Here is a 57,671-nt window from a genome sequence, read left to right as displayed (position 1 = left end):
AACCGTCGGCCATGTGTTTCGAGATCAGCTCATCCAGCGCAAAGAGCCGCGCGTGTTTCGCTTTCTGATCCGACGCGTTCCCGGAAAGACGCGTTTCGGCAAGATTGGCGAGCACGGAATGTGCCAATCCGACAACTTGCTGTGCGCGAAACAGGCTGACCGCCCCAATCGTGTCCCGCAGCAATCGGGTGACCTGTTCCAGCAGAGGGTGGATGTCCCCGACACAGGGTTCCGACAGCGCGGTCAGGATCTGATCCGTCGCCGGAGAGATTGTGCGCACGATGTTCACGGGGAACGAGAAAATCTTGCCTTCGGAACCCGGCTCGAAAACGAATTCATGGACACAATGTTCTGGGATATATAGAAATTTTCCACTCAATACATGGTATTTCCCACCATCGACCGTGGCGTCGATCCAGCCGTGATCAACCATGAAAAGCTGCGACATCTGGCTGTGGCGATGCGGCAGGATGCGCCAGTCATTGATCGGCGCGCGGACCGAGAAATCCTCGAAATGGATCACGTCCGGGAACGGGCCCTGTTCGCCGTACAAGCCGAAAGCGGGAATGGTGTTTTGTGCGCTCATGTTCGATTCTTACCATAGCTCGCTCTTTGATGCCATTACCTGAAGCTGCCCAAGAGCCTACCAAGGTCGCCAGCTTTTGGAGGAATGCTGCCATGAAAACCGAAGTCGCCATCATCGGCGGGGGACCGTCCGGCCTGTTGCTGTCGCAATTGCTCAACAAGGCGGGCGTGGCGACGGTGGTGCTTGAGCGCGCGACGCGCGAGCATGTGCTGTCGCGTATCCGGGCCGGTGTGCTTGAGGCCGGGACAGTCGCGATGCTGCGCGAGGCGGGTGTCGGAGATCGGATGGCGCGTGAGGGTATTCCGCACCATGGCTGTTACCTCACCGACGATGATCTGATGGTGCGGATCAATTTCGAAGAGCTGACGGGAACCTCTGTCATGGTCTATGGCCAGACCGAGGTGACGACTGACCTCTACGCGGCGCAGGATGCGATGGGCGCGACGATCATCCATGGTGTCGAAGACGTGGTGATTCAGGATGCCGACAGCAGCGCGCCCTATGTCGAATACACTGTGAGCGGAGAGCGGAAGCGGCTGGATTGTGCTTATGTCGCGGGCTGTGATGGTTTCCACGGAGTCAGCCGCAAAACCATCCCCGAGGACAAGCGTCGCGAGTTCGAGCGGGTCTATCCGTTTGGCTGGCTTGGGGTTCTTTCGCGAACCCGTCCCGCTCATGAGGAGCTGATCTATGCAAATTCCGCGAACGGGTTTGCTCTGGCATCCATGCGCAATGAAAACCTGAGCCGCTATTACGTGCAGGTTCCTCTGACGGACAAGGTCGAGGAATGGAGTGACGAGCGCTTCTGGACCACGCTGAAAAGCTGTCTGCCGACCGAGGTGGCCGCCAGCATGGAAACCGGCCCATCCATCGAAAAATCCATCGCGCCACTGCGGTCTTTCGTCAGTGAACCACTGCGCTGGGGGCGGTTGTTCTTGGTGGGTGATGCCGCGCATATCGTCCCGCCGACCGGGGCCAAGGGGCTGAATCTGGCGGTGTCCGATGTGCATTACCTCTATCAAGCGCTCATCGACGCATTGAAGAAGGGCGATACAGCAGGGATCGACGCCTATTCCGAACGGGCGCTTTTGCGGATCTGGAAGGCGATGCGCTTCAGTTGGCAGATGACAACGATGCTGCACCAGTTCGACGGGGAAGACAGCTTTGCCGCGCAGATGCGCAAGGCGACGCTGCGCCATCTGTCGCAATCGGAAACCGCGCGGCGTGACCTGGCCGAGAACTATATCGGCTTGCCATTCTAGGCAGGGTTTTGGCCCAAAGGGCGCAATTCGGTCCGGGCGGTTTCCAGTGCCCGGATCAGCCCCGTCTGTTCCTCGGTCAGAACGCCATCTGCCCGCATGGAAATACCGATGGGTCCGCCGCGCACATCATTGCCAAGGGGCAGGGCGATCAGGGTGCCGGCGTCCAACTCGTCTTCCACAACCCCGCGCGAGATGAACCAGACCGCATCCGAGGATTGCACGACACGCCGCCCAAAGGCGAGCGAGACGGATTCGAACGCAGCACTTTGCGCGGCAATGCCGTGCCGGGACAGAAACGCCCGAACCAGTGGCGCAATCACCGCGCCCGGTGGCGGCAAAAGCAGCGGGTATCCGTCAAGCGCGTCCAATGGTTCTGCCGCCTGCGTCAGCGGATGGTTTGGGCGCACGACCGCCGCGATGTCTTCGGAATAGAGATGGTGAAACGACAGGTGCTGCATCACCTCGGTCGTGCCCATGCGTCCCACCACCAAATCAAGGCTGCTTTCCCGAAGCTGCGACATCAACAGCCAATTCGGCCCGGTGCTGACCCTTAGCAGGCAGTTGGGATGCGTTTCCCGAAACGCCAAGGCCGCGCGTGGCATCAGCGAAGTCGCGGCGGTGGGCAGAACCCCGACCGAAAGGCGCGTGATTCTGGATGGTGTATCCTTGACCAGCGATTGGGCCCGCGACAGTTCGGCCATCGCCGCGCCCGCATGTTGCTGGAACACCCGGCCAACCGCCGTCATCGTCAATCTGCGGTGTGACCGGTCGAACAGCGGTTTGCCCAACACCTCCTCGAGTTCGCGGATCGTTTTGGAGACAGCAGGTTGCGAGACGTTCAACACATCAGCAGCTGCCGAAAGCGACCCAAGGCGTGCGGTTTCCAGAAAGCAGCGAAGATGGCGGAGGCGGATGCGCGGATCGAGCATATATAACTCATGGGTTAAGCGAATGGTCCAAGATTATAATTTTCAGTCGTGGAAAGAAATGTCAAAGAGAGGGGGAGGAGATAGCAGATATGAAAACAGTCACGTCGAACGGAGCGGTGCTGCATGTGCAGGTCGACGGCCCCGACACTGGCCCCATGGTGATGTTCGCCAATTCGCTGGGCACCGATCTGCGGGTTTGGGACCCCTTGCTGCCCCACATGCCGAAAGGACTGCGGATTGTGCGGTTTGACAACCGTGGGCACGGGTTGTCGGATTGTCCTGCTGCACCCTATGACATGGACACGCTCGTGTTTGACGCCGAAGCGGTGGTCGAAGCGCTGGGATTGACGAACGTCGCCTTTGTCGGCCTGTCCATCGGCGGTTTGATCGGGCAGGGACTTGCCGCGCGGCGACCTGATGTCATGCGCGCACTGGTTCTGATGGACACCGCGGCCAAGATCGGATCGCCCGAGATGTGGGGCGAACGGATCGCGGCGGTTCAATCCGGCGGGCTGGAACCGATGGGCGACGCCATTCTGGACCGCTGGTTTGCACCCGAGATGCGCAATGATGCAACGCGCCTTGCGCCATGGCGCAACATGCTGATCCGAACGCCGGTTGACGGGTATGTCGGCTGCTGTGCCGCGATTGCGGGTGCTGACTTCACCGCATCCACCGCGGCCCTCACGCTGCCCGTCATGGCGATGGCCGGGTCCGAGGACGGCGCAACCACGCCGGAACTGGTCGAGGCCACAGCAAAGCTGTGCAACGCCGCTTTCCATGTGATCGCGAACGCGGGACATCTGCCCTGTGTCGAAGCGCCAGAAACGGTGGGTGCGCTGATCTCTGATTTCCTGAAGGAGGTGGGCCATGTCTGACCGGTTCGACCAAGGCATGAAAACCCGGCGCGAGGTCTTGGGCGATGCCCATGTCGACCGTGCCGAGGCGAACAAGACCGAATTCGATCTGCCGTTCCAGACGCTTATCACCGAAGGCGCGTGGGGCACGGTGTGGTCCTCTGACGGGATCAGCCGGCGCGAACGGTCGATGCTGACCCTGGCGCTTTTGGCCGCCACCGGAAACTTCGAAGAAATCCCGATGCACATTCGCGCCACCGCCCGCACCGGTGCCAGCAAGCAGGACGTGATGGAAGCGTTCCAGCATGTCGCGATCTATGCGGGTGTGCCGAAGGCGAACCATGCCATCAAACTGGCGAAACAGACTTACGCAGAAATGGAGAAATCCGATGACTGACACCGCTGCCCTTATGCCGCGCCGCCGCGAGAAGCATCCCGATCCGTACTACCCAGATTACAAGACATCGGTCCCGCGGTCCCCGTCATTGCCACTCTTGTCGATGGAGTCGACCCCAAGCGAAGAAACCGGGCCGCGCTTTGGTCATAACAAGCTCGGCGCGCTCGACAACAACCTGATCAGCAACTTCACGCAAGGCAAGGCGCTGGCCGTCGGCGAACGCATCCGCGTGCATGGTCGGGTGCTCGACGAAACGGGCCGCCCGGTGCCGCACACCTTGGTCGAGGTTTGGCAGGCCAATGCCGGTGGGCGGTATCGCCACATCAAGGACACGTATTTCGCGCCGCTTGATCCGAATTTCGGCGGCTGCGGGCGGACGATTACGGATGAGAACGGCTACTACGAATTCATGACCATCCGTCCGGGGGCATACCCGTGGCCGAACCGCGCCAACGACTGGCGGCCGATGCACATTCACTTCTCGATCTTCGGCCATGCTTTTGGTCAGCGTCTCATCAGCCAGATGTATTTCCAGGGTGATCCGCTGATCGACCTCTGCCCGATTGCCGCCACTGTGCGGGATCGCAGTCAGCTCGACCGTCTGGTCGCGCCGCTCGACATGCAGAATTCGCGGGGCATGGATTATCTTGCCTACAAGTTCGACATCGTGCTGCGCGGTCGCCGTCAGACCATGTTCGAAAACAAGCCGGAAGGGATGTAAGTCATGACACAACCGCTTGATATTCTGGTGGAAACACCCAGCCAGACCGCTGGTCCCTATGTCCATATCGGCTGTATCCCGACCTTTACCGGGATCGAGGGCGTGTACCCCGAAGACCTGGGCCTGAGCCCGATCGAAGACGGCGCAAAGGGCGAGGTCATCACCATCGTCGGGTCGGTCTATGACGGCACCGGCTGGGCGATGCGCGATGCCATGATCGAAAGCTGGCAACCCGATGCCGCTGGCCGGTTCGCCGGGCAGGATGGTGCAGACCCCAAGGTGACGGGCTTCTGCCGCTTTGCTGCTGACAAGGACAGCGGTGAATTCACCCTGCGCACCATCAAGCCGGGATCGGTGAAGGGTCGGAACGGTCAGGTGTTCGCGCCGCATATCTCGATCTGGATCGTCGCGCGGGGGATCAATATCGGCCTCAACACGCGCATCTATTTCGAGGATGAGGACAACAGCGCTGACCCGTTGCTGGCCCGCATCGAACAGCGTCCGCGTGTCGATACGATGATTGCCAAGAAAACCGGCGACGGCACGTATCGGTTCGATATCCGGCTGCAGGGCGAGGGCGAAACGGTGTTTCTTGACCTGTGATGACAGGCGTCTTTGACCATCCCTGGTTGTCGGGCCTCTTTGCCGATGACGAAATTGCTGCGCTTTGGTCCGCCGAGGCGCAGCTTTCGCATATGATCGCTTTCGAGGCGGAGTGGTCGCGGCACGGTCACCTCGCCGGATTGTGGTCCGAGGCGGAAGGTGCCTCTGCGGCGACCGCCATCGAAGGTGTCAGCCTTGCCCCGGAAGAACTGCGCGACGGCACCGCTCGGGACGGGGTCTGTGTGCCTGCCTTGGTGCGCCTGCTGAAAGCGCGGACAGGGGCAAATGCGATCCACAAGGGCGCGACATCTCAGGATGTGATCGACACCGCGACGGCGCTGTCGCTGGTCCGCAGTCTCGACCTGATCGACCATCGCCTGGATCGTTTGGCGTCGGACCTTATGGCATTGGAAGACCGGTTCGGGCCGATCCCGCTGATGGGTCGGACCCGGATGCAGGCGGCGGTGCCCATCACCGTGGCCGACCGGGTGCAGACGTGGCGTCTGCCGCTAGCCGCACATCGCGAACGTTTGGCACAATTGCGGCCCCGCGTGGCATTGGTGCAGATCGGCGGTGCCGCCGGGGATCGCGCCGCGCTGGGGGATGGGGTTGACGCAGTTTGCCACGCGGTTGCAAAGGAATTGGGACTGTCGGCACCACCGCACAGCTGGCACGCCATGCGCGACGGGATGGCCGAGGCCGCGTCGCTGATGTCGCTCATCACCGGAACGCTGGGCAAGATGGGGCAGGACATCTGCCTGATGGCACAGCAGGGGATTGACGAGATTGCGCTGGCGGGCGGTGGCGGATCGTCTGCCATGCCGCACAAGCAGAACCCGGTGCTGGCCGAAGTGCTGGTCACATTGGCCCGGTACAATGCGGTGCAGCTCTCAGGGCTGCATCACGCGATGCTCCATGAACAGGAAAGATCGGGTGCCGCATGGGCGCTCGAGTGGATGCTTCTGCCGCAGATGGTGCAGGCCACCGGGCGCGCTTTGGTCGTGGCGACAGATGTGGCGTCGCAAATCACGTCGATTGGCACACCCGACCTGTTGTCCTGAGCAACGCCACACCGTAAACCCGCCAAAACGACAAGGAAGACCACTATGTCCGACAACAGGGTCATCATTGCTGGTGGCGGTATCGCGGGGTTGGCGCTTGGGCTGACGCTGCACCAGATCGGTGTGCCGTTCACAGTGTACGAATCCGCGCGCGAGATGAAGCCGCTGGGCGTTGGTATCAATCTGCAGCCCAACGCCGTGCGCGAACTGTTCGATCTTGGCATCACGGCCGAAGACCTGGACAAGGTCGGTCTTCCCGCCGAGGAATGGGCGCTGGTTGGTCTGAACGGGCGCGAAGTGTATTCCGAACCGCGCGGGCTGGGCGCTGGCTACAACTGGCCGCAATATGCCGTACATCGCGGGCAGCTTCATATGCTGCTCTACGACACGCTGGTGGACCGGGCAGGTGCCGACGCTGTGCAGCTTGGGGCGAAAGTCACGGGCTATGCAAAGCACGATGCCGGGGTCAAGGCGACGGTGCAGATCGCCGGGGCCACGCACACCGAGACCGGTACTTTGCTGGTCGCCGCAGATGGCATCCATTCCGCAATCCGCGCGCAGATGTATCCCGACCAACCACCGATCCATTGGGGCGGCGCAGTCATGTGGCGCGGTACGGTTCAGGCCAAGCCATTGCGCACCAACTCGTCTTTTGTAGGCTTGGGCACGCATCGTCACCGGATGGTGATCTATCCGATCGCCAAATCCGACGAGACCGGGACCGCGCTCATCAACTGGATCGCAGAAGTCACGATGGACGATGCAGGGGCATGGCAGCAGGACGGCTGGTTCAAACCGGTCGCGATTGACGAGTTCATTCATCACTTCGAAGAGTTCCGCTACGACTGGCTGGATGTGCCAGCCATGCTGCGCGACGCCGATTGCGCCTATGTGAACCCGATGATCGACCGCGATCCCATACCAAGCTGGGTTGACGGCCCAGTGGCCCTTATGGGGGATGCGGCGCATGCGATGTACCCGACCGGATCAAACGGGGCCAGTCAGGCAATTGTCGATGCGCGGCTGATCGGGGCCAAGATGCTGGAGCATGGTGTAACCGCAGCTGCGCTTGCGGCCTATGATGCGCAATTGTGCGGTCCTGTATCGGAACTGGTGTTGCGCAATCGCGGAGCCGGGCCGTTTGGATTGCTCAACTTGCTCGATGAACGCTGCGGCGGCGTGTTTGACGATATCGAGGACGTTATTCCCGCCGCAGAGCGCACGGATTTCATGGCGAAATACAAGGCCGCAGCCGGGTTCGCGATTGAAACCCTGAACGCTGCCGATCCGACGATCCCGAACGGGGCGAGGGTCACCGGCTGAGGTTCCACGAGGTATAGATGCCGGTGAACGCGGTGTACTGCCCGGCCATCACTGACCGGGCAGAAAATCCTGTCTTACCAGGAATTATAGGCCAGATACTTGCCTGACATCTCGAGCTTGACGCGATCGCCCTTTTCATGCGGCACGCGCGTCAGTGTCATGTCGAAGTCGATCGCCGACATGATGCCGGTTCCGAACTTTTCCTCGATCAGCGCCTTGATGGTCGGGCCGTAGACGCCAACGATCTCGTAAAGGCGATAGATGCACGGATCGGTGGGCACAGCCTGCGACCAAACCTTGGTGGGCGGCTCTTCCAGCACGCTGGCTGCTTCCTGTGGCAGACCCATGACGGACACCAGCGCCTCGGCCTTGTCCTTGGGAAATGCGTTCATGCCCATGCAGGCCGAATGCGTCCAGACCGGAGACATGTCGATCTTCTCGGCGATGCCCTCCCATGTCATGCCCGCCTGCTTCTTGGCGGACAGGATCATCATCGTCACGTCTTCCTTGGTCATCATGACTGGCACCTCGTAATTGTCTTTCATTGGGTTTCCTCCTAGGTCGTATGATAAATTCGGTGGGTTACAGCCCAAGCGCGCTCAGGCCGGGATGGTCGTCAGGACGTCGGCCCTGCGGCCAGTGAAACAGGCGGTCCGACTCCGCGATGGGGACATCGTTGATCGAGGCATGACGCACAGCCATGTAGCCGTTCGCATCGAACTCCCAGTTTTCGTTGCCGTAAGCGCGGAACCATTGGCCGTTCTCGTCGTGCCACTCGTAGCAAAACCGCACGGCAATCCGGTTGCCTTCATGCGCCCAGATCTCCTTGATCAGTCGATAGCCGTTCTCCTTGGCCCACTTGGCGGTCAGGAACGCTTCAACCTCAGCCCGACCATTGAGAAAAATGTCCCGGTTCCGCCACGTCGTGTCCCGTGTGTAGGCCAGCGCGACCTTTGCGGGATCACGGCTGTTCCAAGCATCCTCGGCCATCCGCACCTTCTGCACCGCGTCTTCATAGGAAAACGGAGGCAAGGGTGCGCGCGGGGTGTCCTGATGTGTCATGACCGTTTCGCTCGGGGTTCAGATGTTCACCGCCCGCAAGGGCGGAGGTGCACTGGGTTCGTCTTCGGCGGGCGCAGTCTTGTCGATCCTGACGGTTTCGGGACGCTGATCTGCATCGCCGCTTTGCTTGCCCGCCAGTTCCTTGGAGCGCTGTCCGAGGAAGTGCACGAGATGGTTGCGGATCGCATAATAGTTCGGATGCTCGACAATCTCGGTCCGGCTACGCGGGCGTGGGATTGTGATCTCGACCAACTCGGCCACGCGGGCAAACGGACCGTTGGTCATCAAGAGGATGCGGTCCGCAAGGAGGATCGCCTCGTCGATATCGTGGGTGATCATGAACACTGTCTGTTCCGTACCCGCCCAGACCTTGATCAGCTCTTCCTGAATGGTGCCCCGTGTCAGCGCATCCAAAGCGCCGAACGGTTCGTCCAGAAGCAGCAGCTTGGGCTGGTTGGCAAAGGCGCGGGCAATCGACACGCGCTGCCGCATCCCGCCTGACAATTGGCTGGGCTTGCGATAGACCACATCGCCCTCCAACCCGACCTTGGCGAGATAGTCACGGGCATGCGCCTCGACCTTGTCTGCCGACCAGTTAGGGTATCGCGCCTTGACGCCGAAGGTCACGTTCTTCAGCGCTGACAGCCACGGCAAGAGCGAATAGTTCTGGAACACCACGCCCCGGTCCAGCGATGGGCCCGAGACTTCGAACCCGTCCATCTTGACCACGCCTGACGTCGGCTCGGCCAGACCGGCAAGGATGTTCATGATCGTCGACTTTCCGCAGCCCGAATGGCCGAGGATGCAGACGAATTCGCCTTTTTCGATCCCGAAGCTGGCGTTCTCGAACACGGTCATCGTGCCGCCCTGACCATCCGGGTATTGCTGGGTCAATCGCTCGATACTGAGAAAAGGTTTCGACATGAGGTGTCTCCCTTATTCGGCGTAGGCGACGGCGCGCTGCAGGACGCCAAAGGCCGAGTCCAGCAACATGCCGACAACGCCGATCATGAGGATTGAAAAGATGACGGAGGTCAGGTCGAGGTTGTTCCACTCGTTCCAGACATAGTAGCCAATGCCTGTCCCACCGACGAGCATCTCTGCCGCGACAATGACCAGCCATGCGATGCCGATGGAAATCCGCATGCCGGTCACGATGGTGGGGGCTGCGGCGGGCAGGATCACGGTGAATGCCGTCTTGAGCGGGCTCAGTTCGTGCGTCCGGGCGACGTTCACCCAATCCTTGCGTACTCCGGCCACGCCAAACGCGGTGTTCAGCAGCATGGGCCAGATCGAACAGACGAAGATCACGAAGATCGCCGACGCCTCTGAATCCTGAATGATGAACAGCGCCAAAGGCATCCATGCCAGCGGCGAGATGGGTCGCAGCACCTGGATGAACGGGTTGAACGCCTTGTAGGCGATCTGGCTCATCCCGATGAGGAAGCCCAAGGGAATGGCGACCAACGCGGCCAGGAAATAGCCGGTCAGAACACGGTAGATCGAATACCCGATCTGAATGCCGATCCCCTTGTCATTGGGGCCTGCGTCGTAGAACGGGTTGGACAACTCCGCCCACGCTTTGGCGATCACCTGGCTGGGCGGGGGAACACCCGCTTTTTGAGCGCCCCCACCGGTGAGGCGCTCGTATTCTGTCAGCTCGCCAGCTGCCTTCTGTGCCGGAATGGCGGCCTCCCAAATCAGGAGGCCCACCACCAGCATGGCAATCGACAAGATCGCGGCGCGTTTGTTGACCGAAAGACCGTCCAACATGGATCAGCCCTTTCCGATCGGGAAACTTGCAACATAGGCTTCGGGCTCTGCCGGATCGAAGGTCTTGCCCATGATGGTGTGCGATTTGTAGGTGATGTCCGGTGCCTCGTAGCCCAGATCCTCCATCACCTTCTTCGCGTCGGCAGCAAGATAAACCTGCTCGGCCACGGCTTTGTAGTCGATGTCGCCCTCGATATAGCCCCAACGCTTCATCTGGGTGAGGATCCACACGCCCATCGAATGCCATGGGAACGGGTCGAAATCGATCCGGTCGGGCACCTGCTGGACGTTGCCCAAACCGTCGGCAAACGTTCCGGTCAGAACCTGTTCGATCACGGGCACCGGCTGGTTGAGGTAGTTGGTCGGCGCAATCGCCGCCGAGATTTCCTTGCGGTTGTCCGGGTTCGAAGCGTACTGCGTCGCGTCGATGATCGACTTGAGCAGCGCGCCGTAGGTGTTCGGCAACTCGGTTGCAAAGGACAGCGGTGCGGCGAAGGCACAGCACGGGTGGCCTTCCCAGATCTCCTTGGTCAGGAGGTGGATAAAGCCGATGCCTTCCCAGACCGCGCGCTGGTTGAACGGGTCGGGCGACAGGTAGCCGTCAAGGTTACCGGCGCGCAGGTTCGCAACCATCTCGGGCGGTGGCACGACGCGGATCTGGATGTCCACATCCGGGTCCAGACCGAATTCGGCCACGTAGTAGCGCAGCAGGAAGTTGTGCATCGAATATTCGAACGGCACACCGAAGGTAAAGCCCTTCCACTGGGTCGGGTCGCGCTTATCAAGGTGTTCGTTCGACAGAACAATGGCCTGACCGTTGATGTTCTCGACCGCTGGCATGATGTAAGGCGTTGCGACAGATCCCGCGCCCAGCGTCATCGCCAGAGGCATGGGCGTCAGCATGTGCGAAGCGTCGTATTCACCCGAAAGCGACTTGTCGCGGGCCACGGCCCAACCGGCTGTCTTGATGACCTGCGCATTCAGGCCATAGCGTTCGTAAAAGCCCAGGGGCTGCGCCATGATGATCGGCGTGGCGCAGGTGATCGGCACGAAGCCGATGTTCAGGTCGGTCTTTTCCGGTGTCCCTAGGTTGTCCAAGATCGCCGCCTTGGCTTCGTTCATCGGGAAGACCGAGGCGAGTGCTGCCGCAACGGTGCTTCCGCCCAGCATCCCCATGAAGGACCGGCGGCCAATGTCGCTTTGCCCAAAGACCGAGCGCACAATCGCGCTTTCGACCGCGCGCTCGAGCATCTGTTCGGATGACATGCGCGTCGGGTCGAGGTCTTTGGAGATGTGGGTGTGGCTGTGACCGGATGCGCAGCTGTCGCAGCCGCAATCGGCGCCATGGCGCAGGTCGGTGTCTGCGGAAAACGGATTTCCAAGGCTCTTGATCGTCATATGCAGTCCCCTGTGTGGTGGATGTTCCTAGTGGTTGGGGACATCCTGCCAGCGGGGCTCGGCGATCAAAACCAAGTGCCTTTTATTTGTTCAAAGTGGAAATTTGGATTAATTTCATAATGTTAAATCATTTTAGCGATAACGGTATTTTACGATAAATCGTAAATTACGAAATTTCGTTAGACTGTTCTGCATCGCAGCGGCAATGATGCCCGCATGCTGGACGAACGACACCAATCTGATTCCCTGCTGGCCGCATTTCCCGAGGCCGCGCTTGTTCTCGACACCACTCAGGACAAGGTGGTGGCCCTCAACGCCGCAGCGGCGGCGCTGTTCGCTGTTGACCCAGACACAGACAAAACCCTGCGGTTCTCGACCTTTCTGGGCAGAGCACTGGCGAAATTCGTGGTCTTTGTCGAAGAGGTCGATCACCGGGGCGAATGCTGGACGCGGGATGTGCCGCTCACCACACGGGACGGGGCACCGCTGCGCTGCGAAATCCGGGCGCGCGGCGTGCCGGATCAACCGGGTTTTCTGTTGCTCAGCTTCACCGATCTTGATGCCTTCGACAAGCGCACCCAGATCGCAGAGGCGGCTGAACTCCACCGCGCTGGGCTTTTGGAATGGAAACGGGCCGAGACCTTTTTCGCCGAGCTTGAACGCCAGAACCAGTTGATCCTGAACGCGGCGGGCGAGGGGATCTACGGCGTCAACGCCGATGGCAAGACAACATTCGTCAATCGCGCGGCGCAGGAGATGCTGGGTTGGACCACGCAGGATCTGTTGGGCAAGGACATCCATTCGATGATCCACCACCACCACCTGAACGGAGAGGTGTACCCATCGAACCAATGCCCGATCTACCGCTCATTTCGGTTTGAACAGGTCCACCGGATCGAGGACGAGGTGTTCTGGCGCAAGGATGGCAAGCCCATCCGCGTCGAATATGTCTCGACCCCGATCTATGATCAAAAGGTGCTGGCGGGTGCTGTGGTGATCTTCCGCGACATCACGGAGCGCAAGGAAGGCGAACGCAAACTGCGCGAGGCTTTGGACGAGGTGGCAGCATTGCGGGACCGGCTTGAGCAGGAAAACGAGTACCTGCAAGAGGCGATCAGTTCGGAACGCGCGCATCACGACATCATCGGCAGTTCGCCCGCGATCCGTCAGGTCGTGACACGCATCGATCTTGTGGCTGGCACCGATGCGACCGTTCTGATCACGGGCGAAGCGGGCACCGGCAAGGCGCTTGTGGCCACTGAAATCCACAAAGCCAGCCCGCGTTCCAGGCGTCCGCTCATCCATTTCAAATGCGGCTCGGTCGCGCCCGAGGATGTGGAGGCCGAATTGTTCGGTCATGTGCGCGGGGCAGGGCCCAATGCGACGCGCGACAAGCCAGGCAAGCTCGAACTGGCACATGGCGGATCGCTGTTTCTCGATGATGTCGAGGAACTGCCGTTCGAGATCCAGGGCAAGCTGCTCCATGCGTTGCAGAAAAGCACGGTCACACGGGTTGGGGACACACGGGAAAAGCCGCTCGACATTCGCGTGATTGCAGCGACGACCCATGCGCCGACCGACACGCGGTCGGGAAACCGCATTCGTGAAGACCTCTATCTCTTCCTCAACGTCTTTCCGATTTCCTGCATGCCGCTGCGTGACCGGTTGGAGGACATTCCACTTTTGGCAGCGCACCTCCTGAAACTTGCCTGTCGCCGCCATGGCCGCCCCGTGCCGGTGTTGACGGAGCGGGTCGTCAAGCAGATGCAGGCCTATCACTGGCCAGGCAACGTGCGCGAATTGCACAACGTCATCGAACGCGCCGCAATCGTGTCGCGGGATCGCAAACTGGTTTTGGAACTGGGCGGCGGCGGGCAGGTTGCGTCCCCATCAAATGCATCCGTCCGAACCGAGGCCGAGATGCAGGAGATGATGCGCCGCAACATCATCGCCGCCCTGCGCGAAACCGGCGGGCGCGTGTCCGGCCCGACGGGGGCCGCCGCGATGCTGGATGTGCAGCCGACCACGCTCTATTCGCGGATCAAGGCGCTCAAGATCGACCGGACCGCGATCTGACCCTGACAGAAAGCTGCGATCCCAAGATCGGCTTGCGGTTCACTGCGCCTTGCGGCCTTACTGGCCTCACGGGCCGGAGCACGACTCCGGCGCAGGAAAAGGTCGCAGGATGCCCCATGTTGAAACCCAGATGCGACGCGAGGTGCTGGAAATCCCGGTCGCCGTACAGCGGCTTCTGGATCATGGCGGCGATGACATCCGCCGGGCGGCAGACGCGATCCGCGAGCGACACCCAGCCTTCATGATCAGTGTCGCGCGCGGGTCATCCGATCACGTGGCCACTTATCTGAAATACGCGGCAGAACTTCTGACTGGTACACCCATAGCCTCGGTCGGGCCGTCAATCGCATCGATTTACAAGCGGCAATTGGCGCTCTCCGGCAGCGTGTGCCTGTCTGTGTCGCAATCCGGCAAGAGCCCCGACATCGTTGACATGACACACATGGCGCGGGCGGGTGGCGCGTTGACCGTGGCGATGACGAATGACCCCAATAGCCCTTTGGCAGCGGCGGCTGACCATACCCTTAACCTCCATGCTGGACCGGAGTTGAGCGTTGCGGCTACCAAAACCTTCGTCAATTCGGCCGTGGCCGGCATCTGGCTACTGTCCGAATGGGCCGCAGATACAGCACTTTGCGCCGCGATCTGCGATTTGCCGGACCGATTGGAACGGGCCATCGCGATGGACTGGTCGATGGTCCAAACAGCCTTGCGACACCGCAACTCGATCTACTGCCTTGGCCGGGGGCCAGCCTACGCGATCTCGAACGAGGCGGCGCTCAAGTTCAAGGAAACCTGCCAAATCCACGCGGAATCCTATTCCTCGGCAGAGGTGCTGCACGGTCCGGTCTCCATCGTTGATAGCGGTTTTCCGGTGATCGCCTTCGCCGCCGCGGACGAGGCGGAAACCGCACTGGCCGATGTGGCGGACGCGATTGCGCAGAAGGGGGCGACCGTGTTCGCCACCACGCCGCAGGTTCGCCATGCCACGTCGCTGCCCACGGAGCGCACGGGCCATTCCCTGACCGATCCGATTGCCCTGATCGCCAGTTTCTATGCAATGGTTGAACAGGTCGCCACATCGCGCGGGATCGACCCGGACACACCGCGCCACCTGAAGAAAGTGACGGAAACCAGATGACCTCTCGCGGCAAGGCCTATAGCGGTGCGCAGATTCATGACGGACGAAGGCTTGTCATTGGCCACAGCCTGTTGATGTCGAAAGACGAGGGCTGTCGGATTGTTCCCGATGCCCAAGTGCCGCCGGCTTACGAGCGAGTGACATTGCAGGGGGGTGTGATCACCCCCGGTTTTGTCGACTTGCAGGTCAATGGCGGTGGAGGTGTTTTGTTCAACGATGCGCCGTCGGTGGACGGTTTGCGGGCCATCGCGGACGCACATCAAGGACTTGGCACAGCGGCGTTTTTGCCAACCCTTATCACCGATAGACCCACTGCAACCCGCGCGGCGATCGACGCGGTTGCAGCGGCTGTCGCAGAGCGTGTGCCGGGGATCATCGGTCTCCATCTCGAAGGCCCGCATCTGTCGGTGGCGCGAAAGGGGGCCCATGACGGGGCGCTGATCCGTCCGATGACCGACGACGACATGGCGCTGCTGATCGACGCGACAGAGCGATTGCCGAACCTGATGGTGACAGTGGCGCCCGAGAGCGTGACGCTTGATCAGATGCGGCGGTTGTCCGACGCGGGGGTGATCCTGTCTCTGGGGCACACGGATGCCGACCGCGCCACCTGCCACGCTGCGTTCGATGCGGGCGTGCGCTGCGTCACACATCTGTTCAATGCGATGAGCCAATTGGGCAGCCGGGAACCCGGTCTTGTCGGCGCGACCTTGGAACGCGAGGATGTTTTCGCCGGCCTGATCGCGGATGCGGTGCATGTGCACCCGGCCAGCATCCGCATCGCGCTGGCCGCCAAACCCCGGTCCGACCGGGTGTTCCTCGTCACGGATGCGATGGCACCTGCCGGGTCCGAGATCGACCGTTTCGTTCTGAGCGGGCGTGAGGTGTTCCGCAAAGACGGGCGGTTGACGCTGGCCGATGGCACACTGGCCGGGGCCGATCTTGATATGGCCACGGCGCTGGATGTCATGGTGGGGCAGGTGGGCGACAGCCTGGAACGGGCGGTGACCCGTGCCACCGCAACCCCAACTGCGCTGCTGCGCGAGAAGGGGGGGCTGGGTGTGATCGAGGCGTCAACGCAGTGGGTGAATTACCTTCCACCCACCGTCCCGACAGGTGCCGCTACGACACGGCTCTCAGTGGCGTGACAGCCGTCGCTTGGGTTGGAAAGGCCCCACCGGGCACGAACCGCTGACGATTGCGCGACTTGAGCGCCTTGAGGTGGTCAGGCAGATGCGAGAACCGCGCAACGTTGCGGGCCTTATGCCCATAGCCCAATTCTGCATCCTTGTTCTGCAGCTCCGGGAAGAGCTCGAAAATCTCGGTCCGCGCCTCATTCCGCAGGGCTGACATTGCGAGACTGCCCGGAAAGAAGCTTTCCGACGGCGCGCCATTGGCGAACACGATCTGGTGGTCTTCGAACAGGATGTGGAAATACGTCACCTCGCGGCGGCCTTTCATCACACGCGCCGCTCCACCTTCCATCTTGGCCAGATGTGTCGCCCGGACCAGTGTCTCCTCTCCGTCAAGATTGAACAGCACCCCATGTTGAGGGGATACGATCAACGGCGCATCACCTCCGGTCAGGTCGGGTGACAACAGGATCGGGCGCAGCTTGGGCGTGCGGGCCAGATCAGTCGCGTCAAGGTGACGGTGCCCAATCCAGCGCAGGGTCTGGATGCCGTTGTCGCGGGTGACGATCCGGTCGCCGACGCGCAGCGTTTCGATCTGGCGTTCGCCATCGGCTGTCAGGATCCGGGTGCCAGAGGCGAAACACACCACGCCCGTGTTCTCGGTCGTGAACGAGCTCTTGTCACCGGTCGCGCCCGCGAAAACCAGCCCGCCGCTGCCAAAGCTGGCATTGTTGGAGTAATCGACGGTTCCGCCTAGGAGGGTGCTGTTCGACTGGTTCAGGATACCGTCATCGTTGAAGTCAGCGGTCAGTTCCCAGATGTCGTCATAGAAGGACGACAGGTCGATCCGGTCGTTGTTGGTGATGTCACCGTCGTTCAGCGTGCCGGTGTTGCCGAAGTTGAAATCGGTGATCGTGTCGGTGCCATCGCCGGCCCCGTAAACAAACGTGTCATTGCCGTCGCTGCCGATGAGAAGGTCATTGCCAAGCCCGCCGGTGAGCGTGTCATTACCGGTCCAACCGTCCAGCGTGTCGTCATCGGACCCACCGTCAAGCTGGTCGTTGTCGCCGCCACCGAAGAGGGTATCGCTGCCATCCCCGCCGAGAAGGGTGTCATTGCCATCTCCGGCGCTCAGGTCGTCATTGCCCGTGCCACCATCCAGGCTGTCTGCCGAGAGGTCGTTGCCTCCCGAAAGAGTGTCATTCCCGGCTCCGCCAATCAGCGTATCCGCGCCCTCGGCCCCGTCGAGATAGTCGTTGTCATTGCCGCCATCGAGATAGTCGTCGCCCAGACCACCTTCGAGCGTATCATTGTCGTCCTGACCGTAGATCGTGTCGTTGCCGTCGTCGCCGACAAGACTGTCTGCATTGTTGTTGGGCGCAAGATCGGTGCCGTCATTGGGCAGATCATAAAACGCGAATACTGGGTAATCCGGGTTGGTCGGCGCCACATCCCCATAGATCAGGTCGCCGTCGGCGCCACCTTCGATGGTGTCGTTGCCTTCATTGCCTTCAAGTACGTCTGCGCCCGCGCCGCCCGAGACGAAGTCATCGTCAAAGCCCGCATCCACAGAGTCATTGCCGTCATCGCCGAAGATGAGATCGTTGTCGTCGCCCGTCAGGATGCTGTCATTGCCGAACCCGCCATACACCGTGTCGCGGTCGTTGAACGCATCCGCATCGCCGGGGTAGTAAAGCGGGTTGCCTGACGCACCATAGCCTTCATCCGGCAGGCCCGTGCCCGGTGAGGTGCGGGTGTTGATGACATCATCACCTGCGCCACCTTCGACGCTGTCGTTGCCTTCAAAGCCAATGATCGTGTCATTGCCATCGCCGCCAAGGATCGTGTCGTTGCCTGCGCCTGCGTCAATGCTGTCATCGCCACCTTCGCCGAAAAGCTGGTCGTTGCCGTCGCCGCCTGTAACGCTGTCGTTGTCCGCGCCCGCGAAGATTTGGTCATTGCCGGTGCCACCTGACAGCGTGTCATTGCCACCGTCGCCGATGATCGTGTCATCGCCGTCTTCGCCAAAGATGGAATCCGCGCCCGCCAGACCATCGTCACCGTCGAGGGAGTCATTTCCTGCGCCGCCGAAGAGGGTGTCGTCGCCATCCTGACCGAAGACCGTATCGTTGCCCGCGCCACCAAGTACGCTGTCATCGCCAGTCCAGGCGAAGACCAGGTCGTTGCCGTCACCGGCGTCGACGGTATCATTGCCGGTGCCCGCGTCGATCAAGTCCGATCCGCCGTCGCCCGAGATCGAGTCGGCTCCGTCACCGGCCACGAGGCTGTCATCGCCCACGCCGCCGATCAGTGTGTCATTGCCAATCCCACCGACCAGCGTGTCATTCGAGGGCAGGAACTGACCATCGGCCTGCACGAGGTCGATATACTCGAGACCCGTTGTGTTGGCGTAGATTTGATCCTGAACACCCGGAGTGTTGGACGAGGTCCAGGTGATCTGATCCCCGTTGTTCACAGCGATGTCGAAGGACCAGTAGACGTTGCCCGCCTGAGTTGGTCCCAGCTGGACAAGCCAGGCATTGCCCGTTTCGCCCGTCGTTTCGTTCACGATGTCGGACTGGGCAATCGCGTGGATCGAGGTGCCCGCGAGATAAGTGGTCGACCCGATGGTGATGTCTGCGGTCAGGACCTGCGGTGACCCTGCATCCAGAGTGCTGCCTGCACTTGAGTTGAGGTCCTCGAAGGCAGTCTCATCATCCGTGACCTGCACATTCGTGCTTGCGGCACTGCTGTCAAAGACAAAGGTGCCATTGTTGAGAATGCCTGTGGTCCCGGCGCTTGCCAAGGCAAAGATGCCGAACTGGCCGCCGGTTGTGCTGGCTGGACCATCGCCGATCAGCAGGTCATCGCCATCCTGACCTTCCAGTGAATCCGCGCCTTCATTGCCGGTGAGGGTGTCATTTCCGGCTCCACCCAGAATGGTATCGTTGCCCTGTTGGCCGGTCAGAATGTCGGTGCCGCCGCCGCCCTCGAGGCTGTCCGCACCCATTCCGCCGTAGATCGTGTCCGCTCCACTGCCGCCGATGACGGTGTCATCGCCCAAGTTGGCGTAAACCTCGACACCGCTGGTGGTGACGCTCGCGTTGATCAGATCGGCTTCGTTTGTGCCGTCCATCACCTCGATTTCGGAGAAGGTGCTGACGACGCCGGGGGTGCCATCGAATTCGACGGTCCCGGCCTCGTTGCCGGTATAGAGCACCGTCGCGCCCTGGCCTGTGCCGTTCTCGTAGAGATCGAGCCAATCGCGGTCGGTCCCGTCCGGATCTTCGCCACCCACGATCGTGTCCGCACCGTGGTTGTCGCCAAGACCGATAGTGTCGGACCCTTCGCCAGCATTGATCTGATCGTCGCCCGTTCCACCCGAGATGGAGTCGTCGCCATAGGCGGCAAGAATGGTGTCGTTGCCCGCGCCGCCGTCCAGCGTGTCATTGCCCGCATAGGTGAACATCACCAACGTGGGGTCAAAATCGGTTCCGTTGTCGTGGAAGACGTCAAAGGTCTGGGTATTGCCGTTCTCGTAAGTGACGGTGACCTGATGATGGCCCGATGCAATCTCCGAGGACGCGAGGCCCGTCCAGGGTTCGGACACCTGAATTCGGTCGGTGCCATAGCTGAACCCTTCGAGGGTCAGGCTCGCCGCGTCGCCGGTAGAGGTGACAAAGACGGTGTCGTATTCGACGTCGGCGTCATTTGCCGTCCCCGAGCCATCGTCGAGGATGATCGTCGCAGAGGTGCCCGCAGCTCCGGCAAAGACAAACGCGTCGTTGCTGTTTGTGCCTGTCGCCGTGGCGCCGTCTGCAACCACGGTTCCGCCAAAACTGTATTCCGTGATCAGGTCGGCGCCGTCGCCGCCTGTGACACTGTCGTCACCGATGCCACCTTCGAGAACGTCATCGCCCGCGCCGCCATGCAGCGTGTCATCGCCGGACTGCCCATAAAGGCTGTCATTGCCAAGACCACCGACAAGGCTGTCCTGGTCTGTTCCGCCCCAGAGTTGATCCGCGCCATCGCCACCGATGAACGTATCGTTCCCCGCGCCGTTGGGGCCAAAGATCTCGTCGTCGTAGACGTCATTGCCCGGGCTGCCCTGGATGAAGTCGTTGCCGGCGAGGGTCTGGATATAGGTATAGCCGTCATCGAGCGTTGCATCGACCGTATCATCGCCATCGGTCAGGATCAGCTGTTCGATCCCCGAGAAGGTGATCACGTCGCCGGTGACACTGTCGGTGATCGTGCCCGCGCCTTGGCCCGTGAAAACCACACTGACAGCGTTCGACAGGGTCGTCAGATCAATCGTGTCGTAGTTGGCTCCGGTCGTGAACGTATCGCCGCCGACGATGACATCGTTTCCAAAACTGTCCGTCAAACGGAACGTGTCGGAATCTGCCCCACCAGACAGAAAGTCCGCGCCCAGACCACCATCCAGTGTATCGTTGCCGTCACCGCCACTAAGAGTGTCGGCCTGTGTCGCGCCGAACAGGGAGTCGTCCCCGCTGCCACCGATGAGCGTGTCATTGCCGGCACCGCCGGTTATCGTATCGTTGCCGTCCCCGCCGTCGAGGCTGTCGTCGCCCGCGGCACCCGTTCCACTGTCATCGCCGCTGCCAAAGTTGATGGTGTCGTTGCCGTCGCCACCAAAGACCGTGTCCGCACCGGCGCCACCGTCGATGAAGTCGGCTCCGGCACCGCCGGTGATCGTGTCGTCGCCTCCAAAGCCGAACAGTCCGACGCCGGTGGTGTCCAGTGCCGCGTTCAGGGTGTCGTCGCCGCTGCCCGCGAAGACGTTTTCGATTTCCGAGAAAGAGATCGTATCAGCGCCTGCGATGATCGTCCCGAACTCGTTCCCGTCGAACTGGACAACCATGTTCGAGGTGACGGCCGAGCCATCGATCGTATCCGAGTCGCTTCCCGTGGATACGGTTTCACCGCCTTGGATTGAATCATTGCCGGAGCCGTCAGTCAGAACGAATGTGTCTGCATCCCCACCGCCGATCAGCGTGTCGACGCCAGTGCCGCCGATGAGCGTGTCGTTGCCGTCGTCGCCAAAGATCAGGTCGGTGCCGTCGCCGCCATCCAGCAGGTCGTCGCCCTGTGCGCCGACGATGGTGTCGTTCCCAAGCCCGCCCTCGACAGTATCCGCGTCGCCGCCACTCTGGATTAAATCGTTGCCTGCACCGCCGAAGATCTGGTCATTGCCGGATCCGCCGCCGATGAACTCGTTGCCGCTGCCGCCAAAGATCGTGTCGTTGCCAGCCTGTCCTTCGAGCGTGTTGTCGCCCGTGGTTGCCGAGGCATTGAACAGATCGTCACCTTCGCGGCCGTCGATATAGAGTGTGGCGCTCTCGGTTCCTGCGTTGATCGTGTCAGCACCTGACCCGAGATAGACCTGTTCGATCTCGGTATAGGTGATGGTGCTTCCTGCACCCGTGATCGTTCCGTTTTCTGCGCCGCCGACGGTCAGGGTCACCGGCGTTGAGCCACCGACTTCCAGCCGGTCCAGATCCTGCCCGCTTGTGGTTGTCTCGCCACCTGTGACCGTGACATCGCTGAGCGTCTGGATCGAGATCAGGTCGGCATCGGCCCCGCCATCCAGCGTGTCATTGCCGCCGCCCACCGAGAAGATCGTATCGTTGCCATCGCCACCAAGCAGCAGATCGTTTCCGGTAAAGGCCGCGACATAGTCGTCGCCCGCGTCGCCATCGACGGTGTCATTGCCGTCGCCGCCGATCAGGCTGTCATTGCCCGCACCGCCAAGAATGCTGTCATCACCGATTCCGGTTGCAACGGTATCGTCGCCGCCACCTGCTTCGATGTTCTCGTTCCCAGCGCCGCCGTTCACGATATCGGCCTGATCGGTCAGGATCAGCCGTTCGATTTCCGTAAAGGTGATCGTGTCAGTGCTGGCGTTATCATCGATGCTACCGAATTCGGCCCCTGCGAAATCAACGGTAACCGATGTGGTGACCGCGCTCAGGTCGATGGTGTCGAAATCATTGCCAGAGGTCGTGGCCTCGCCGCCAGCTATGGTATCCTGGCCGAAGCCATCGTTGACAATGAACGTATCGGCATCCGCGCCACCGAACATGCTGTCATTGTCAATGCCGCCGTCCAGCGTGTCGTTGCCGTCGCCGCCTTCCAGCGTGTCGTTGCCGGCACTCGCGATGATCAGGTCGTCTCCGGTGCCACCAACAAGGCTGTCATCGCCTTCGCCGTTGCGAATTGTGTCGTTGCCCGCGCCGCCAAAGACCGTGTCAGTCCCTGAACCGGTGGTCAGGCTGTCGTTGCCATCGCCGCCGTCGATGAAGTCGTCGCCCGCACCGCCCGCGATGGTGTCGTTGCCTGCGCCACCGTCCAGTGTGTCGTTGCCGTCATTGCCCGACAGGACGTCGGCGCCCGCGTTGCCGATCAGCACGTTTGCGTCGGCATTTCCGACCACGGTGTCGTTGCCGCTGCCGCCGGTGACGTTCTCGATGCCGGTCCAGCTGACACCAAGCGTGCCCGTGCCGTCGAGCACGACATTGAAGTCCACACCAGAGACGCTCGAATTGCCGATATCGTAGGTGTCGATACCGGTGCCGCCGATATTGACCTCGTTCGCGCCCGTGCTGGCCAGAATGGTGTCGTCGCCCGCGCCGCCGTCGACGGTGTCGGTATTCTCGCCGCCATCAAGGGTGTCACTGCCGTCGCCACCAAAGACCGAGTCCGCGCCACCACCGCCAGTGATCAGGTCGTTGCCGGAATTCCCGTAAATCGTGTCGTTGCCAGACCCGCCATCTAGCGTGTCGTTGTCGGCTGCGGTTAGAAACTGGACATTGTCCAGCAGGCCGCCAGACCCGTCAGAGCCGCCGAATTCGGTGAACCGCAGCGTGTAGGTGCCGGCGTCCTGAAAGAGCGCGTCGAGCGTGTAGTTTTGCCATGTTGTGTCCGGAACCACGGACCTCGCCGCGACGACGGAGCCAAGGGAGTTGAGGATTTCGACACGGTACCCATCAATCCCGAGTTCGCCTGTGTTCCGAAGGACCCCATCGAAAGACAGTGTCGCCGAGCCAGGTGCGGACACGGCAAAGTCTTGCGAGAGCGTGGTGATCTCGGCGGGCGAGACATTGATCTCGGCCACGATATTGGTCGAACCATTGCCGAGATACACGCTTTCCGGGCCGGTTTCGATGCCTTGCGCACCCCCGGTCCAGTTTGCGGCTCCGGCGGAAAAATCGCCGTTCAGGATGACTGCGCTAACTTGGCCACCCGAGATCAGATCGTTGCCATTGCCACCCTGAACCGAATCGTTGCCTGCGCCGCCAAAGATGGAGTCATTGCCGACACCCCCCGCGAGCGTGTCGTTGCCTTCTCCGCCTTCGGCGATCCCGCCAATCACGTTGTTCAACGTGATGCTGTCATCGCCGCCCCAACCCTTGATCTGCACGACCCCAGCGTCGCCAATGATTGTGTCATTGCCGGTGTTCGAGCCGTCGATCTGCTCGATCCCGGTGAGCACATCGCCCGCTGCATCGCCCGCCGCCTCAACAGATGCATCGGTCAGGTCAATATTCACCGCGCCTGTGGAATTGTAGTAACTCGCAATGTCGTAAGTTCCCGCGGTGCCGTCGATTGTGTCCGCTCCGGCACCACCTTCCATCTGGGTGAAACTGCTCAAATCCGTTGCATTGCCGACAAGGCTGTCATTGCCATCGCCGCCGGTCAGATAGTTGATACCGTCACCGCCGGTCAGCGTGTCACTGCCAAGGCCACCGATCACCGTGTCATTGCCCGCTCCAGCGGTGACAGTGATGCTTGATGTGGCGGTGCCCCCGTCAAGAAAGTCGTTGCGGGACGACAGCTCAAAGCTCTCGATGCCTGTGAAGGTGCCGCTGTCTCCATCGGAGTCGTTGTAGAAACCGGCCTCGTTGGCGTTGAGGATGACGGTCGCTGCGTCGTTTGCGTCGGCAAATGACAGGGTGTCATTGTCGCCGCCTTCGTCGCCGCCTGTAACCGTGGCCGCGCCAAAGCCGACATGGAACAGGTCAGAGCCGTCGCCACCGTCCAGCGTGGCATTCCAGAAACTGTCGTAAAGAACGTCGTCGCCGGTTCCACCGATCAGCGTGTCGCCCACACCTGTGTTGTTGCCCGCGATCAGGGTGTCATTGCCCGTGCCACCGACAAGACTGTCATCGCCTGCGCCGCCATCAATCGAGTCATTGCCGAACTGGCCAAAGATCGTGTCGTTGCCGGCATCGCCTCTGAGACTGTCGTTCAGCCCCTCCGCCCCGTAGGTCACAACCGTGTTGGTGCCCGCCGAGAACAACTCGAGATAGTTGCCCTGTTCGTCCCGCAGAACCCAGTTGTGGCCTTCGGTGGTGAAGATGAAGGCGGAGTCGCCCGGCTGGATCGTCACGTAGAAGATCTCTGCCCCGGAAAAGTCGATCCACCACAGCTGGATCGGGCCGTCGGCCGAGTTCGCGACCTCCAGTGTCGTGCTGGTGCTTCCCGAGGAGGCATAGAGCGTCGTGTCATACCACTGCCCGTCGCCAAGGATGCTGTCCCCGTCGTTGCCACCCGCAAGAGTGTCGTTCCCCTGGCCGCCCTGTAGACTGTCCGCCCCATCGCCGCCGTAGATCTCGTCAGCGCCTTCATTGCCGCTCAGCGTGTCGATGCCGGCATCGCCATAAATGACGTCGTTGCCCGCTTCGCCGTAGACAAAGTCATTGTCCCAGCCGGCATAAATGGTGTCCCGACCGGTCGGATCATCGGCGGTCAGAAGATTGCCGTCACCGCCATAGATGACATCGTTCTCGCCACCACCGTAAATCAGGTCGTTGCCGTCATCGCCGCGGATGGTGTCGTTGCCTTCATTGGCCCAAACCGTGTCATTGCCTGCACCGGCCCGGATACTGTCGGCTTCTCCACCTGCAAGAGCATCGTCGTTGTCAACCCAGTCGCCATCGGCGTCGAAATAGAACTGGCCAATCTCGTCAGCGCCGGCGGTGCCTTCGACGATGTAGTTGTTCGACAGGATGTTGACGGTTTCGATACCCGTAAAGCTGAGCGATCCGCCGCCGTTGAAAAAGACGGTCCCGGATTCCGCAGTCGTGTAGTTGATCGAGGACACGTTCGAGACATTCAGGACGTCGCTGTCGATCCCGGTTTCCCCACCGTCGACAAAGTCTCCGACTGCGCCCCAGATGGAGTCGTTGTCGGCACCCCCCTGAAGTGAATCGCTGCCAGCACCACCGGTCAGAATATCGGCTCCGCTGCCGCCCAAGATGGTGTCATTGTCCTTGTCGCCCACGATCCGGTCGTCGTCAGCACCGCCATCCACGAAGTCCGCGCCGTAGCCGCCGTCGATCCAGTCCAACCCTTCTTCGCCATAGAGCTGGTCATTGCCGCCGCCGCCGAACACGAGGTCGTTGCCCAACCCGGCAAAGATCGTATCGGCGCTGCTGTCCTCCCAGCCGCCTTCAAGGTGGTCTGCATCTGCGCCGCCAAAGATCAGGTCCGCTCCGGCTCCGCCGTCGACAAAGTCCTGACCTGACCCTGCGTCGACCGTATCGTTGCCGGACTCGCCGAAGACCTGATCTGCCCCGGCGCCGCCGTAAAGCTCGTCGCCATCCGCGCCGCCATAGATGACATCGGCTCCGTCACCGCCGTCGAGCTGATCCGCCCCTGCATTGCCATACAGCGTATCGTTGCCGCCAAGACCTTCCATGCGGTCATCGCCGGAATTGCCATCAAGAACTTCATTCAGGGCCGTTCCGGTAACACGGTCGCCACTTTGGGCACCGGATATGGTGGTGAAATAGTCAAGCAGCGTGGTGCCGCCAAAATTGACGCTCACCCCCGTGACGCCAGCTTCACCGATCGTAAATGTGGTTGCGCCATTGACAATGGTAACGACGCCGGTCGACTGGTCTACGGTGACCGAATATGTCGCATCCAACCCCGAAAAATCGAGCGTGTGACCGGAGGAGGTTTGCGTGATGCCTGACCAGAACGCGATCGAGTTCCAGTTGCCTGTCGTTACAAAATACGTGGCCATCGTTAAATTTCCTCAGGCATGCAAGCGTGTACAGCAGTTAACGACGGAAACGAGGCCACTCTTAACAACGACTGCGAAACGTATCGCGTCGCTTTGCAGCAAGACTTCGTACCACTCATTAATCGACTGTGCTCCCGGTCAGGTCTTTTAGACGGGGTGCAGCCGTGATCGTCATCCAACCGGACAATCATGGATTTTCCCCAAACTCCTGATTATCCGGGAATTGCGGCCACATTTCTGAATGACTTTGGCGGACCTGTGGTCTTACAGGGTATGATTTGGAAACAATGCTCGAAAATCGAAGAATTGATTGTTCTCTGGAAACAATCAGCCAAACAAGCTTACCTCATCAACGTTTTGGGGGCAGTCAAACAGAGTCAGGCAGATAGATCAGCGGTTCGAAAAACAGCCGTTCTCTGCTGAACTCCGGGCCTTTTCCAACGCGGTCGACCATGTGTCTGACAAGGGCGCGGCAGAGCGTTTGAAGCGGCGTTGCAATGACCATTGTCACATATCGATCCGCAAGCGCTTCGCGGCTGTCCTCGGTCAGCTCATTGACGATCAGTGACACTTTCCCCGGCGGTCGGGCTTCGCGAAGTGCGGCGATCGCACCTTCCATGCCGCCCCCGGCCACGTAAATCCCGGCAAGATCCGCATGGCGCTGCAGCAGGTCGAGCGTCGCCTCGTAGGTGACCTGCCGTGTCTCAAGGTTCACACTGGTATCCGCCACGGTGATCTGCGGCGCGTGTTCGCGCAAAGCGCTGCGAAATCCCGTTTCGCGCAGGCCTTGCCCGTGCCATCGCGCCCCGCCGACCATGACGGCAACCCGGCAGGGCCGTTGCAACTGCGTCGCCATCATCCAGCCGGCCAGTCGCCCCACCTTCATGTTGTCGAGCCCGAAATAACCCGCACCGGACCGGCCTGCGAAATCGTTCAGCAAGGGGAAAAGGGGAATGCCGTCCTCTGTCAATCTGTCCACCAGCCGTGACAGGGTCGGATGATTGATCGCGGTTGCCGCCACAGCCTGACTTTTGCTGGCCGAGTCCGTTATCGCCTTGGCGAAATCATCCGGTGCCTGCGAAGGCGAAAAGCTCAGATGCGGAGTGATCTGCGCCTCGGTCCTTTCGGCACAGGCCCGCGTGATCTCGTGGGCAAAACGCTGGTAGAAGGATTGCGACGGCTTGTGCAGCACAAATCCCAAATCGAACCTTGGTTTTGCATTGGGGGCGTTGACAGGTGCAGAGGCGGGCAGGGGGTAGCCGATCCGTTTCGCCGCCTCGACAATTGCGGCGATGCTGCGCGCCGACACATTGCCACGCCCGTTCAAGGCCCGGTCCACAGTCGCGGTGCCGACACCTGCCGCGCGGGCAAGGTCTTGAAGGGTCGGTCTTCGGGCCATCACTCACCAGAACTGATGTGATTTGATCATTTCCGATCTGCAAGCTGATGTAAACTGATGTGATATTTCCGGCAATCTCTTTGTCCGGGAAACGGCATCCGGTAGCCTGCCTGTGAACGGATGTTCTGAAGGGCTCAGGATCATGGCAAAACGCGATTATTCCCTGCTGGGGCCGAATGCCCGTCAGGCCGTCGAAACCGGACTTGCGGCGGCGGAGTGGTATCACACCGACATCCCGCGCAAGCAGATGAAAGAGCTGATGCAGCGGTCGGATCAGCCGGCGATCCGCGATACGTTCATCCTGTTCGCCGGCATGATCGTCTTCGCCGCCATCGGCATCGCCCTGTGGCCCTCGTGGTGGAGCGCACCGTTCTGGCTGGCTTACGGGTTGCTCTACGGGTCGGCGATGGACTCGCGCTGGCACGAATGTTCCCACGGCACGGCGTTCAAGACGCGCCACTACAACGACTGGCTCTACCAGATCGCCAGCTTCTGCATGGTGCGCAATCCGGTCTCATGGCGCTGGAGCCATGCGCGCCACCACACCGACACGATCATCGTCGGGCGCGACCCCGAGATCGTCGCCATGCGCCCGCCTGCACTCTTCCGCATCGTGATGAATTTCTTTGGGATTTTCGACGCGTATGACGGCTGGAAACGCATGCTCCTGAACGCGTCCGGTCGCATTCACCCGGAAGAGGCCAGCTATATCCCAGAGCAGGAACAGCCCAAGTTGATCCGCATCGCCCGTGTCTGGGTGGCAATCTATGCCGCGACCATCGCGCTGGCGCTGGCAATGGGGTCGATCCTGCCGCTGATGGTGATCGGTCTGCCCCGGCTTTACGGCGCATGGCATCATGTGCTGACAGGTGTGATGCAGCACGCAGGGCTGGCCGACAATGTCACCGACCACCGGCTGAATTCGCGCACCGTCTATATCAATCCGGTGTCGCGCTTCATCTACTGGAACATGAACTTCCACGTCGAACACCACATGTTCCCGATGGTACCCTATCACCGGCTCCCCGACCTGCATGCGGCGATCAAGCACGATCTGCCAGCCGCCAACACCTCCATGTGGCAGGCCTACAGGGAAATCCTGCCCGTGCTGCGCCGCCAACTGGCCTATGAGGACGTGTTCCTGAAACGCGATCTGCCGCCCACCGCGAAACCCTACCGCGAGGATCTCCACGCAGCCGCGCTCGGCGCTGCCGCCGAATAACCTGATAACAAATCAAGGACATGATATGCTCTGGATCGACGCCTGTGCGACCGATGACATCGACGAAGAAGACCTGATCCGCTTCGATCACGAGGATCGCACCTTTGCCATCTACCACAGCCCGGACGGTGACTACTTCTGCACCGACGGCCTCTGCACGCACGAGCAGGTGCATCTCGAAGACGGGCTGGTGATGGAATATGAGATCGAGTGCCCAAAGCACAACGCCACCTTCGATTACCGCACCGGAGAGGCCAAACGCGCCCCCGCTTGCGTGAACCTTAAGACCTACAAAACCAAGGTCGAAGGCGGCCGCGTCTTGATCGAGGTGTGACCGTGGGCCTTTATCACAACCGCCCCACGGTCGCTGACCTGCGTGCGCGCAAGGCGCGGGGCGAAAAGCTGACGATGCTCTTTGTCGAAACGCCGGATGAAGCCCGCGCCGCGGCCGCTGCCGGGATCGATATGCTGTCGATCATCGCGCCACTCTGGACGCCCGACATGCGCGCGGCGGCGGGGGACTGCTTTGTGCAGGTCGGCTTGCTCTACGGTGCGCTTTGCACTGGCGAAGACTACCTGCGCGCTGCCCACGCCGCGATGCAGACCGGAGGCGATTGCGTCTATTGCTCGGCCTCTCTCGATATCCAGAAACTGCTTTGTGACAACGGCATTCCCGTCGTCGCGCATGTTGGGCTGATCCCGTCGCAATGCACCTGGACTGGCGGGTTCAAGGCGGTGGGCAAGACGGCGGACAGCGCCAAGGCGGTCTGGGATCATGTCAAACGGCTGGAAGAGATCGGCTGTTTCGGCGCCGAGCTTGAAGTGGTGCCGTATCGCGTGGCCGAAATGATCGCACGCAATTCGCCGCTTTTGATGCTGGGTATGGGCGCCGGCGTACATGCCGATGCGCAATACCTTTTTGCCGAGGATGTGCTGGGCCATGGGACCAACAAACAGCCCCGCCATGCCAAACGCTACCGCGATTTTGCGGCAGAATTCGCGCGTTTGCAAAAAGAACGCATCGCGGCCTTTGGAGAGTTTGTCGAAGATGTAAAAACCGGCGCATATCCCGCGCCCGAGCATTGCGTACCGATCTCCGACAGCGAATTCGATGCCTTCTGTGCGGCGGTTAAGGGCTGACGCCGATTTCGTCCGGTCTCAGTCGTCTCGGCTGGGATCGTTCGGATTGCTCGAAAACAGCGCGATCTTGTTGCCCTGCGGGTCGCGGAGGTAGCTCACGTAAAAGCGCGGACCGTAAGAGGCGCGAAACCCCGGTTGGCCTTCATTCGACCCACCTGCCGCCAGAGCGGCGGCGTGCAGTGCGCGGACCTGCACCTGATCGGCGGCCTCGAACGCCACCATCGTCCCGTTCCCGGCCGAGGCGGGCTGCCCATTGAACGTCGGTTTGACATAAAAATCCGGGTGAACAGGGGCCTCTCCCGGCGGCACCGGCAGAGCAAAGCTCAGCCCCTCGGAGCCTTGGGTCATGCTATAGCCAAGGGCAGGGAGGAACGCCGAATAGAACCGCTTGGCCTGGTCGATGTCATCTGCACCAACGGTGACATAGGCGATCATAGGGGTGGTCCTTTGGTGGGTCGAGTGCTGCCAGCATGACAGTTTTTCGAAAGGATTGAAGGACTGTTCTCTAAATCCAGTGCGCCATGCCTGTGCTATGCACAGGCAGCGCCCGAACCGCCCCCACGGGGCGGGCGCTTCTCGCCCACCCCTCGGTTCGGGCGCGACGCTGGTTCGAAGCTGAACAGACAGGAAGGTCGGAGGATCAGCGCAACCCCCGGATCACCTCACGCGCTTTCTCTGTCAACGGTTCCTCCACCGCCGACAAAATTGCAATCCGATCAAACACATCAGGTCGCGTTGCCAAGTTCGCTCGCAGTGCCCCGCCGAAGGTCATCCGCAACTCCGTGCCGATGTTGAACTTGCAGATCGCACTGGTCCGCGCGAGGTCTTGGCGGAGGTCATGCGGCAAGCCGGACCCCCCGTGGATCACCAACGGCACGTCCGTCACAGCTTCGATCCGGGCCAGCCTGTCGCGGTCGATCTGCGCCACCTGATCCGTTTGCAGGTGCACATTGCCGATGGACACCGCCATCGCGTCAACGCCGGTCTCCGCCGCAAAACGAGCTGCCTCGTCCGAGTCGGTTCCGTGCAACTCCGCACCGTCCGCGTAGCCCACAAACCCGATCTCGCCTTCGCATGACACACCGGCCTGGTGTGCCATCTCCACAATGGCCTTCGTCTGCGCGATGTTTTCCTCCAAGGGCAGGCGCGAGCCGTCGAACATCACCGATGTGAACCCCAACGCAATCGCCTCTGCGCATTCTGCAACGCGGGTCCCGTGGTCCAGATGGGACACCACCGGTACCGAAGCGCCATCCGCCAAGGCGTGAAACATCGAAGCCCAGACGGGCAGGGGCATATGCGCGCGCGCGCCCGGTCCGGCCTGAAGGATCACCGGCGCACCTTCGGCTTCGGCGGCAGCGACATAGGCGCGGGCGTCCTCCCAGCCAAGGCAGACCAACCCCGCCACCGCGTATCCATCCCGAAGCGCGGGCTGCAACACCTCGGCCAGCGTCGCACGGGTCATTTGAACTTGGCCACCATGTCCATGATGCCGGGGACCGTGTGTAACTGCTCGGCGTGGGTCGGCTGAAAATACTGCTTGAGCGACCGCTGCGACAGCCCGCCAAGGATGGTGAAGTAATACATTTCGTATCCCGGCAGCGCGCAGCAGGGGTGATACCCTTTGTCGATCAGCACGGTGGAGCGATCCATGATGTGATACGCGTCCCCCGGTTCGTTATCGACGCGCTGGAGCATTTGCAGGCCCGAGCCGTAATTCGGCTTGAACCGGAAATTGTAGGTCTCGTCGTGCCGGGTCTCGTCCGGAAGGCGGTCGGTGTCATGCTTGTGCGACGGGAAGCCAGACCAGCCGCCCGCGCCCACGGTGAACAGTTCCGACACCAACAACCGCCCAACGCGGTCATGGTGATTCGCGCCAAGGATGTGCTTGATCTTGCGATGGGTCTTGGTGTCGTCGCTGCCGTATTGCACGAGGTCCAAGTCATCCTTGCGGATTGCAAAGGGTTGCAACGTCGTTGCAAATTTTGCACCGGCGATGAACACCTCGGTCTCTGTCCGCGCGGTGATCCGGGCCCCTGATCCGGTCGGCACATAGACGCCTTCGGGATCACCATCCCACACGTCCTCGCCGCGATGACCGATATCGGCAAAGGTCTCACCCGCCGTTTCGACCGTGACCGTCCCGGTAGCAGGCACAATGCAGGTTTCGTACGCTTCAAGACGGTAATCGTACGTTTCACCCGGCTTCAGCTTCACGATGTTGAAGTAGTTGAGCGGCACCAGCGGGTGATCGACATCGACGATCGGTTTGTTGCCGTTGTCATGGGGGGGGATGTGCATAAAGCCTCCTCTCAGGCAGAGCGCATGACGGCACGCGCCATGAAGTCGGTGAGTTCGTCCGGGGTCGGCATGGCAGGCGCGCAGCCCACCCGCGACACGACGATGGCGGCGGCCGCAGAGCCTTGGCGCACCGCTTCGGCAATTGGCTGACCGTCGGACAGAGCAGCCAGAAAACCAGCCATGAAACTGTCGCCCGCGCCGGTTGGTTTTAGAGCCTCGGTCTCATAAATGCCGGTGCGCGTCTCGCCCTCTGGTGTGATGGTGATCGCCCCCAATTCGCCCATCTTGTAGACGACAATCTGCGCGCCGTCGCCGATCAAAGACCGTGCTTTCTCAAGCCCTTGGCCTTCGGCTCCGGCCATGAAGTCGAACTCTACATCATTGCCGATGACGATGTCGCACAGCGTTGCCGCACGGGAATAGACGTCAGACGCCTCTTGCGCCGAAGCCCAGGAATAGGGCCGGTAATCCACGTCGAAAATCACTGGCACCCCGGCAGCATTGGCGCGCTCGAACGCGTGGAACGTGGCGCTGCGCGAGGGCTCTGCGGCGAGCACCGTGCCCGTGGTGATCAACGCCGAGAACCCGGCATAGGGCAGGGCCTCGACATCCTGCATCGTCATTGCGAAATCGGCGGCGTTGTTGCGGTAGATCACCGATTGCGTGTTCTCAATCCGTGTTTCCACCACCGCAAGCGAATTGCGCGCCTCACCCCCGACCGACCGGACAAAGCGGCGGTCGATCCCGTAATTGTCCAGTTGTTTCAGACAGTAACGCCCAATGGCATCGTCCGACACGCAAGTGACCAGCGCCGCATCGCACCCCAGCCGACACAGCCCAGCGGCGATATTGGCCGATGATCCCCCCAAGGCTGCGGTGAACTGCACCGCGTCCTCCAGCCGGGTCCCCGGCGGGTCGGCATAGAAATCCATCCCCGCGCGTCCGATGACGAGGAAGCCTTTGCCGTGCAGTCGGGCCAGATCTTTCATGGTCTCACGCAATTTGAGTTGCACCGGTTTCGCGCTGACGATACAGATTTTGCAACCGGTTGCAAGATGCGGGAGGAATGGCATGTCCGAGATCGGAATCGGCATTGTCGGCGGGGGCTACATGGGCAAGGCGCATGCCGTGGCCATGGCGTCCGTCGGTGCGGTTTTCGACACGGCCTTGCGCCCCCGGCTGGAGATGGTCGCGGCGTCGACACCCGAAAGCGCGGAACGCTACCGCGCCGCCTTTGGCTTCAACCGCGCCGCCGCCGACTGGCAGGCGCTGGTCTCTGATCCCAAGGTGGACGCCGTGGTAATCGCCTCCCCGCAGGACACGCACCGCGCCATTGCCGAAGCCGCCATCGCGCTGGGCAAGCCGGTGCTCTGCGAAAAACCCTTGGCCGAGACTTTGGAGGACTCCCGCGCGATGGTCCGCGCGGCCGAGGCGGCTGGTGTTCCGAACATGATTGGCTTCAACTACATCCGAACCCCCGCCAGCCAGTTCGTGCGCCAGCTTCTGGCCGAAGGCACCATCGGCGATGTCACATGGTTCCGCTGCGAACATACCGAGGATTTTCTGTCTGACCCGACAACCCCGTTCAACTGGCGCTGCACGGGGCTGGCCAATGGCAATATGGGGGACCTCGCCCCGCATCCGATCAACGCCGCATTGGCGCTGATGGGGCCGGTGGCCAAGGTCTGCGCCGATCTGGAAACCGTGCACAGCACCCGCCCGGGCGGTGCCGTCGACAATGACGATCATGCGCAGATCATGGTGCGGTTCGCGTCGGGCGTGATGGGTCACATCTATTCCAGCCGCATCGCGACGGGCCGGAAGATGGGCTATGCCTACGAAATCATGGGCACGAAGGGCGCGATCCGATTTGATCAGGAAGACCAGAACGCGGTCTGGCTCTATCTGGCCGAAGGGCCGGAGGCGACGCGCGGGTTCCGCAAAATCCTGACCGGGCCTGCCCATCCCGACTATCTGCCGTTCTGCCTCGGGCCGGGCCATGGCACCGGCTATCAGGATCAGATCATCATCGAAGCCCGCGATTTCCTCGCCGCTATCCACACCGGAGAAGCCGTCTGGCCCACCTTCCGCGATGGGCTTGCGGTGGCCGAGGTGATCGAAGCCATTCACGCCTCTGCCAAGGGTGGTGGGTGGACCAACGTCAGCGATTTTCAGGAGACCACAGAATGACCATCCGCATCGGCAATGCTCCCTGTTCCTGGGGTGTCGAATTCGCAGGTGACCCGCGCAACCCGCCCTGGCGGCAGGTTCTGAGCGACTGCGCCGAGGCGGGATATACCGGTATCGAACTGGGGCCGGTGGGTTTCATGCCCGAAGACCCGGTGGAGCTGGGCGAAGCGCTGTCGGAATTCGGGATGGAGCTGATCGGCGGCGTGGTGTTCCGCCCGTTCCACGACGCGGACAAGTGGGACGATGTGCTGGACGGTGTGAACCGAACGGCCAAGGCGCTCGCCGCGCATGGGGCGCAGCATTTCGTCTTGATCGACTCGATCTCGCCCCGCCGTGCGCCCACCGCTGGCCGGGCCGATGAGGCCGAGCAGATGGGCGCGGATGAATGGCGCGCCTTTATGCAGCGCATTGAAACCGCCGCGAAAATCGGGGCCGAGGAGTACGGTCTGATCCCGTCGATCCACGCCCATGCCGGGGGCTTTATCGACTTCGAGCCGGAACTCGAACGGCTCTTGAACGAGGTCGATGAGAGCCTGCTCAAGATCTGCTTCGACACCGGGCACCACTCTTATGCCGGGTTCGATCCGGTGGCGTTCATGCAGCGCCATATCGGCCGGATTTCCTACATGCATTTCAAGGATATTGATCCGGTGGTGAAGGCGGATGTCGTCGCCAACCGCACGGATTTCTACAAGGCCTGCGGGCAGGGTATCTTCTGCAACCTCGGGCAAGGCGATGTCGATTTTCCAGCGGTGCGCCGCGTGCTGCTGGATGCGGCTTTCGATGGCTGGTGTACGGTCGAACAGGACTGCGATCCGACGCTCGACGTGCGGCCCATCGACGATGCGCGGGCGAACCGCGAGTACCTCACCTCTATCGGCTTCTGATCCGGGCACAGGCTCAGGGCGTTTCACGAAAGGACGAACAGAATGGCAAAGCTTCGGTGGGGCATGATCGGTGGCGGCGAAGGCAGCCAGATCGGCCCGGCGCATCGCTTGGGCGCGGGGCTTGATGGGCATTTCGAATTCATGGCGGGTGCGCTGGATCACCGGCCCGATGCCGGGCGCGACTACGGCAAGCGGCTGGGCCTGGCCGAGGACCGCGCCTATGGCGATTGGCGCGAGATGCTGGCGGGCGAAAAAGGCCGTGATGACCGCGTTGATCTGGTGACGGTCGCCACCCCCAACGCCACCCATTTCGAGATCACAAAGGCCTTTCTTGAAGCCGGGTTTCATGTGCTCTGCGAAAAGCCCATGACCATGACGGTGGAAGAGGGCGAAGAGATCGTGCGTCTGTCGAAATCCACCGGGCGCATCTGTGCGGTGAATTATGGCTACACGGGCTACAGCCTTGTCCGCCACATGCGCGCGATGGTGGCGCGGGGCGATCTGGGACGCATCCGGCTGGTGAAGGCCGAGTTTGCCCACGGCCATCACGCCGATGCCGCCGATGCCGACAATCCGCGTGTGCGGTGGCGGTATGATCCGGCACAGGCCGGGGTCAGCGCGCAGTTTGCCGATTGCGGCATCCACGCGCTGCATATGGCGTCCTTCGTCATCGGGCAGGAGGTCGACCGCCTGAGTGCCGACACGGTAAGCTGCATTGAAAGCCGGGTGCTCGAAGACGACGCGATGCTGAACCTGCGTTTCGATGGCGGCACGGTGGGGCGGCTCTGGACCTCGTCCATCGCGCTGGGCAACCAGCACGGTCTTTCGATCCAGGTCTTCGGCGAAAAGGGTGGGCTGCGCTGGGCGCAGGAACAGCCGAACCAGCTTTACTACATGCCGCTTGGCCAACGCTTGCAAGTGATCGAACGGGGTGAGGCGAACCTGTCGCCCGAGGCCGACCGCACCAGCCGTGTCACCATTGGACACGCAGAAGGCATGCCGCTCGCCTTTGCCAATATCTATGCTGATTTGGCCGAAGCGATCCGGGCGGAAAAAGAGGGTCGACCGATGGACCCGGCGGCGAACCTCTATCCGCGCGCGGAAGACGGCTTGCGGTCCATGGCGGCGGTCTTTGCGGTAGCAGAAAGCGGCAAGGCACAGGGGGCTTGGGTCGACGCCCGCCCACCGATGTTCCGCGGTTAGGGTTTGGCGCGAAGGGTTCTGCGCTCGACCAGCGTGCAGGGCAGCAGAACCCTCTGCGGCAAGGTCGCAGGATCCGCAATCCCCTTGCGGATCAGATCGACCGAGGCCGCCACGATCTGAGGCGCGGGCTGGCGAATGGTTGTCAGCCCGACGCGATCCCAACCTGCCATCCGCATGTCGTTGAGTCCGATCAGCCCAAGGTCATCCGGGATGCGCCGGCCCTGCGCCACTGCGGCATCCATCGCACCGATGGCGATCACGTCATCGCCACAAAACCACGCCTCGACCTGCGGTGCCGCGTCCAGCGCTCGGGTCATGGCGACGCGTCCGGCGTCATAGGAATAAGCGGTGGCAAACTGGATTTCGGGCGAGAGGCCATGCGCCTTCAGTCCCGCGCAGAACCCGTCCAGCCGGTCGGATGTTGTCGCGGCACTTTGTGGACCGCCCAGAAAGCCCACCCTCCGGTAGCCGCGGTCGATCAGGGTGACGGCGGCCAGATGCCCGGCCTCGGTGTTGTCGATGCTCACACGCCCCGTTCCGGGTGTGTCCGACGACCACCCAAAAGCATGGACAACGGGGATGCCCGCATCGTGGAACACCTTTGCAAAGTCGGGCGGCAGGGTTGATGAGGCGACGATCACGCCGTCCACATTGTACTGACGGAGCATCGAGAGTGACCGACTGGCGTCCTCTTCGGCGCTGAGGTTGATCAGCAGCGGACGCAGGTCCTCTTTTTGCAGAGCGCGCGTGAAAAGATCGAAGATTTCAAGGAAATAGGGGTTCGTAAAGTTGTTCGAAATCAACCCCACCAGTGCCGTGCGCCCCGTCGTCAGGCTGGAGGCGAGCACGTTGGGCATATAGCCCAGATCGTTCGCCGCCGCCTCCACCTTGGCGCGGGTCTTGGCGGACACGGAGGCACCCGGTGTGAAGGTGCGGGAAACTGCCGATTTCGAAACGCCCGCCCGAAGTGCAACGTCCTGTAGGGTGATGGGCATCGGTGCGGGCTCCTTTTTCCTGGGTCAGTTTGAAACGCCGTTGCAGCATTTTGCAACAGGTTGCAAAACGTGCGGCCGAAAAATGCGCTCTTGCCGAAAAGACATCATTTGTGATGAAGTGATGTCTTCCACCGTTGGGAGGCATGGCATGGCACGCAGAGCAACCATCAAGGATGTCGCCCGTGTGTCCGGGTTGAGCACGGCAACCATCGACCGGGCGCTGAATGGCCGCGTCAAGGTGCGCGAAGAGACCTTGCGCCGGATCGCCGATGCCGCCCGAGAGGTCGGGTATCATGCGCGAGGGCTCTTGGATCACCGGCTGAATGCGACGGTGCCAGAGCTGCATCTCGGCGTTGTGCTCTTGAAGGAAAAGCAGGCTTTCTATCAGGCCTTCCGGTCCGAGATCGAACGCGCCATCGCGGCGCGTACGGATATTCGGGGCAGGGTTTCCATCCGGTTCTCGAATTCGCAATCCCCGGACGAATTTGCCGATCTGTTGAAGAAGCTTGGCAGCGAATGCGATGCCGTGGGAGCGGTCGCGGTCAATCACCAAAGCCTCGACAAAGTGGTGTCCGACCTCAAGGCAAGGGACGTACCGGTGTTTTCCCTTCTTAACGACTTCGCGCAAGGAATTCGCCGCAGTTACATAGGGTTGAACAACATGAAGGTGGGCCGACAGGCGGCCTGGATGTTGACCCAGACGGCAACGCCGGGGCGTGTGGCGATCTTTGTCGGTGGCAACAGGTGGCATGGCCACGATCTGCGCGAAGTGGGGTTCCGCGCCTTCATGCGCGAGAACGCTCCAAGCTTTGAGACGCTCGAAACGTTGGTCAATCTTGAGACCCGGCAGGTGACCTACGAGGCAACCCTGAACTTGTTGGAGCGTTATCCGGACCTGCGCGGCATCTACGTGGCAGGGGGCGGAATGGAAGGCGCAATTGCGGCCCTGCGCGAGGCGCGTCCGCCGGGTAAGGTGCGCCTTGTGGTGAACGAAGTGACCCCCGAAAGCCGAGCGGGTTTGCTGGACGGGTATGTTCAGATGGCGATCACGACGCCCCTCGCCGAGGTCTGCCAAAGCATGATCGATTTGGCCATCAAGGCCTGTTCGGACCCGGACTCGAGTTCTGTCGAACAGCATTTTCTAGACCCGAGGATCATCCTGCCGGAAATCCTGTGATGATGTAAAAGCATCATTTTGCATGCGCAGAAAACCATCATGATTGATGTAAAGCGACCGCCGCGCCGTTGACGGAATCGGTTCGTCGCCGCACTGCTTCCCCTGCGTTAGTCAGGCTGTAGCATTTGGGAGGATGTGATCGTCATGAAGCGTGCGCTCAATCACATGACCGTTCCAAATCTCGGCTACGCGTCGTTCCTTGACCTTGCGGCTTCGCTGGAGTGCGTCGGGGTTGAAGTCCGGAACGATCTGGGCCGCCCGCTTTTTGATGGAATGGATCCCGTCGCGGCGGGCCAGATGGCGCAAGACAAAGGCCTGCGGCTTGTTGGGCTAAGCCAGGTTTACCCCTTCAACAGCTGGTCAGATGCCATTGCCGCGGAAGTGCGCGACCTGATCGCGATTGCCAAAGCCTGCGGCGCAGAGACCATCAGCCTTATCCCGCGCAACGATGGCACGGAAACCGGCAATGGCGAACGCCATGCCAATCTCCGCATCGCGCTGAAAAACATCAAACCCATGATCGAGGATGCAGGGCTGGTTGCCTTGATCGAACCTCTTGGGTTCCCACGCTCTTCGCTGAGATCGAAACAAGATGCGGTCGAGACGATCAACGCGCTGGATGCTGCGCATGTCTTCAAGATCGTTCACGACACGTTTCACCATACCTTGGCTGAAGGCGGCCCGATCTTTGTCGGTCAGACAGGGATCGTCCACATTTCGGGTGTTGTCGATCCGGCGCTGGGTATTGATCAGATGGAAGACGAACACCGGGTTCTGGTCGATGCGCAAGACCGCCTGGGCAATGTCGCACAAATCCGTGCCCTGCTGAGCGCAGGCTATGACGGCCCGATTTCCTACGAGTGTTTTTCGCCCCAGACGCATGCGTTGGCCGATCCGGCAAGCGCACTTCGTCAATCGTTCGAGTTCATTTCTTCGCAGCTGGCAGCAGAGGCCGCCTGAGTGAAGGGAAACCGCCCCAGAAGGGGCTCCGGTGTGTAAATCGGTGTGCCGGCACCACTTTGGGAGGACCAAACAGATGAAAAAAACCCTTATTGCCGCGGGCCTTGCCGCCCTCATGTCGACGACTGCCATGGCCGAAACCATCGGTGCGTCGATTGCGCGGTTCGATGACAACTTCCTGACCGTGATGCGCAACGGCATGGTGGACTATGCGGCTGGCATCGACGGTGTCGAACTGCAGGTCGAGGACGCACAGGACGATGTGGCCAAGCAGCTTGACCAGATCAACAACTTCATCGCGTCCGGCGTCGATGCAATCATCGTGAACGCGGTCGACACATCTGCAACCGAGGCGATGTCGCAGGCGGCCGCGAGTGCCGGAATTCCGCTGGTTTATGTCAACCGCCAGCCGATCAACGTGGACAGCCTGCCGGACAATCAGGCTTTCGTGGCATCGAACGAAATCGAATCCGGCACTCTGGCCGCGTTCGAGGCCTGCAAACTGCTGCGCGCCATGGGCTATGCCGGCGGCGCCAAGGGATACCTGATGATGGGTCAGCTGTCGAACCAGGCCGCCGTTCAGCGGACCAAGGACGTGGACGATATCATCGGCATCGACATGTGCAATTTCATCTCGATCATCGACCGTCAGACCGCCAACTGGTCGCGCGACGAAGCACAGGACCTCATGACCAACTGGCTGTCCGCTGGTGAGGCGTTCCAGGTCGTCTTCGCCAACAATGACGAAATGGCCATCGGTGCGATCCAGGCGATGAAAGCCGCCGGCATCTCGATGGAAGACGTTGTTGTGGTCGGTGTCGACGCAACGCAGGACGCGCTTGTTGCGATGCAGGCAGGTGATCTCGATGCAACCGTGTTCCAGGACGCGTTTGGTCAGGGTGAAGGATCGGTTGATGCAGCACTCGCGCTGGCCCGTGGCGAGGCCGTGGACCAGAAGGTCTACATCCCGTTCAAGCTGGTGACACCGGCGAATGTCGACGAGTTCCTCAGCAAGAACTGATGGGCTGACTTGACGATACGACAGGGCGCATCCGGCGCCCTGTCCACCTAACTCGAAAAGCCCGTTTTGGGCGCAGAGAAAATCCATCAGGAGTGCCATCCATGGCGGAGACCACGCAAGGGACAGGCGGGCTGAAATACGACAGTTCCAAGCGCAGCTGGCCCAACGAATTCAACATTTTCATCGCGCTTGTGATCATCGTCGCGATCTTTGAAGTGTTGGGGCAGGTATTGCCCTACATGAACGGCCAGAGTTTCCTGTTCGACACGAACGACCGCTTTGATTCCATATTCAACGAAGCGCGTTTGCAGATCATTATCCTGCAGGTTGCCATCATCGGGATCATCTCGCTGGGTGTGACGCAGGTCATCATCTCGGGCGGGATCGACCTGTCCTCGGGTCCATTGGTGGCCGCAACAGCGATGATCGTGATGTCCTTTGCCCAGACCGAACTGGTGAATGGCAATCCCAACCCCAAGGCGGTGTTCGGCCCATGGGCATTCGATCTGCCGGTTCTCATTCCGATCATGGTCGGCCTCGCGTTTGGTGCTTTTATCGGCGCGATCAACGGCAGTCTGATTGCCTTCACCCGCATCCCACCCTTCATCGCGACGCTTGGCATGTTCCTGATCTGCCGCGGCATTGCGCAGTGGTGGACACGGGGCCAGCCGGTCTCCTTCCCGACCGAAAGCTATGCCGCTTTGGGCGCGGGCATGATGCCGGTGGTGTGGTTCGTTCTGCTGGCGATCCTGTGCCACGTGCTGCTGCGCTACACGGTCTACGGCAAGCACACCTATGCCATCGGCTCCAACGAAGACGCGGCGCGCATGTCTGGGATCAATGTCAAGCGGCACAAGGTCATGGTCTACATGATTGCGTCGATGCTCGCAGCCTTTGCGGCCATCGTTCTCAGCTCCAAGAACCTGACGGCGCAATCCGGCATGGGTCTGTTCTACGAACTCTACGCCATCGCCATGGCGGTCATCGGCGGGGTAAGCTTGACCGGCGGACGCGGGTCCATCATCGGGACGGTTCTGGGCGCGATGGTGTTCGGCGTGATCCAGTCCGGGTTCACCTATGTGAAGCTTGACGCGTATTTTCAGATCATGGCCATGGGCGCGATCATCATCGGCGCTGTGGTGCTCGATAAATGGCGGCAACAACGTGCCAGCACGCGGGTATAGGGAGACGACCCATGTCAGATATCATCCTTGAGACCCGCAACCTGACCAAGCATTACGGCGGTGTGCACGCTCTGCAGGACGCGAATTTCACCCTGCGCAAGGGCGAACACGTGGCCATCATGGGCGACAACGGGGCTGGTAAATCGACCTTCGTGCGCCAGATCACCGGGGTCGAACAGCCCACGCGCGGCGAGATCCATTTCGACGGCAAACCGGTGCAATTCGCCGGGCCGCTGGATGCCCGCGAGGCCGGGATCGAAGCGGTGTTTCAGAACCTTGCTCTGGCCGATGATTTGGACGTGTCGGACAACCTGTTTCTGGGGCGCGAAAAGACCAAGTTCGATTGGCTGGGTCCGTTCCGGTTTCTTGACTACAAGGCGATGCGCAATGACACGATCGCGGCGCTGGAGAAGACGGCGGTAAAAATCCCCAACATCCGCAACACGATCCAGAACATGTCGGGCGGTCAGCGTCAGTGCGTGGCCATTGCGCGAACGGCGACCTTCCATTCCAAGCTGACCATCATGGACGAGCCGACGGCGGCCTTGGGGGTACAGGAAACAGCGCAGGTGGAAAACATCATCCGCACCCTGAAAGAGCAGGGTGAGCCGCTCATCCTCATCAGCCACAACATGCGGCAGGTGATGGATCTGGTGGATCGCATCGTCGTGTTCCGCAGGGGCCGGATCTGCGCAAACCTCCGCAAGGAAGAGACCGACGGGCAGGATGTTGTGGCCTATATCACCGGTGCCAAGACGCAGCCGGAATACGAGGTGGCCGAGGCGCTTTGACCGCGCGGCCACGCCGAAGGGGCTTTGATGTGCGGGCGTGCCGCGCGTAAGTCTGGCACGCCCAAGACGCCGGATGCCGCCTCAAGGCATGTGGTCGAAGTGCTGGTGCAATGAGAACAAGAACGTCCCGAGCGAAAGGCTTTGGGAGGATAAAGGAAGACCCATGACTGTCAGATTTGCGATCCTTGGTGCAGGCCGTATCGGCCAGGTCCATGCCAAGGCGGTCACCGCCACCCCCGGTGCCACACTGGTTGCCATTGCCGATCCCATGGCCGCGGCGGCCACTTCGGTGGCCGACCGCTACGGTTGCGACATCCGCACCATCGACGAGATCGCGGCGTCCGATGACGTGGACGCGGTCTTGATCTGCACCCCGACCAACACCCATGCGGACCTGATCGAGCAGTTCGCCAAGGTGGGCAAGGCGATGTTCTGCGAAAAACCCGTCGATCTGAGTTTGAAGCGGGTGCAGGACTGCCTTGCCACCGTCGCGGCGGAAGACGCTACGCTGATGGTCGGTTTCAACCGCCGGTTCGATCCTGACTTCATGGCGGTCAAGGCAGCCATCGACGCAGGCCGCGTCGGCGAAGTCGAGATGGTCACCATCACCTCGCGCGATCCGGGCGCACCTCCGGTCGAGTATATCAAGGTCTCGGGTGGCATCTTCCGCGATATGACGATCCACGACTTCGACATGGCCCGCTGGCTCTTGGGGGAAGAGGTCGAAACCGTGATGGCACAGGCGTCGGTCCTGACCGATCCCAAGATCGGTGACGCGGGCGATTTTGACAGCGTCAACGTGATGCTGCGCACAGCATCCGGCAAACAGGCCATCATCACCAATTCCCGCCGCGCCACCTATGGCTACGACCAGCGGATCGAAGTGCTGGGTTCCGAAGGTATGGTCTCGGCCCGGAACATGGCCGAGGCCAATATCGAACTGGCGAACAAGGATGGCTTCGGCACGCCGCCGCTGCTCAACTTCTTCATGACGCGGTACGTGGCCGCCTATGAAAACGAGATCGCGGCCTTTGTCGCCTCGGTCGCAGACGGCGCTCCGACGCCCACCACCGGGCAGGACGGGCTGATGGCGCTCGCACTGGCCGATGCGGCGGTTCTGTCGGTCAAGGAAGGCCGCGCGGTCAAAGTTTCCGAGATCACGGGCTGAGCCATGACCAAGACACTGGACCTCATCACCATTGGCCGATCATCTGTGGACCTTTACGGGGCACAGGTGGGCGGCCGGCTCGAGGATATGGGGTCATTCGACAAGTATATCGGTGGCTCTCCAACCAACATCGCCTGCGGAACGGCGCGGCTTGGGCTGCGCTCTGCGGTGATCACGGGGGTGGGCGATGAGCATATGGGCCGCTTCATCCGCGAGCAGTTGCAGAAAGAGGGCGTGGAAACGACCGGGGTCAAGACTGACCCCGACCGCCTGACTGCTCTGGTCTTGCTGGGCATCCGCGATCAGGAGCAGTTTCCGCTGATCTTCTACCGCGAGAATTGCGCCGATATGGGGCTGACGGTTGATGACATCGATCCGGAGTTCATCCGCCGGGCGCGGGCCGTGGTCGCCACGGGCACCCATCTCAGCCATCACCGGGTTGAGGCCGCCACGCTCAAGGCGCTCCAGATCGCGCGGGATGCGGGCATGACGACCGCGCTCGACATCGACTACCGCCCGAACCTCTGGGGTGTGGCGGGCCATGGCGATGGCGAAAGCCGGTTTGTCGAAAGCGCTGCTGTGACGGCCAAGCTGCAGTCGACGCTGCATTTCTTCGATCTGATCGTCGGAACGGAGGAAGAGTTCCACATCGCGGGTGGCAGCACGGATACGATTGCCGCGCTGCGCGCTGTGCGGGCGGTGACCGGAGCGACTTTGGTCTGCAAACGCGGGGCCGCAGGTGCGGTGGCGTTTGAGGGCGACATTCCAGACTCCTTGGACGACGGTCAGACCGGACCGGGCTTTCCCATCGAAGTGTTCAACGTCTTGGGCGCAGGCGACGGATTCATGTCTGGCCTTCTGAAAGGCTGGCTGGACGGCGAGGATTGGCCCACCGCTCTTAAATACGCCAATGCCTGCGGGGCGTTTGCTGTCAGCCGCCATGGCTGCACTCCGGCTTACCCAAGCTGGGACGAGCTGCAATTCTTCTTCAAGCGAGGCATCAAACGGCCTGACCTGCGAAACGATGCGGAGCTTGAACAGGTCCATTGGGCCACGAACCGCAAAGGCGATTGGTCCACCCTGCGCACCTTCGCCTTCGACCACCGCTCGCAACTGGAAGAGATGTCGGGCTACACACCCGAGAAGGGCGCGGCGTTCAAGGAACTTTGCCTTGACGCGGCGCTCAAGGTGGCAAACGGGCGGGGGGGCTATGGCATCCTTTGCGACAACCGGATCGGGCGCAGCGCGTTGCACCGGGCCAGCGGCACTGGCCTCTGGATCGGACGGCCCACCGAACTGCCCGGATCGCGGCCCATCGAATTTGAGCCGGACTTGGGCGACGACCTCGGCGGTTTGCGTGAATGGGCACGCGAGAACGTGGTCAAGCTGTTGGTCTTCTGCCATCCGGACGACGATGACAAGACCGCCAAGATGCAGGTCGCGCGGGTCAAACGCCTGTTTGCCGCCGCAAGGCGCAACGGGCTGGAATTCCTGCTAGAAGTGATCCCCTCCAAGGTCGGTGCGGTAGATGACATGACAACCGCCACGCTGATCCAGACCTTCTACGATGCGGGCGTCTATCCCGACTGGTGGAAGCTAGAGCCGTTCAAGACGGACGCGGCTTGGACCAATGCCGTCAATGTAATCACTCGCAACGACCCTCGCACGCGCGGGATCGTGGTGCTGGGCCTTGACGCGCCCGAAGACGAATTGGCGGCCAGCTTTGCACTGGCGGCGAAACAACCGCTGGTCAAAGGCTTTGCTGTCGGACGCACGATCTTCGGCGATGCCGCGCGAGGATGGATGCAAGGCCAGATGAGCGACACCGAAGCCGTAACACAGATGGCCGAGCGCTACACCCGGCTCTGCCGGATATGGGACGACGCCCGCAGAGGCGCACAGGAGGACGCAGCATGAGCAAGACCATCAGACTGACCGCCGCACAGGCGCTTGTGCGCTACCTGACCGCACAGCTCAATGAGGACGGCGACACTTTCATCGCGGGCTGCTGGGCGATCTTCGGCCACGGCAATGTCGCCGGTTTGGGAGAGGCGCTCTACACCGTGCGCGACACGATCCCGACCTATCGCGGGCACAATGAGCAGACGATGGCGCACACGGCAATTGCCTACGCCAAACAACTGCGCCGAACCCGTGCGATGGCGGTCACGTCCTCCATCGGGCCGGGGGCGACGAATATGGTCACTGCCGCCGCGCTTGCCCATGTGAACCGCCTGCCGGTTCTGTTCCTGCCCGGTGATGTCTTCGCCAATCGCGGCCCCGATCCGGTGCTGCAGCAGCCCGAAGTCTTCAGCGATGGCACGGTCAGCGCGAACGACTGCTTCCGCCCGGTGAGCCGCTATTTCGACCGCATCACCCGGCCCGAGCACATCCTCACCGCCCTGCCGCGCGCCTTCCGCACCATGACCGATCCGGCAGAGTGTGGTCCCGTCACGTTGGCCTTCTGTCAGGACGTGCAGGCCGAGGCTTATGACTATCCCGAAAGCTTCTTTGAACCGCGTATTTGGCACCGCCGCCGCATCCACCCTGACCCGCACGAATTGCACCGTGCAGTCGAGGTGATCCGCAAGGCCAAGCGCCCGGTGATCGTTGCCGGGGGAGGGGTGCATTACTCGGACGCGACCGCCGACCTGAAAACCTTTGTCGAGGCGCACAACATCCCCGTTGTGGAAACACAAGCCGGCAAATCCGCTCTGCCTTGGGATCACCCACTGAACCTCGGCCCCATTGGTGTGACAGGCGGCGAGCCTGCCAACACCACCTCCGCTGAGGCGGATGTGGTGATCGGCATCGGCACACGGTTTCAGGACTTCACCACCGGGTCTTGGGGGCTGTTTGCGAACCCGAACCGCACGCTGATCAGCCTCAACGTGCAGGCCTATGACGCGATGAAACATTGCGCGATGCCGATTTAGGCGGATGCCAAGGCAGGCCTGACCGAGCTTGCCATTGAACTGGCAGGATATGCGCCGGACGCGCCTGCCGCTTCGCTGAAGGAGGGCTGGTTCGCCAAGGTTGACCCATTGACCGACGCACCAGAGGGCAATCAACTGCCGACCGATATGCAAGTCGTCGGCGCAGTCCAACGCGCCGCCGCTGACAACACCGTCGTGATGTGCGCCGCAGGTACGATGCCCGGGGAGTTGCACAAGCTCTGGAAGGCGGGCAAGCCGGGCAGCTACCACATGGAATACGGCTTTTCCTGCATGGGCTACGAGATCGCAGGGGCGATGGGTATCAAGATGGCCCAACCCGAGGCAGACGTGATCTGCTTTACCGGCGACGGCACCTACATGATGGCCAATTCGGAAATGGCGACGGCCGCGATGATGGGAATCCCGTTCACCGTCGTGGTCACCGACAACCGGGGCTTCGGTTGCATCAACCGGCTGCAGATGGGCACCGGTGGAGCCGAGTTCAATAACCTGCTGGACCACGCCGTCCACGCCAACCCCAGCGCTATCGACTTTGCCAAACATGCCGAGGCGATGGGCGCGGTCAGCGTCAAGGTCGGCTCGATTGCCGAACTGGAAGAGGCACTGTCCAAGCGGCACGACCAGACCGTGCCCTATGTCGTCGTGATCGACACCGACCCGTACCCATCGACCGAACATGGCGGCACATGGTGGGAAGTCGGCATTCCCGAAGTGTCCGACCGCGCCGAAGTGCGCGCGGCGCATGAAAAATACGTGAGCAACAAGAAACTGCAAAGGGCCGATTGATGGCTGTGAAACTGGGGGTCTCCCTCATCGCGTGGCAGAATGACGACCTGCCGGATCTCACCGCTGCTTTCACCACCGAAGGCGCGATGGAGGATGCGGGTCGCATCGGCTATCAGGGCGTCGAGCGTGGACGGCGTATGCCCGCCGACACCGAAGGGCTGCGCGCCTATCTTGATCGCTACGGCGTTGTGCTCTGCGGCGGCTGGTGTTCCGGCAACCTGATGGTCAACGATCTGGCCACCGAACAGGCCGCGATCCGCCAGCAGGTCGACCAATTTGCCGCTCTGAACGCGCCGTGCATCGTCTATGCCGAGTGCTCCAACACCATTCAGGGCGACATTCACCGCCCGGTCAGCCAGCGCCCCAAGCTCAGCCGTGACGAGGTTAAGGGCTATGGCGCAAAGCTGTCTGAACTGGCCAAGTGGTCCGCCAATCAGGGCTGTGTCCTGTCATACCATCATCACATGGGGGCGATGGTGCAGGATGCCGAAGACATCGACTGGCTGATGGAGGGATCGACCGACGACCTCACGCTGCTCTATGACACCGGCCACCTGCACTTTGCAGGAGCTGATCCGCTCGCAGTGCTGGACAAATGGGGCCACCGTGTCCACCACGTCCACTTCAAGGACGTGCGCCAGCCGGTTCTCGACTGGGTGCGCGCCGAGGATCGCAGCTTTCTCGATGGCGTTGCGGCAGGGGTCTATTCTGTCCCGGGTGATCCCGAAGGCTGCATCGACTTTCAGGCCATCACCGACCGGCTCAAGGCGATGAACTATGACGGCTGGATCGTGGTCGAGGCTGAACAGGACCCTGCCAAAGCGCCGCCCTATGAGTATTCGAAAATGGGCTACGACCACATCCGCGCGATTGCCGCCGCCTCCGGTCTGGAGATCACGCCCTAAGGTTTCACCGGTCCCGGTTCGGGGCCAGCACCGCACGCCATGCAACAGGAGGACGACATGGTACATCAGACATTCGGATATATCGGCTATTTCGACCGGGAATCCTGCGATCTGGATGAATTCAAGGTGCTGACCTCGCAACAGCTTGAAGCCGCGGATGTGCCCCATGCCGCCGCCATCGAGAAGAATGTGCCGCTCTATGACATGGCGGCGCTGCGGCCTGCGCTGGACGACGCTGGGAAACGCCGTGCGCTGATGGCGGAATGGGCGCAGGTGTTGCGCTGCTCTGCCGGGGTGATTGCGCTCAAACACGCCTATTCCGACACATCGGTGATCGACCGCGCGTCTGACGTGTTCAACGCCATCATCGCGGATGAAAAGGCCGGGGCTGCGGGCAAGGGCGATCACTTTGCCGCCTCAGGCGCAAATGACCGGGTCTGGAATTCCCTGCAAAAGCAATGCCTGCGCGACCCTGAAGGCTTTTCGCTCTACTACGGCAATACGTCCATCGCGGCGGCCTGTGAGGCGTGGCTGGGACCGAACTACCAAATGACTGCGCAGGTCAATCAGGTCCGGCCCGGCGGCAAGGCGCAATCGGCGCATCGGGATTACCATCTGGGCTTTCAGTCGGCGGATCAGTCGGCGCGCTATCCGGCGCACGCACATGAGGTGACCGCAACGCTGACTTTGCAAGGCGCTGTAGCCCATTGTGACATGCCACTCGAAAGCGGGCCGACCAAGCTCTTGCCGTTCTCGCAACTCTATCCGGCGGGGTATCTCGGGTTCCACGAGGCAGACCACCGCGCCCATTTCGAAGAGGCGCATGTTCAGGTGGCACTCGAAAAAGGCGATGCGGTGTTCTTCAATCCCGCACTTTTCCACGCGGCGGGTGAAAACCGAAGTGCCGACATCAACCGCATGGTCAACCTGCTTCAGGTGTCCTCGGCCTTTGGTCGGGCCATGGAGGCGATTGACCGTCGGGCAATGACAGCGGCCCTGTTCCCGGCGCTGGTGGCCTTGAAACAGGGCGGGCGGTTGACCGGACCGGAACTCGATGCGGCGATTGCCGCCTGTGCCGAGGGCTACAGCTTCCCGACCAACCTCGACACCGACCCGCCGGTGGGTGGCCTTGCTCCCGAAAGCCAGGCCGATCTCATGCGTCGCGCGGTGTCCGAGGGCTGGACGACCGACCAGCTTGCTGATGCCTTGTGCCAGATGGCCACACGGCAAGCGGCCTGATCACAGGCGGCGCCCATGTTCAACCTGCGTGTTCCCTTTTTCCTGCCGCTGCATCGGCGGGCATGGACAACCGGACTCGTCTTTGCTTGGGCGCTGTTCGAATTGTGGACCGGCAATCCGGGATGGGCGCTGCTGTTCGGCGCAGCGGGAGCGTATTGCGCCTATGAATTCTTCGTGGTCTTCGACCCGAAAAACTACAAGGACAAGAAAGATGGCTGATCTTCTGCGCAAACCCTTCGGCACACACGGAAAGGTCCACGAGATCACGCCTGCCTCTGCCGGGTGGCGCTATGTGGGCTTTTCGCTCTATCGCCTGCGCGAAGGGGAGAGTGTGAGCGAGGCCACGGGTGACCGCGAGGTGATCCTTGTCATGGTTGAGGGCAAGGCCGCGATTACGGGGGCAGGGCAGGACTGGGGTGTGCTGGGCGACCGCATGGATGTGTTCGAGAAAACCCCGCCGCATTGCCTCTATCTGCCCAACGGATCGGACTGGATGGCGACTGCCGTAACTGCGTGTACGGTTGCGGTCTGCTCGGCCCCGGGCAAAGGTGGGCACGCGGCGCGGCGGATCGGGCCGGACGGCATCACGCTCACCGAACGCGGCAAGGGGGTGAACACCCGCTACATCAACAACATCGCGATGGAGAACGAAGACTACGCGGACAGTTTGCTTGTCACCGAAGTCTTCACGCCGAACGGCCACTGGTCGAGCTACCCAAGCCACCGGCATGACGAGGACGATTTCCCGCGTATCACTTATCTGGAAGAGACCTATTATCACCGCCTCAACCCCGGCAACGGGTTTGGCATACAACGGGTCTATACCGATGATGGGCAGCTTGATGAGACGATGGCAGTGAGCGATGGCGATGTGGTGCTGGTTCCACGCGGGCACCATCCTTGCGGTGCGCCTTACGGATTCGAGATGTATTACCTCAATGTCATGGCTGGCCCCTTGCGCAAATGGCGGTTCGTGCCCGCGCCCGAGGTGGAATGGATCATGAAACGGGATGCGTAAGGCCGGGCGTCAGCCTGCCAGTTCGTGTCCCAGCACAGCCTCTTCAACCAATGCGCCGCGATATGTCACGACACGCGCCGCCAATCTTGCCCCTGCCGCGATGGCCTGATCCAATGGCCCTCCGGCGATATAGCTGGCCAGAAACCCGGCGTTGAAGGAATCCCCGGCGGCGGTGGTGTCGATCACTGCGCTCACCTTCTCGGGTTGGTGGCGCGAGAGGCCAGCGTCGCTATGCACGATCATTTCACCCGGTCCGTTTTTGACCACGACGATCCCCGCGCCGTGCTGAGCGTAGCGTCGGGCGGTGTCTTCGGGGGATTGGTCCCCGAACCATGTGGCTTCGTCTTCATATGAGGGCAGGACGATGTCGCTCAGCCGGGCGGCGTCCATGATGGCTTGGGTCATATCCTGGGGGGTGGTCCAAAGCTTGGGGCGCAGGTTCGGGTCGAACACGATCTCCCCGCCGCTGGTGCTGAACTCTTCGAGCGCGGTCATCAGTGTCTCGCGGTCGTGCTGCGAGAGGATGGCAATCGTGATACCCGAGAAATATGCGATGTCCGCACCGCGCAGGGCCGTGGCAATGTCCTGTCCGGACTGCGCCAGCGTGCGCGCGGCGCTTTGGCCGCGCCAATAGCTGAAGCTGCGTTCGCCGTTCTGCAACTGGATCATGTAAAGGCCAAGCGTCCGGTCCGAGCGGCGCAGGATATTGGCGGTTCCGATGGCCTCCTGTGTCAGGAAGTCGAGCATCTGGTCTGACACCGGGTCAGTGCCGACAGCCGTGAAATAGTCCACGCGCGCCCGGTCCCCGAGCAGTTTGGCAAGATACCATGCCGTGTTCAGCGTGTCCCCCGCGAACCCCATGCGATAGGTGCCAGGGGTCTCAAGCGGGGCCATCTCGACCATGCTTTCCCCGATGCAGACGATCCGGGTCACGGGCGGAGATCCGTGAACCAGTTGTGGTTCTCGGCCTTTATCTTTTCGATCTGGATCAAGATGCGCGACAGATGCTTGTCGATCGCATCCGCCGCCGCGTCCGGGGCGCGGGCGGTTATTGCGTCCAGAATGGCGATATGCTCGTTGAGCGCAAACTTCTGCGACGACGTGTCCAGTGTCAGCATGCGCACGCGATCCATGTGGCCCTTGTTTTCGCTGATCACGTCCCAGGCGTATTCCACGCCGGATTGGACGCAGATCTCGCGGTGAAACGCATCATCCAACGCGTGAAACCGGTTTCGGTTGTTTTCGGCAATGGCCTCTTTCTGTTGCTCAATCAGGGACGACAGGGCGCGCAGACCGTCCTCGGAGATTGCGCTGCAGGCGGTTCGGCAGGTTTGCAACTCGAGCGCAAGTCGAATGAACCGCGCGCGCAGCACCGCCTCTTCAGAGATCAGACTGACAGTGGTGCCGCTTTGAGGGCGGATTTGCAGAAAGCCAAGGTTCGCCAGACGGCGGAACGCCTCGCGCACCGGTTGGCGGGACACGCCCATCTTCGCCGACACCTCGGCCTCTGAGATCTTGGTTTCCGGCGGCAGTTCAAGCGACAGGATTCGGTCGTGGAGGACCTTGAACACCTGATCCGCAATTGACGGCTGAACCTGCTGGCGGAGCTGGGGCAGGGGCAGCGGTGCGGAATTTTTCTGAGCGGTTGTGCCCACAGGTCAAGCCCTCCTGATGCGATTGGCCATGTCCCTTACATAGCACAGGGCCCCCATAGCTTTGCAACTAGGATATTAGTTGACGAGTAAAAATTGCCAAACTAGGATATTAGTCATCAGCGGACGCCGAGAAGCCATGCGCCGTTCGAGAAAAAACGGGAGGAATCATGGCGCTACTGGATGAGAATCGGCTGTTTTCGCCCGACCCGGTTTTGCGTCGTCTGTCGTTGGCGCTGTATGACACGGTCCGCGATCTGCCGATCATCAGCCCGCACGGCCATACTGACCCGCAATGGTACGCCGAGAATGCCGCCTTTCCCGATCCGGCCCGGCTGTTCGTGACGCCCGATCACTACGTGTTCCGCATGCTGCATTCGCAGGGCGTTCCGCTTGAAGCGATGGGCGTGCCCCGCGTGGATGGCGGAGAGACCGAACAGGACCCTCGCAAGATCTGGCGGCTCTTTGCGTCGCATTATCACCTGTTCCGGGGAACGCCGACGCGGCTGTGGGTCGACCACGCGCTGCAAGAGGTGTTCGGGGTGGATCAGCGCCTGTCGTCCGAGACCGCCGACGCGATCTATGACCAGATCGACGACTGCCTGAAGCAGGAGGCGTTCCGCCCCCGCGCCTTGTTCGAGCGGTTCAACATCGAAGCGATCTCGACCACCGAGAGCGCCATCGACGATCTGAAATGGCACCGCATGATCCGCGACAGCGGGTGGAGCGGGAAGGTCATCACCGCATATCGCCCGGACGCGGTGGTGGACCCGGAGTTTCAGGGGTTTGCCGCGAATGTCGCGCAGATGGGTGAGATGGCGGGCGAAGACGCGACCACGTGGAAGGGCTACCTTGCTGCCCATCGCAACCGCCGCGCCTATTTCAAGGAGTTCGGCGCGACATCGTCGGATCACGGCCATCCAACTGCGCGCACCGAAGACCTGCCGCAGGATATTGCTGCGGCGCTGTTCGACAAGGCGCTGCGCGGCGTCTGCACCGCAGATGAGGCGGATGCCTTCCGGGGTCACATGCTGACCGAGATGGCGCGGATGAGCCTTGACGACGGTCTGGTGCTGCAAATCCATCCGGGATCGGCGCGCAATCATTCCGATCCGATCATGGCGCGGTTTGGCCGTGACAAGGGCTATGACATTCCGACACGCACCGACTACGTGCACGCGCTGCGCCCTCTTCTCAACGCCGTGGGCGAACGATCCGATCTGACGATCATCCTCTTCACGCTGGACGAGACTTCCTATGCCCGCGAATTGGCGCCTTTGGCAGGGGTTTACCCGGCACTGAAACTGGGGCCGCCCTGGTGGTTTCACGACAGCTTCGAAGGGATGATGCGGTTCCGCGAAATGGCGACGGAAACCGCCGGCTTCTACAACACGGTCGGGTTCAACGACGACACCCGTGCCTTCTGTTCCATCCCCGCGCGTCATGACGTGGCGCGGCGGGTCGATTGCGCGTTCCTTGCCAACTTGATCGCCACGGGGCGGCTGGCAGAGGACGAAGCATTCGAGGTCGTACATGACCTCGCATACCGGCTTGCAAAGCAGGCTTACCGGCTCTGAGAGCCATTTTCTGGGAGGAAACCATGAATTACGTCAAAACACTCGGGGCGGCCTTGTTGGCAAGCGTTGCCTTTGTCTCTGCGGCCGCGGCCTGCGAAGTCACGCTTCGGTCGTCGGACACCCACCCCGAAGGCTACCCGACCGTTGTCGCGGTACAGAAGATGGGCGAGATGCTTGAAGAGCGCACCGGCGGCAAAATCTGCATCGAAGTGTTCCATTCAGCCCAGCTGGGGCAGGAAAAGGACACCATCGAACAGACGCAGTTCGGTGTGATCGACATGAACCGTGTCTCGCTTGGGCCGTTCAACAACATCATCGAAGAAACCCAAATCCCGTCACTGCCGTTCATCTTCCGCTCGACCGATCACATGCACCGCGTGATGGATGGCCCTGTCGGTCAGCAGATCCTTGACGCGTTCAGCGACCATGACCTTGTCGGTCTGGCGTTCTACGATGGCGGGTCGCGCAGCTTTTACAACTCGCAAAAGCCGATCCGGTCGATCGAAGACCTGGCCGGTCTCAAGTTCCGCGTGATGCAGTCGGACATCTTTGTCGACATGGTTGCCGCCCTTGGCGCCAACGCGACCCCGATGCCCTATGGCGAGGTCTATTCCTCGATCCAGACAGGCGTGATCGACGGGGCCGAGAACAATTGGCCATCCTACGACAGCTCGGGCCATTTCGAGGTGGCCAAGTATTACACGCTGAACCAGCACCTGATCGTGCCGGAAGTTCTGGTGATGTCGAAGACCAGCTTCGACAAGCTGTCCGCCGAAGAGCAGGAGATCGTCCGTCAGGCAGCCCGCGATTCCGTTCCGCTGATGCGTGAGCTGTGGCAGGAGCGCGAAAAGGTGTCCGAGCAACGCGTAAGAGATGCGGGTGTCGAGATCATCACCGATATCGACAAGACGCCCTTTATCGAAGCGATGGTGCCGGTCTACCAGAAATATGTGACCTCGCCCAAGCTTCAGCAGATGGTCGCTGACATTCAGGCCACCGAATAATCCAAGGCCCGCCCCAAGGCATCGGTTTTGGGGCGGGCACTCTGAGCAGGGTGGGCAGGCCTGACATGATGAAAACGATTGCGCTTTTGACCGGGCGATTGGCGCGCCTTGCCTTGTGGGTCGCCGGGATCGGGCTTGTCCTGATGACCGTGCTGATCGCGGCGCAGGTGTTCTGGCGCTATGTGCTGAACGACAGCATCATCTGGACCGAACCCGCGTCCGTCATGATCATGGGCTGGTTTATCTTTCTGGGTGCTGCCGTTGGCATCCGCGAAGGCTACCATCTGTCTTTCGACGTTCTGCTGTATGTGGTGCCGCACCGGATCAAGATGGTGCTGCATTCGATCTCTGATCTGGCCGTCGCGTCCTTTGGTGTCGGGATGATCTGGTACGGCTGGCAGCTTGCCGAAAAGACGGCTGGCAACAAATTGCCGGGTCTCGGAATTTCCGGCGCCTTCGACTTCGCACCCATCGTCGCGGGCGGAGTTCTGATCGTGCTGTTCTCGACCGAACGGATCGCCCGCCGCGCTGCTGGGCTGCCGACCGCACGCTTTGGCGAAGAGGCGGAGATCGACTGATGGAACTCTATGTCCTCTTCGGAACCTTCACGTTTCTGCTGCTGATTGGCACGCCTGTCGCGTTCTGTCTGGGTGTGTCCAGCTTTGCCACTATTGCCTATCTGGGCCTGCCGCCCGTCGTCGTTTTCCAACGTCTGAATTCCGGTGTGTCGGTGTTCGCGCTCATGGCGATCCCGTTTTTCATCTACGCGGGCGATCTGATGGTGCGGGGCGACATCGCCCGTCGTCTGGTGGCGCTGGCCGGAGGGTTTGTCGGCCATCTGCGCGGCGGGTTGGGGCAGGTGAACGTGCTGTCCTCGGTCATGTTCGGCGGTGTGTCCGGATCGGCGGCTGCCGATGCCAGTGCGGTTGGTGGCCTGATGGTCCCGCAGATGAAAGAGCGCGGCTATGACACCGATTACGCAGTCAACATCACCGTGGTGAGTTCGATCATCGCGCTGCTGCTGCCGCCGTCCCACAACATGATCATCTATTCCATTGCCGCCGGGGGAAAGATCTCGATTGCCGATCTCTTCACCGCGGGGATTATTCCGGGGTTCCTGCTGGCTGGTCTGCTGATGGTGGCCGCGTGGTGGATGGCGGTGCGGAAAGGCTATCCGACCCAACCGTTCCAAGGCTTCCGCATTCTCGGCACCTTGTTCGTGTCCGCCGCACCGGGTCTGATCCTTGTGGCCATCATCTTCGGCGGCGTGCGGTCGGGCATTTTCACCGCGTCCGAGTCCTCGAACATCGCGGTTGTCTATGCGCTTCTGGTGACGTTTTTCGTCTATCGCAGCCTGAGCTGGCACGACTTCATCGAAGCCACATTTGCCGCGGTGCGCACCACCGCGATGGTGCTGATGGTTATCGGCTGCGCTGCGGCGTTTGGCTGGCTTCTGGCCTACACGCGGGTGCCCGCGTCGATGGTGGCGCTGTTGCAGGGGGTTTCGGACAACCCGATCATCATTCTGCTGCTTTTGAACCTCGTGCTGCTGATCCTTGGCACCTTCATGGACATGTCGCCGCTTATCGTCATCACCACGCCGATCTTCCTGCCGGTGGCGACCGCCTTTGGCGTAGATCCGGTACATTTCGGGGTCATCCTGATCCTCAACCTTGGCATCGGGCTCTGCACGCCACCTGTGGGCGCGGTGCTGTTTGTCGGCTGTGCGGTGGGTCGTATCCCGGTCTGGGACGCGGTGCGCACGATCTGGCCGTTCTATGGCGCGGCCTTCGCGACGCTGATGCTTGTCACCTACATTCCGGCGCTGTCGCTCTGGCTGCCGTCGCTTTTCAGATGAGGCTGAAATGACCTATCCCGTTGTTCCGACCGATCCGGGTGTGACCCGGCAAGTGCTGGCAGAAAACCCCGATCTGATGGTGGTGGTGTTTCGGTTCCAAGACGGGGCCGAGGGCAAGCTGCACGACCATCCCCATGTGCAATCCACCTATGTCGAGTCCGGGCGGTTCACCTTTGTCGTCGGCGACACTGAACATGACCTCGGCCCCGGCGACAGTGTCGTGATCCCGTCCGGCGTCCGTCATGGCTGCACATGCCGCGAGGCGGGCACGCTGATCGACACCTTCACCCCGCGCCGTGACGATTTTCTTTGACCCGAAAGGCCTGACACCATGCTCAAGACCCAAACCCGCCACGCGATTGATCCGGCCACGGCAAAGACGCTGGACACCGATCAGCTGCGCGCGCACTTCCATGTCGGTGGCCTGTTCGCAGAGGGCGAGATCAACCTTGTCTATTCCCACTATGACCGCCTGATCCTTGGCTCTGCGGTGCCTGCCGGGGGCAGTCTCACGCTGGATCATGTGAAGGAAGCGGGTACGCCGTCGATCCTTGACCGTCGTGAAATGGGGGTGCTGAACATTGGCGAGGCGGGCTCCGTGACCGTTGGTGGCGCAGATTACGAGATCGGTACGGGCGAAGTGCTTTATATCGGGATGGGG

Annotated in this window: 49 protein-coding genes and 1 pseudogene (2 of these 50 only partly in view); 34 read left to right on the top strand and 16 right to left on the bottom strand. The window is 61.3% G+C overall.

All coding sequences use genetic code 11. The features are described 5' to 3' along the window. Positions 1 to 586: the 5' portion of an AraC family transcriptional regulator gene (locus ACMVPR_RS10295; RefSeq protein ID WP_416882795.1), read on the bottom strand. It extends 266 nt beyond the left edge of the window; 586 of the gene's 852 nt are visible here — the first part of the coding sequence; it begins with the start codon at positions 584 to 586; its stop codon lies off the left edge, out of view. 92 nt (positions 587 to 678) lie between these two features. Here ACMVPR_RS10295 and pobA point away from each other — a divergent pair, with 92 nt between their 5' ends. Beyond that, the gene (pobA, locus tag ACMVPR_RS10290) at positions 679 to 1,848 is read left to right on the top strand and encodes a 4-hydroxybenzoate 3-monooxygenase (RefSeq protein WP_300587895.1); all 1,170 of its coding nucleotides are present in this window, start codon (positions 679 to 681) and stop codon (positions 1,846 to 1,848) included. On the opposite strand, the gene pcaQ is transcribed toward pobA, so the two are convergent. Then, positions 1,845 to 2,777: a pca operon transcription factor PcaQ gene (gene pcaQ, locus ACMVPR_RS10285; RefSeq protein ID WP_416882794.1), complete on the bottom strand. Its 933-nt coding sequence runs from the start codon at positions 2,775 to 2,777 to the stop codon at positions 1,845 to 1,847. The two genes, pobA and pcaQ, sit on opposite strands and share 4 nt — an antisense overlap. A gap of 89 nt (positions 2,778 to 2,866) precedes the next feature. Here pcaQ and pcaD point away from each other — a divergent pair, with 89 nt between their 5' ends. From pcaD to ACMVPR_RS10255, 6 genes are read left to right on the top strand one after another with little or no spacing between them, the layout of a single operon-like run. Beyond that, a complete protein-coding gene (gene pcaD, locus ACMVPR_RS10280; RefSeq protein WP_416882793.1) occupies positions 2,867 to 3,655 on the top strand; it encodes a 3-oxoadipate enol-lactonase in 789 nt (262 codons plus the stop codon). Continuing rightward, complete coding sequence (gene pcaC / locus ACMVPR_RS10275) at positions 3,648 to 4,031, top strand: 4-carboxymuconolactone decarboxylase (RefSeq protein ID WP_292266825.1); 384 nt, start codon at positions 3,648 to 3,650, stop codon at positions 4,029 to 4,031. The genes pcaD and pcaC overlap by 8 nt, the downstream gene beginning before the upstream one ends. Continuing rightward, positions 4,024 to 4,752 (top strand): protocatechuate 3,4-dioxygenase subunit beta, encoded by a 729-nt coding sequence (pcaH, locus tag ACMVPR_RS10270; RefSeq protein ID WP_300587887.1) that lies wholly within the window; start codon positions 4,024 to 4,026, stop codon positions 4,750 to 4,752. Before pcaC ends, pcaH begins: the two co-directional genes overlap by 8 nt. 3 nt (positions 4,753 to 4,755) lie before the next feature. Next, complete coding sequence (gene pcaG, locus ACMVPR_RS10265) at positions 4,756 to 5,355, top strand: protocatechuate 3,4-dioxygenase subunit alpha (RefSeq protein WP_416882792.1); 600 nt, start codon at positions 4,756 to 4,758, stop codon at positions 5,353 to 5,355. After that, the gene (locus tag ACMVPR_RS10260; RefSeq protein ID WP_416882791.1) at positions 5,355 to 6,416 is read left to right on the top strand and encodes a 3-carboxy-cis,cis-muconate cycloisomerase; all 1,062 of its coding nucleotides are present in this window, start codon (positions 5,355 to 5,357) and stop codon (positions 6,414 to 6,416) included. The genes pcaG and ACMVPR_RS10260 overlap by 1 nt, the downstream gene beginning before the upstream one ends. Positions 6,417 to 6,461: 45 nt before the next feature. Beyond that, positions 6,462 to 7,739 (top strand): flavin-dependent oxidoreductase, encoded by a 1,278-nt coding sequence (locus ACMVPR_RS10255; RefSeq protein WP_416882790.1) that lies wholly within the window; start codon positions 6,462 to 6,464, stop codon positions 7,737 to 7,739. Between the two features lie 74 nt (positions 7,740 to 7,813). Here ACMVPR_RS10255 and cynS read toward each other — a convergent pair whose 3' ends face one another. From cynS to ACMVPR_RS10230, 5 genes are read right to left on the bottom strand one after another with little or no spacing between them, the layout of a single operon-like run. After that, a complete protein-coding gene (gene cynS / locus ACMVPR_RS10250; protein ID WP_416882789.1) occupies positions 7,814 to 8,284 on the bottom strand; it encodes a cyanase in 471 nt (156 codons plus the stop codon). A 37-nt stretch (positions 8,285 to 8,321) separates the two neighbouring features. Then, on the bottom strand, positions 8,322 to 8,801 hold the full coding sequence (locus ACMVPR_RS10245; RefSeq protein WP_416882788.1) for a DUF1348 family protein: 480 nt from the start codon (positions 8,799 to 8,801) through the stop codon (positions 8,322 to 8,324). Positions 8,802 to 8,819: 18 nt separating this feature from the next. Then, on the bottom strand, positions 8,820 to 9,725 hold the full coding sequence (locus ACMVPR_RS10240; RefSeq protein ID WP_416882787.1) for an ABC transporter ATP-binding protein: 906 nt from the start codon (positions 9,723 to 9,725) through the stop codon (positions 8,820 to 8,822). 12 nt (positions 9,726 to 9,737) lie between these two features. Then, a complete protein-coding gene (gene ntrB / locus ACMVPR_RS10235) occupies positions 9,738 to 10,574 on the bottom strand; it encodes a nitrate ABC transporter permease (protein ID WP_300587873.1) in 837 nt (278 codons plus the stop codon). A 3-nt stretch (positions 10,575 to 10,577) separates the two neighbouring features. Continuing rightward, a complete protein-coding gene (locus ACMVPR_RS10230; RefSeq protein WP_416882786.1) occupies positions 10,578 to 11,972 on the bottom strand; it encodes a CmpA/NrtA family ABC transporter substrate-binding protein in 1,395 nt (464 codons plus the stop codon). A 216-nt stretch (positions 11,973 to 12,188) separates the two neighbouring features. Here ACMVPR_RS10230 and ACMVPR_RS10225 point away from each other — a divergent pair, with 216 nt between their 5' ends. The 3 genes from ACMVPR_RS10225 to nagA all read left to right on the top strand — a co-directional run bounded on the left by ACMVPR_RS10225 (position 12,189) and on the right by nagA (position 16,337). After that, entirely contained in the window at positions 12,189 to 14,048 is a 1,860-nt protein-coding gene (locus ACMVPR_RS10225; RefSeq protein ID WP_416882785.1) for a sigma-54 interaction domain-containing protein, read from the top strand. A gap of 109 nt (positions 14,049 to 14,157) precedes the next feature. Further along, positions 14,158 to 15,189 (top strand): SIS domain-containing protein, encoded by a 1,032-nt coding sequence (locus ACMVPR_RS10220; RefSeq protein WP_416882784.1) that lies wholly within the window; start codon positions 14,158 to 14,160, stop codon positions 15,187 to 15,189. After that, a complete protein-coding gene (gene nagA / locus ACMVPR_RS10215; RefSeq protein WP_416882783.1) occupies positions 15,186 to 16,337 on the top strand; it encodes an N-acetylglucosamine-6-phosphate deacetylase in 1,152 nt (383 codons plus the stop codon). The genes ACMVPR_RS10220 and nagA overlap by 4 nt, the downstream gene beginning before the upstream one ends. Here the strand turns inward: nagA and ACMVPR_RS10210 are convergent. Further along, positions 16,312 to 26,376 (bottom strand): Hint domain-containing protein, encoded by a 10,065-nt coding sequence (locus ACMVPR_RS10210; protein ID WP_416882782.1) that lies wholly within the window; start codon positions 26,374 to 26,376, stop codon positions 16,312 to 16,314. The genes nagA and ACMVPR_RS10210 overlap by 26 nt on opposite strands. Before the next feature lie 367 nt (positions 26,377 to 26,743). Continuing rightward, positions 26,744 to 27,775 (bottom strand): LacI family DNA-binding transcriptional regulator, encoded by a 1,032-nt coding sequence (locus ACMVPR_RS10205; protein WP_416882781.1) that lies wholly within the window; start codon positions 27,773 to 27,775, stop codon positions 26,744 to 26,746. Between the two features lie 142 nt (positions 27,776 to 27,917). On the opposite strand from ACMVPR_RS10205, the gene ACMVPR_RS10200 reads away from it, so the two are divergent. From ACMVPR_RS10200 to ACMVPR_RS10190, 3 genes are read left to right on the top strand one after another with little or no spacing between them, the layout of a single operon-like run. Then, a complete protein-coding gene (locus ACMVPR_RS10200) occupies positions 27,918 to 28,997 on the top strand; it encodes a fatty acid desaturase family protein (protein WP_416882780.1) in 1,080 nt (359 codons plus the stop codon). A gap of 25 nt (positions 28,998 to 29,022) precedes the next feature. Then, positions 29,023 to 29,331 carry a MocE family 2Fe-2S type ferredoxin gene (locus tag ACMVPR_RS10195; RefSeq protein WP_416882779.1) on the top strand — a complete coding sequence of 103 codons (309 nt, stop codon included), beginning with the start codon at positions 29,023 to 29,025 and terminating at the stop codon, positions 29,329 to 29,331. Positions 29,332 to 29,333: 2 nt separating this feature from the next. Next, the gene (locus ACMVPR_RS10190) at positions 29,334 to 30,137 is read left to right on the top strand and encodes a 3-methyl-2-oxobutanoate hydroxymethyltransferase (protein WP_416882778.1); all 804 of its coding nucleotides are present in this window, start codon (positions 29,334 to 29,336) and stop codon (positions 30,135 to 30,137) included. Between the two features lie 18 nt (positions 30,138 to 30,155). Here the strand turns inward: ACMVPR_RS10190 and ACMVPR_RS10185 are convergent, their stop codons facing one another. The 4 genes from ACMVPR_RS10185 to iolC all read right to left on the bottom strand — a co-directional run bounded on the left by ACMVPR_RS10185 (position 30,156) and on the right by iolC (position 33,427). Next, positions 30,156 to 30,572, bottom strand: coding sequence for a VOC family protein (locus ACMVPR_RS10185; protein ID WP_416882777.1), 417 nt, complete (start codon positions 30,570 to 30,572; stop codon positions 30,156 to 30,158). A 205-nt stretch (positions 30,573 to 30,777) separates the two neighbouring features. Then, positions 30,778 to 31,602, bottom strand: a complete 825-nt coding sequence (locus tag ACMVPR_RS10180; protein ID WP_416882776.1) for a class II fructose-bisphosphate aldolase — start codon at positions 31,600 to 31,602, stop codon at positions 30,778 to 30,780. Next, on the bottom strand, positions 31,599 to 32,438 hold the full coding sequence (locus ACMVPR_RS10175) for a 5-deoxy-glucuronate isomerase (RefSeq protein WP_416882775.1): 840 nt from the start codon (positions 32,436 to 32,438) through the stop codon (positions 31,599 to 31,601). Before ACMVPR_RS10175 ends, ACMVPR_RS10180 begins: the two co-directional genes overlap by 4 nt. 11 nt (positions 32,439 to 32,449) lie before the next feature. Beyond that, a complete protein-coding gene (gene iolC, locus ACMVPR_RS10170) occupies positions 32,450 to 33,427 on the bottom strand; it encodes a 5-dehydro-2-deoxygluconokinase (protein WP_416882774.1) in 978 nt (325 codons plus the stop codon). 82 nt (positions 33,428 to 33,509) lie between these two features. On the opposite strand from iolC, the gene ACMVPR_RS10165 reads away from it, so the two are divergent. From ACMVPR_RS10165 to ACMVPR_RS10155, 3 genes are read left to right on the top strand one after another with little or no spacing between them, the layout of a single operon-like run. Then, positions 33,510 to 34,628 (top strand): Gfo/Idh/MocA family protein, encoded by a 1,119-nt coding sequence (locus ACMVPR_RS10165; RefSeq protein WP_416882773.1) that lies wholly within the window; start codon positions 33,510 to 33,512, stop codon positions 34,626 to 34,628. Next, positions 34,625 to 35,515, top strand: coding sequence for a TIM barrel protein (locus ACMVPR_RS10160; protein ID WP_416882772.1), 891 nt, complete (start codon positions 34,625 to 34,627; stop codon positions 35,513 to 35,515). Before ACMVPR_RS10165 ends, ACMVPR_RS10160 begins: the two co-directional genes overlap by 4 nt. Before the next feature lie 42 nt (positions 35,516 to 35,557). Next, entirely contained in the window at positions 35,558 to 36,718 is a 1,161-nt protein-coding gene (locus ACMVPR_RS10155) for a Gfo/Idh/MocA family protein (protein WP_416882771.1), read from the top strand. Here the strand turns inward: ACMVPR_RS10155 and ACMVPR_RS10150 are convergent. Then, positions 36,715 to 37,713 carry a LacI family DNA-binding transcriptional regulator gene (locus ACMVPR_RS10150; RefSeq protein ID WP_416882770.1) on the bottom strand — a complete coding sequence of 333 codons (999 nt, stop codon included), beginning with the start codon at positions 37,711 to 37,713 and terminating at the stop codon, positions 36,715 to 36,717. The two genes, ACMVPR_RS10155 and ACMVPR_RS10150, sit on opposite strands and share 4 nt — an antisense overlap. A gap of 148 nt (positions 37,714 to 37,861) precedes the next feature. On the opposite strand from ACMVPR_RS10150, the gene ACMVPR_RS10145 reads away from it, so the two are divergent. From ACMVPR_RS10145 to iolB, 12 genes and pseudogenes are all read left to right on the top strand, one after another. Beyond that, entirely contained in the window at positions 37,862 to 38,890 is a 1,029-nt protein-coding gene (locus ACMVPR_RS10145; RefSeq protein ID WP_416882769.1) for a LacI family DNA-binding transcriptional regulator, read from the top strand. 144 nt (positions 38,891 to 39,034) lie between these two features. Then, positions 39,035 to 39,850, top strand: a complete 816-nt coding sequence (locus ACMVPR_RS10140; protein WP_416882768.1) for a TIM barrel protein — start codon at positions 39,035 to 39,037, stop codon at positions 39,848 to 39,850. 76 nt (positions 39,851 to 39,926) lie between these two features. Next, entirely contained in the window at positions 39,927 to 40,871 is a 945-nt protein-coding gene (locus ACMVPR_RS10135) for a sugar ABC transporter substrate-binding protein (protein WP_300587834.1), read from the top strand. A 101-nt stretch (positions 40,872 to 40,972) separates the two neighbouring features. Beyond that, positions 40,973 to 42,055 carry an ABC transporter permease gene (locus ACMVPR_RS10130; protein ID WP_416882767.1) on the top strand — a complete coding sequence of 361 codons (1,083 nt, stop codon included), beginning with the start codon at positions 40,973 to 40,975 and terminating at the stop codon, positions 42,053 to 42,055. 11 nt (positions 42,056 to 42,066) lie between these two features. After that, positions 42,067 to 42,846, top strand: a complete 780-nt coding sequence (locus ACMVPR_RS10125; protein ID WP_292268450.1) for an ATP-binding cassette domain-containing protein — start codon at positions 42,067 to 42,069, stop codon at positions 42,844 to 42,846. Between the two features lie 163 nt (positions 42,847 to 43,009). Further along, positions 43,010 to 44,014 (top strand): inositol 2-dehydrogenase, encoded by a 1,005-nt coding sequence (gene iolG, locus ACMVPR_RS10120; RefSeq protein WP_416882766.1) that lies wholly within the window; start codon positions 43,010 to 43,012, stop codon positions 44,012 to 44,014. A 3-nt stretch (positions 44,015 to 44,017) separates the two neighbouring features. Further along, positions 44,018 to 45,931, top strand: a complete 1,914-nt coding sequence (locus ACMVPR_RS10115) for a bifunctional 5-dehydro-2-deoxygluconokinase/5-dehydro-2-deoxyphosphogluconate aldolase (protein WP_416882765.1) — start codon at positions 44,018 to 44,020, stop codon at positions 45,929 to 45,931. Continuing rightward, a pseudogene (iolD, locus tag ACMVPR_RS10110) lies at positions 45,928 to 47,757 on the top strand (3D-(3,5/4)-trihydroxycyclohexane-1,2-dione acylhydrolase (decyclizing)). Before ACMVPR_RS10115 ends, iolD begins: the two are co-directional and overlap by 4 nt. Continuing rightward, positions 47,757 to 48,662: a myo-inosose-2 dehydratase gene (gene iolE / locus ACMVPR_RS10105; protein ID WP_416882764.1), complete on the top strand. Its 906-nt coding sequence runs from the start codon at positions 47,757 to 47,759 to the stop codon at positions 48,660 to 48,662. Before iolD ends, iolE begins: the two are co-directional and overlap by 1 nt. A gap of 57 nt (positions 48,663 to 48,719) precedes the next feature. Beyond that, positions 48,720 to 49,901 carry a phytanoyl-CoA dioxygenase family protein gene (locus tag ACMVPR_RS10100; RefSeq protein WP_416882763.1) on the top strand — a complete coding sequence of 394 codons (1,182 nt, stop codon included), beginning with the start codon at positions 48,720 to 48,722 and terminating at the stop codon, positions 49,899 to 49,901. Positions 49,902 to 49,916: 15 nt separating this feature from the next. After that, a complete protein-coding gene (locus ACMVPR_RS10095) occupies positions 49,917 to 50,120 on the top strand; it encodes a hypothetical protein (protein WP_300587819.1) in 204 nt (67 codons plus the stop codon). Continuing rightward, positions 50,113 to 50,919, top strand: coding sequence for a 5-deoxy-glucuronate isomerase (gene iolB / locus ACMVPR_RS10090; protein WP_416882762.1), 807 nt, complete (start codon positions 50,113 to 50,115; stop codon positions 50,917 to 50,919). The genes ACMVPR_RS10095 and iolB overlap by 8 nt, the downstream gene beginning before the upstream one ends. Positions 50,920 to 50,928: 9 nt before the next feature. Here the strand turns inward: iolB and ACMVPR_RS10085 are convergent, their stop codons facing one another. Beyond that, positions 50,929 to 51,852 (bottom strand): sugar kinase, encoded by a 924-nt coding sequence (locus ACMVPR_RS10085; RefSeq protein WP_416882761.1) that lies wholly within the window; start codon positions 51,850 to 51,852, stop codon positions 50,929 to 50,931. Next, on the bottom strand, positions 51,849 to 52,574 hold the full coding sequence (locus tag ACMVPR_RS10080; RefSeq protein WP_416882760.1) for a GntR family transcriptional regulator: 726 nt from the start codon (positions 52,572 to 52,574) through the stop codon (positions 51,849 to 51,851). The genes ACMVPR_RS10085 and ACMVPR_RS10080 overlap by 4 nt, the downstream gene beginning before the upstream one ends. A gap of 167 nt (positions 52,575 to 52,741) precedes the next feature. On the opposite strand from ACMVPR_RS10080, the gene uxaC reads away from it, so the two are divergent. From uxaC to kduI, 6 genes are all read left to right on the top strand, one after another. Next, positions 52,742 to 54,148: a glucuronate isomerase gene (gene uxaC / locus ACMVPR_RS10075; protein WP_416882759.1), complete on the top strand. Its 1,407-nt coding sequence runs from the start codon at positions 52,742 to 52,744 to the stop codon at positions 54,146 to 54,148. A gap of 23 nt (positions 54,149 to 54,171) precedes the next feature. Then, a complete protein-coding gene (locus ACMVPR_RS10070) occupies positions 54,172 to 55,152 on the top strand; it encodes a TRAP transporter substrate-binding protein (protein ID WP_416882758.1) in 981 nt (326 codons plus the stop codon). 68 nt (positions 55,153 to 55,220) lie between these two features. Then, positions 55,221 to 55,730 (top strand): TRAP transporter small permease, encoded by a 510-nt coding sequence (locus ACMVPR_RS10065; RefSeq protein ID WP_416884645.1) that lies wholly within the window; start codon positions 55,221 to 55,223, stop codon positions 55,728 to 55,730. After that, a complete protein-coding gene (locus ACMVPR_RS10060) occupies positions 55,730 to 57,010 on the top strand; it encodes a TRAP transporter large permease (protein WP_416882757.1) in 1,281 nt (426 codons plus the stop codon). The genes ACMVPR_RS10065 and ACMVPR_RS10060 overlap by 1 nt, the downstream gene beginning before the upstream one ends. A 7-nt stretch (positions 57,011 to 57,017) precedes the next feature. Next, entirely contained in the window at positions 57,018 to 57,323 is a 306-nt protein-coding gene (locus ACMVPR_RS10055) for a cupin domain-containing protein (protein ID WP_416882756.1), read from the top strand. Between the two features lie 18 nt (positions 57,324 to 57,341). Then, positions 57,342 to 57,671, top strand: the 5' end (the start) of a protein-coding gene (kduI, locus tag ACMVPR_RS10050; RefSeq protein ID WP_416882755.1) for a 5-dehydro-4-deoxy-D-glucuronate isomerase. 495 nt of this gene lie beyond the right edge of the window; the window shows 330 of its 825 coding nt (coding positions 1-330); it begins with the start codon at positions 57,342 to 57,344; its stop codon lies beyond the right edge, outside the window.

The sequence above is a fragment of the Marivita sp. genome (assembly GCF_048006345.1).
In the GTDB taxonomy this organism is placed as follows: Bacteria; Pseudomonadota; Alphaproteobacteria; order Rhodobacterales; family Rhodobacteraceae; genus Marivita.
Note: the sequence above shows the minus strand (reverse complement) of the source record. Positions and strands in the feature narration are given on the sequence as shown.

Coding starts and splice junctions, on each gene's coding strand:
- ACMVPR_RS10125 (WP_292268450.1), top strand. CDS start 42,067: ATGTCAGATATCATCCTTGAGACCCGCAACCTGACCAAGCATTACGGC.
- pcaG (WP_416882792.1), top strand. CDS start 4,756: ATGACACAACCGCTTGATATTCTGGTGGAAACACCCAGCCAGACCGCT.
- ACMVPR_RS10220 (WP_416882784.1), top strand. CDS start 14,158: ATGCCCCATGTTGAAACCCAGATGCGACGCGAGGTGCTGGAAATCCCG.
- ACMVPR_RS10160 (WP_416882772.1), top strand. CDS start 34,625: ATGACCATCCGCATCGGCAATGCTCCCTGTTCCTGGGGTGTCGAATTC.
- pcaH (WP_300587887.1), top strand. CDS start 4,024: ATGACTGACACCGCTGCCCTTATGCCGCGCCGCCGCGAGAAGCATCCC.
- ACMVPR_RS10095 (WP_300587819.1), top strand. CDS start 49,917: ATGTTCAACCTGCGTGTTCCCTTTTTCCTGCCGCTGCATCGGCGGGCA.
- ACMVPR_RS10200 (WP_416882780.1), top strand. CDS start 27,918: ATGGCAAAACGCGATTATTCCCTGCTGGGGCCGAATGCCCGTCAGGCC.
- pcaC (WP_292266825.1), top strand. CDS start 3,648: ATGTCTGACCGGTTCGACCAAGGCATGAAAACCCGGCGCGAGGTCTTG.
- pcaD (WP_416882793.1), top strand. CDS start 2,867: ATGAAAACAGTCACGTCGAACGGAGCGGTGCTGCATGTGCAGGTCGAC.
- ACMVPR_RS10115 (WP_416882765.1), top strand. CDS start 44,018: ATGACCAAGACACTGGACCTCATCACCATTGGCCGATCATCTGTGGAC.
- ACMVPR_RS10130 (WP_416882767.1), top strand. CDS start 40,973: ATGGCGGAGACCACGCAAGGGACAGGCGGGCTGAAATACGACAGTTCC.
- ACMVPR_RS10245 (WP_416882788.1), bottom strand. CDS start 8,801: ATGACACATCAGGACACCCCGCGCGCACCCTTGCCTCCGTTTTCCTAT.
- ACMVPR_RS10205 (WP_416882781.1), bottom strand. CDS start 27,775: ATGGCCCGAAGACCGACCCTTCAAGACCTTGCCCGCGCGGCAGGTGTC.
- ACMVPR_RS10100 (WP_416882763.1), top strand. CDS start 48,720: ATGGTACATCAGACATTCGGATATATCGGCTATTTCGACCGGGAATCC.
- cynS (WP_416882789.1), bottom strand. CDS start 8,284: ATGAAAGACAATTACGAGGTGCCAGTCATGATGACCAAGGAAGACGTG.
- ACMVPR_RS10070 (WP_416882758.1), top strand. CDS start 54,172: ATGAATTACGTCAAAACACTCGGGGCGGCCTTGTTGGCAAGCGTTGCC.
- pcaQ (WP_416882794.1), bottom strand. CDS start 2,777: ATGCTCGATCCGCGCATCCGCCTCCGCCATCTTCGCTGCTTTCTGGAA.
- ACMVPR_RS10175 (WP_416882775.1), bottom strand. CDS start 32,438: ATGCACATCCCCCCCCATGACAACGGCAACAAACCGATCGTCGATGTC.
- ACMVPR_RS10145 (WP_416882769.1), top strand. CDS start 37,862: ATGGCACGCAGAGCAACCATCAAGGATGTCGCCCGTGTGTCCGGGTTG.
- ACMVPR_RS10135 (WP_300587834.1), top strand. CDS start 39,927: ATGAAAAAAACCCTTATTGCCGCGGGCCTTGCCGCCCTCATGTCGACG.
- ntrB (WP_300587873.1), bottom strand. CDS start 10,574: ATGTTGGACGGTCTTTCGGTCAACAAACGCGCCGCGATCTTGTCGATT.
- ACMVPR_RS10140 (WP_416882768.1), top strand. CDS start 39,035: ATGAAGCGTGCGCTCAATCACATGACCGTTCCAAATCTCGGCTACGCG.
- ACMVPR_RS10210 (WP_416882782.1), bottom strand. CDS start 26,376: ATGGCCACGTATTTTGTAACGACAGGCAACTGGAACTCGATCGCGTTC.
- ACMVPR_RS10255 (WP_416882790.1), top strand. CDS start 6,462: ATGTCCGACAACAGGGTCATCATTGCTGGTGGCGGTATCGCGGGGTTG.
- ACMVPR_RS10240 (WP_416882787.1), bottom strand. CDS start 9,725: ATGTCGAAACCTTTTCTCAGTATCGAGCGATTGACCCAGCAATACCCG.
- ACMVPR_RS10155 (WP_416882771.1), top strand. CDS start 35,558: ATGGCAAAGCTTCGGTGGGGCATGATCGGTGGCGGCGAAGGCAGCCAG.
- iolG (WP_416882766.1), top strand. CDS start 43,010: ATGACTGTCAGATTTGCGATCCTTGGTGCAGGCCGTATCGGCCAGGTC.
- ACMVPR_RS10260 (WP_416882791.1), top strand. CDS start 5,355: ATGACAGGCGTCTTTGACCATCCCTGGTTGTCGGGCCTCTTTGCCGAT.
- uxaC (WP_416882759.1), top strand. CDS start 52,742: ATGGCGCTACTGGATGAGAATCGGCTGTTTTCGCCCGACCCGGTTTTG.
- ACMVPR_RS10230 (WP_416882786.1), bottom strand. CDS start 11,972: ATGACGATCAAGAGCCTTGGAAATCCGTTTTCCGCAGACACCGACCTG.
- ACMVPR_RS10065 (WP_416884645.1), top strand. CDS start 55,221: ATGAAAACGATTGCGCTTTTGACCGGGCGATTGGCGCGCCTTGCCTTG.
- ACMVPR_RS10060 (WP_416882757.1), top strand. CDS start 55,730: ATGGAACTCTATGTCCTCTTCGGAACCTTCACGTTTCTGCTGCTGATT.
- ACMVPR_RS10150 (WP_416882770.1), bottom strand. CDS start 37,713: ATGCCCATCACCCTACAGGACGTTGCACTTCGGGCGGGCGTTTCGAAA.
- ACMVPR_RS10055 (WP_416882756.1), top strand. CDS start 57,018: ATGACCTATCCCGTTGTTCCGACCGATCCGGGTGTGACCCGGCAAGTG.
- nagA (WP_416882783.1), top strand. CDS start 15,186: ATGACCTCTCGCGGCAAGGCCTATAGCGGTGCGCAGATTCATGACGGA.
- pobA (WP_300587895.1), top strand. CDS start 679: ATGAAAACCGAAGTCGCCATCATCGGCGGGGGACCGTCCGGCCTGTTG.
- ACMVPR_RS10225 (WP_416882785.1), top strand. CDS start 12,189: ATGCTGGACGAACGACACCAATCTGATTCCCTGCTGGCCGCATTTCCC.
- ACMVPR_RS10180 (WP_416882776.1), bottom strand. CDS start 31,602: ATGACCCGTGCGACGCTGGCCGAGGTGTTGCAGCCCGCGCTTCGGGAT.
- ACMVPR_RS10185 (WP_416882777.1), bottom strand. CDS start 30,572: ATGATCGCCTATGTCACCGTTGGTGCAGATGACATCGACCAGGCCAAG.
- ACMVPR_RS10165 (WP_416882773.1), top strand. CDS start 33,510: ATGTCCGAGATCGGAATCGGCATTGTCGGCGGGGGCTACATGGGCAAG.
- ACMVPR_RS10195 (WP_416882779.1), top strand. CDS start 29,023: ATGCTCTGGATCGACGCCTGTGCGACCGATGACATCGACGAAGAAGAC.
- iolB (WP_416882762.1), top strand. CDS start 50,113: ATGGCTGATCTTCTGCGCAAACCCTTCGGCACACACGGAAAGGTCCAC.
- iolC (WP_416882774.1), bottom strand. CDS start 33,427: ATGAAAGATCTGGCCCGACTGCACGGCAAAGGCTTCCTCGTCATCGGA.
- iolE (WP_416882764.1), top strand. CDS start 47,757: ATGGCTGTGAAACTGGGGGTCTCCCTCATCGCGTGGCAGAATGACGAC.